This is a genomic window from Ruminococcus sp. AF20-12LB (genome assembly GCF_003478985.1).
Lineage (GTDB): Bacteria > Bacillota > Clostridia > Lachnospirales > Lachnospiraceae > Blautia_A.
Genome location: NZ_QUGH01000003.1, coordinates 76994 through 134664, shown reverse-complemented (window position 1 = coordinate 134664; position 57671 = coordinate 76994). Strand labels below are relative to the sequence as shown.

Below are 57671 nucleotides of genomic sequence, written 5' to 3'. Positions count from 1 at the left end.
CTGCCGTTTGTTCCCACTGGGAAGATACTATGAGGACGGTGGTTTTAAATACATCCTTCAGATCCACGAGTGCAAAAAGACCAGCCGCAGTAAGATCAAGGTCCGGAAATGGGTAGATACTCCGGATTTTCGAAATTACGAAAAATTTGTCTGTGACTGGCATTATTTTCTTCTGGATGTCCAGGCGGTTCTCTATGAGAGCGAGGACAGTGATCTGATTCGAAATCTGAACATGTATGTGGTGAACCAGTTTTACAGGAAGCCTTATGATGAGAAGCGGGATTTTTATGAGCAGTTTTATGAGAGACTTGCGGATGGAAAAGAGCTCCTGAGTCTTGGGGTGTGAAACAGACCAGGCAGCGAGTTAGCTGAGCTTACCTGCCTGAAAGTCTCTCATGCGGAGGGAAGAAAGGATTTTTTACATATGAACTTAAATCAGCTTACATATTTTGTGACTCTTGCCCAGATCGAAAATTATACCAGAGCAGCCAAGAGGCTGGATATTACGCAGCCAAGTCTGAGTCATGCGATCTCCAACCTTGAGAAGGAACTGCAGGTTCCCCTTTTTGAGCGCCATGGAAGAAATGTGACCATGACCAAATACGGGGAAATGTTTCTGAAGTATGTGCAGGACTCCTTACATATACTGAATCTTGGTGTGGAGAGGATACAGGAAGCGGCAAGGATTCCGGGAGGAAGTATTTCCATCGGGTATATCCATACCCAGGGACGAAGATTTATCCCGGAGCTTGTTCGAGGATTCCTTAATGAACAGGAAGGGAAGAAGATTGATTTCCGTTTTCAGAATGCAGCTACCGGAAGTCTGATCCGTGGTCTGAAGGAAGAGAAATTCGACGTGATCTTCTGTTCCAGGGCAGAGGGAGAGAAGGAGATCAGCTTTGTGCCGGTGTCAGAAGAAAAGCTGGTGGCTGTAGTGCCTGAGAACCATGCTCTTGCAGACAGAAATTCAGTGACCATAAAAGAACTGGGGCAGTATCCGCAGGTGACCTTTACCCCTGCAAGCGGATTGTATTTTGTGATCCGGGAGCTTTTCGAAAAAGAAGGACTTTCACCGGAGACGGCCTTTGAGGTAGAAGAGGATGGTGCACTGGCAGGTATGGTGGCGGAGGAATTTGGTGTTGGCATTGTGCCGGATGTACCGGTGATCCATACACTTCCTGTGAAAATCTTAAATATCGAGAATCTTCACTGCCGTCGATATATATATATGGGAATGATGAAAAACCGGTATCCAAGTGCGCTTGTGGAGCAGTTCCGGGATTATATATACAAGCATTACCGGATTTATGAAGTGATACAGTAGAATCCAGGTGATAAAATTTCTGTAAAAAATCTCTGCCTCTGTAATAGGGCGGAGATTTTTTTGATACAGATCCTGGCGTGAATACCTGCGTCAGATATCCTTGCCGTGTGTTAAATTATAAAAATAATCTATAGATCACATGCGTAAATTCAATGAAAGTTTGGGTTGAGATAAAAATGACCAGTTGGTATAATAAGAATAGATACTTGGTTTAAAGTGATAAAGTAATGACGGAAATCCGTGATAAAATGAACGAAGTAAAGGAGACATTATGAATCAGTTAGAAGTATTAAGAGAGAGCCTTGGACAGTGCGATGAGATCATACTGGACGCACTCCTTATGAGAAACAGGATCGTAGAGGACATCATGGTATACAAGGAAGCAAATGATCTTCCGGTACTTCAGCCGGAACAGGAGGCGAAGCAGAAGGGATGGCTGGAAGCCAGAATGGAAGGCAGACGTCATAAGAAAGAGGTCAATGATGTTTTTGCAAGTATCATCCAGAACAGTAAGAGAATACAGTCCAGAAATCTTTTCAATTATAATATCTTCCTGATCGGATTTATGGGAGCTGGTAAATCTACGATCTCTGATTATCTGAAGAATGTTCTTGCTATGGATGTTGTGGAGATGGATCAGTGTATCGTGGAGAGACAGGAAATGAGTATTTCCGATATCTTTGAGACCTACGGTGAAGAGTATTTCCGTGAGCTCGAGACAAATCTTCTGATCGAGATGCAGTCCAGATCTAATGTTGTGGTATCCTGTGGCGGTGGTGTTCCGATGCGGGACCGCAATGTTGCTGAGATGAAAAAAAATGGCCGTGTTGTACTTCTGACTGCAAAGCCGGAAACTATCCTGGAACGTGTAAAGGATAATCATGACCGTCCGTTACTTGAGAACAATAAAAATGTTTCATTTATCGCTGATCTGTTGGAAAAACGTCGCGCGAAATATGAGGCAGCAGCAGATATAGTTGTTGAGACAGACGGAAAGAGTGAGCTTGAGATCTGCGAGGAGATGATCCACAGACTTCGTGAGGCAGAGTCAAATAAATAACTGCTGATCATAAAACAGAATAGTTTTACATATAAAAAGGACAGCTGTCCGATAAACCGTACAGAAACAGAACGGAGATCGGGCAGCTGTCCTTTAGGTTATAAAAGATCCGGACCATATATTTGCAGATGAACAGATCGTTTAATTGGTCTTATAGAAAATCTCCCTCGAGGTTTCCTCGATCACAAATTTCTTAAAGGCCTCCACAACCGGCGGATGGTACACATCCTTCAGCATGGCCATGTAGAAATTCCGCTGCCAGCTTGGAGAGACAAGAGGCAGGATCTTAAGGTTCAGAGAGTGAAGGATAGGGATATCCGGTGCAATGCAGATGCCGAAATCATTGGCAACAAACCCTGCGGCAACCTGATCCTCATCGATCTCAAAAGCCACATCCGGGTATTGGCCGATGCTCTTAAACAACTGGTCAATGATCTGGCGGAGACCGCTTCTCTTCTTGAAGATGATCTGCTTGTATGGAAGCGTTTCCTCCAGATGGATCTCGGATTTCTCAGCAAGAGGATGTTCCGGCGGAACGATGACGACCAGATCCTGCTTGGCAACCGGAATAAATTCGATCAGTGGTTCGTCGTCAAATTTGGAACAGAAGCCGATATCGTATTTCTTCTCTTTCAGTCCGGTGAGGATATCGCCGGTAAGCACCTTATCACAGAACAGATTGAAATGAATCTGTTTTCCCTTATTGGCATTAAGAAAGCTGCGGATGATCTTTGGCATAAAGTCAACACCCAGAGTTCTGAGAAAAGCCACATCGATCTGTCCTTCTCCCTTTCCTGCAAGCTGGAGACCGTTTACAGAGGAATCCAGCCGGTTCAGGGTTTGTTCCACATCCTCCAGAAAAGACTTGCCATATTTGGTGAGAGAAACATTCCGTCCGTTTTTTTCAAATAATTTCACTCCAAGCTCTTCCTCCAGAGAAGAGATCGCGTGACTTAGGCTGGGCTGTGTGATGGCCAGAACATCCGCAGCTTTTGTATAATGTTCCAGATGAGCCAGTGTCACGAAATAGCGAAGATGATACAGATTCATTTTTCAATACTCCTTTCGTAAGTTTATCTGAATGTTTTGCTTCGGACAGATCCCCGGTAAGTCTGACAGACATAAGAGATTTGCCGGGCCGTATGCTGTGACGGCGGCAATACGGCTGAATATGTTTTATATAGTATAACATGATATATTGATAAAATCTATGAATTCTCCTGGTACAATCAATTTGTTTTGTATTTAACAAAGTTATATAATGCTTATAGAAAAAAGATACAAAATAATTTAAAAAAAACAAATAAAATTATTTATATTTTCAGGAGGAATTATCATGTCAAAAGAATTTCCAATCACAATCAGTTCCTGGACACTTGGAGATCAGTGTAAATTTGAGGACCGTGTAAAAGCTGCCAAAGAGGCTGGCTATGAGGGAATCGGTCTGAGAGCAGAAACCTACGTAGATGCCCTGAATGAGGGACTTTTCGACGAGGATATCCTGGCGATCCTGGATAAATATGACATGAAGGTAACAGAGGTTGAGTACATCGTGCAGTGGGCAGAGGAGCATCGCTCCTATGAGCAGAAATACAAAGAACAGCTTTGCTTCCATATGTGTGAATTATTTAACGTAAAACAGATCAACTGCGGACTGATGGAGAACTATTCCGTAGAGTACACAGCGCAGAAGCTTCGTGAGCTTTGCCACAGAGCAGGCAAATACATCATCGGTGTTGAGCCAATGCCATACAGCGGAATCCCGGATGTGAAAAAGGGCTGGGCTGTTGTAAAAGCTGCTGACTGCGAGAATGCAAAATTGATCCTTGATACATGGCACTGGGTAAGAGCAAACCAGCCGATCGAGCTTTCCGTACTTGAGGGAATCCCGGCAGACAAGATCGTATCCATCCAGATCAACGATGTATGGGAAAGACCATATGCAACAACGATCTTAAGAGATGAGTCCATGCATGACCGTCTTGCTCCTGGAACAGGAATCGGAACAACTGTGCCGTTCGTAAAAATGATCAAAGAAAAAGGCATTAAGCCAAATGCCATCGGCGTAGAGGTTATCAGCGATGCAAACCTTGAAAAAGGTATCGAGTATGCTGCAAAACATACATATGAGAACACAAAGAAGGTACTGGAAGAGGCTTGGCCGGAAGTACTGTAATTAATATAAGAAACTAATATTTCAGACGAACCCCTGTTTCCGACGTCATACCGGTGACAGGGCGTTCCCGTGAGAGAAAAAAAGATTGTTTCAAAGGAAAGGAGAACGCATATGAAATTCAATGCGATGTTTCAGCCGATCGAGATCGGTCCTATGACAGTAAAGAACCGTTTTGTTGTTCCGCCAATGGGAAACAACTTTGCAAACACAGACGGAACAATGAGTGAGCAGTCCGCTGCATATTACAGAGAAAGAGCAAAAGGCGGATTTGGTCTGATCACCATCGAGGCTACTGTAGTTCACAAAGGCGCAAAGGGCGGCCCGCGTAAACCATGTCTTTATGACGACACTACGATCGAAAGCTTCCGCAAGGTCATCGACGGATGTCATGCAGAAGGAGCAAAGGTGTCCATCCAGCTTCAGAACGCAGGTCCTGAGGGAAATGCAAAGAACGCAGGAGCACCGATCACAGCAGCAACCAGCATTCCGTCTGTATGCGGACGTGATATTCCGAAGCAGCTTACAACTGAGGAAGTTTACGAGCTGATCAAAGGCTACGGTGAGGCAGCAAGAAGAGCAATGGAAGCAGGAGCAGATGCTGTTGAAATCCATATGGCACACGGTTATCTGGTAAGTACCTTCCTTTCTCCGAGAACAAACAAAAGAGTGGATGAGTTTGGCGGATGTTTTGAAAACCGTATGCGTTTCTCCCGTCTGATCATTGAGGAAGTTAAAAAAGCAACACAGGGAAAAATTGCAGTTCTTGCAAGAATCAACTGTGCAGACGAGGTTCCGGGCGGACTTGATGTCCACGACAGTGCAGCGATCGCAGCATATCTGGAAAGCTGTGGACTGGACGGACTTCATGTATCCCGTGCTGTTCATATCAAGGATGAGTTTATGTGGGCACCGACCGTTATCCACGGTGGATTTTCCGCAGCAGAGGTTGAAGAGATCAAACGTGCGGTAAATATCCCGGTGATCACAGTTGGACGTTATACAGAGCCACAGTTCGCAGAGCTGATGGTAAAAGAAGGAAGAGCTGACCTTGTGGCATTCGGGCGTCAGAGCCTTGCAGATCCGGCTATGCCGAAGAAAGCACAGGAAGAGCGTCTTGAGGATATGACTCCTTGTATCGCCTGTCTTCAGGGCTGCGTTGCAAACATGTATGCAGGAAATCCGGTATGCTGTCTGACAAACCCGTTCCTGGGTCATGAGGCAGAGCCGCTTGAGAAAGCTGAGGAGCCGAAGAAGGTTATGGTTATCGGTGGTGGTGTTGCAGGACTTTCTGCCGCATTTATCGCAAAGGAGAGAGGCCATGAGGTAACACTTTATGAGGCAGGGGATATTCTCGGCGGGAACATGAGACTTGCCGCATATCCGCCAGGAAAAGGTGACATCACGAACATGATCCGCAGCTACATCCATCGCTGTCAGAAGGATGGCGTTAAGATCGTGATGAACTGTGAGGTAACTCCGGAGCTTATCAAAGAAGAGAAGCCGGACAGCGTGATCATCGCAACCGGTTCCAAGACTTTGATCCTTCCGATCGAGGGAATCGACAATCCGGCTATCATCCACGGCTCTGACCTTCTGGATGGCAAGAGAGCAGCAGGCAAAAAGGTTCTCGTTGTCGGCGGTGGAATGGTTGGATGCGAGACAGCTGCATTCTTAGGCGAGCAGGAGCATGATGTAACTGTTATCGAGTTCCGTGATACTGTAGGTGCAGACGTGATCCATGAGCACAGAGTATATCTGATGAAAGATTTCGAAGACTACGGAATCAAAGAGATCACCGGCGCAAAGGTATGCAAATTCTATGAAGACGGTGTAGAATATGAGACCGCTGACGGAGTACGTCACGAGTCAAGAGGATATGATTCTGTGATCCTTTCCATGGGATTCCGCAACTACAATCCTCTGGAAGAGAAGATCAAAGATCTTGTGCCTGAGACACATGTGATCGGAGATGCTATCCGTGCAAGACGTGCTCTGGATGCAACAAAAGAGGCTTATGAGGTAGCTTCCAGGATCTGATCTGCCAATTTATCCAATAAATCGGACGGTATAAAAATTAAAAAGATGACCCGGCAGACACCAGAGAAGATATATCCGGTGTCTGCCAGGGGAAAATGCAGGAGGTAAAAAGAAATGGAACAGAGAATTAAAGGAACAACAGGTTTACTTGCACTGATCGGAAGCCCTGTGGGACATTCCGGATCCCCGGCTATGTACAATTTCAGCTTCCAGTACCATAACCTGGACTATGCTTACATGGCATTCGATATCAAAGAGGACCAGGTTCCGGCAGCTCTTGACGCAATGCGTCTGTTCAAAATGAGAGGCTGCAATGTAACCATGCCTTGTAAGAACAAAGTAGCTCAGTGTGTAGACGAGCTTTCACCGGCAGCAAAGATCATCGGTGCTGTAAATACCATCGTTAACGAGGATGGAAAGCTTGTAGGACATATCACAGACGGTATCGGTTTTGTCCGCAATTTAAAAGAGCATGGCGTTGATGTAAAAGGCAAAAAGATGGTAGTTCTGGGAGCAGGCGGAGCTGCAACAGCTCTTACTGTACAGTGTGCCCTTGACGGAGCTGCTTCCATCGCAATCTTCAACCCTAATGATCCATTCCTTGAAAGAGCAAAAGGAACAGCTGAGAAACTTGCAAAAGAAGTACCGGACTGCAAAGTAAATGTATACTGCCTTGACGATCAGGACAAACTGAGAGAAGAGATCGCAAACGCTGATATCCTTGCAAACGGAACACTTGCAGGTATGAAACCACATGACGACCTTACTCTTGTTGACAAATCCATGTTCCATAAAGATCTTGTTGTTGCTGACTGCGTATACAATCCGGCAGAAACAAGAATGGTAAAAGAGGCAAAAGAGGCAGGCGTAAAACTTGCAGTAGGCGGAAAAGGAATGCTTCTGTGGCAGGGTGCAGCATCTTACAAGCTTTATACAGGTCTTGAGATGCCGACAGCTGAGTACCAGAAATTCCAGGCTGAGAACGAAGGGAAATAAGAAAAATGAGCCAGACAGGTAAGAAAAATTTAGTAATTACTTCTATTGCGCTGTACTTTACATATTTCATTCACGGAATCGGTGCTTCCATCATGGGTCAGTACAAACCGGAGTTTGCAGCTCACTGGGGAGCCAAGGCCTTAAGTGACGGAACTATGGATGTCAGCATGGTAGTATCTGTAATCGCTGCATTGGGACTTGGAAGACTGATCTCCCTTCCGTTTTCCGGTCCTCTGTCTGATAAATTCGGACGCAGATTAAGCGGAATTATCGGCGTGATCTGTTATACAGCATACTTTATAGGAATCGCATTTGCGCCATCTATGGGAATCGCATATGCATTTGCTATCGTAGGCGGTATCGCAAACTCCTTCCTGGATACCTGCGTAAGCCCTACATGTATGGAAATCTATGTAAACAATCCTTCTGTAGCGAACCTGTTTACAAAATTCTCCATGTGTATCAGCCAGTTCCTGCTTCCTTTCCTGATCGGATTTGTAGCAGCAGCGAATATGTCTTACAGAACCATCTTTATCGTTGCAGGCGTTGCAATCTTTATTGATGGTATCCTGATCCTGTTCCTGCCATTTCCGGAGAGAAATGCAGCAGGTGCCGGAGCAAAAAAAGAAAAGGCAAAGATCAAGATCACACCGGCCGCTTTTGCAGCTATTCTCATTGGATTTACAAGTTCCTCCACATTTATGCTGTGGCTGAACTGTAACCAGGAGCTTGGAAAGCTTTATAACTTAAGTGATCCGGCCAAGATTCAGTCCTTCTATGCAGTAGGAACTTTTGCAGCGATCCTGTGTTCCTCTGTATTTATCAAAAAAGGACTGAAGGAGATCAATATCCTGATCATTTATCCGCTGATCTCTTTCATCATGCTGGGACTGTGCTACTTTATCCAGAATCCGACCATCTGCCTCATCGGTGGATTTGTGATCGGTTTTGCAGGCGCAGGCGGTGTGCTTCAGCTGGCTGTTTCCACAACTGCGGAATTCTTCCCGGAAAACAAGGGAACTGCAACATCCATGGTCATGATCGCATCCAGCGTTGCGAACTACACCATTCTGACACTGGCCGGCTACATTACAAAGACTGCCGGAACCAGTGCTCCGAGAATGATCCTGCTTCTCAACATGGCAGTGACATTCATAGGAATCCTTCTTGCACTGTTCGTTAAGATGAACCGTGGAAAAGAAGCCTGAGAAGAAAAGACGTGAATAACTGTTGCGATTTGGATGAAAATGGCTGAATCGGAGCAAGGCAAAGTTCCAATTCGGGAACAATTCCCGGGTTGGATTTTGCTGTTTCTGAAAATGTTTGTTAATTAACAAACTTCCAGAATAGAAGATATTATATATGTATTAGCAAAAAAAACGACAAAGGAGAATCGTTATGGCACGTGCAGCAAGACAGCGAAGAGAAAACGAACTGCCCTACATTCCGTTTGGGCCATTTCAGATTCGTTTTCCGTTTATTCACTATAAAATTGAGTCCGTAGAGTTTATCCAGGGCCTGATCCTCGGGGTTACGGCACTGGCGGCGGTTCCTTATCTGGAACAGTATCTGGGACTGCCTTATGAGCTGGCATGGAGCTGTGTGATCATAGAGACCATGCTGTATATGCTACACAGCTTACTTGGTGATCCGGTTGTACCGGGATGGATCACACCGACCCTTCCGCTGACTATCGTATTCCTGGAAGGTTTCCCTATGGGAAAAGAACGTATCCAGGCAATGATCGCCCTGCAGATGCTGGTTGGTCTTGTGTTCATATTTATGGGCATCACCAAGCTTGCGGATAAATTTGTCCATGCAGTACCAAATTCTGTTAAGGGTGGTATCCTTCTTGCAGCGCCGGTGACGGTTATGGCAGGACAGCTGGGAGAGGGCGGCAACATGCATAAGTATCCGCTGGCGATCGTTGCCGGTGTAGGCCTTCTGATCCTGATCAGCTTTTCAGATAAATATCAGGAGAAGAGAAGGAACAACAAATTCCTGGATCTTGTTGCCAGGTATGGAAATCTTTTCCCATATCTGATCGCCATGGTGGTAGGTCTTCTTGTAGGCGAGCTGGATGCGCCCGGTTTGGAACTGGGAACCTTTATCAAGATCCCGCAGTTCAAAGAGATCATCTCACAGGTAAGTATCTTTGGTGTGGGAATCCCGCCGGTCTCCATGTTTGTCAAAGCGCTTCCGCTGGCGCTTGTATGCTATGTTATCGCATTTGGTGATTTTGTTACCACAGAGACACTGGTTACAGAGGCGCGCCAATCCAGAGATGATGAGTATATTGATTTCAATTCCAGCCGTTCCAACCTGGTCAGCGGCATCAGGAACCTGATCCTTTCCGTCATTGCGCCGTTTCCGCCGCTTTCCGGTCCGTTATGGGTTGGAATGACAGTATCTGTTTCCATCCGTTACAAAGAGGGAAAGAAAGCTATGAAGTCTCTGATCGGCGGTATGGCATCCTTCCGTATTGCAACGTTTTTAAGTGTGCTGATCATTCCGGTTGTAAGTTTCTTCCGTCCAATCTTCGGAGTCGGTTCATCCATTACTTTGATGTTCCAGGCCTTTGTCTGTGCAAGGATCGGTATGGATTACTGCAGAACAGACCGTGACAAGATGATCGCAGGTGTTATGGCAGCTGTGCTTGCAACCCAGGGAACTGCATGGGCATCCGCATGGGCCCTGGCTGTAGGCTTCGGTCTGAATATCTTCCTTTCAAACTGGGACCCCAGAAAGAAAGAGGAGAATGCCATCGAGGATAAAAATTGATCCGAGGAATAACAAAGATATAAAAAACAGAAAAAGAAGAAGTGTGCCGGATGGGTCAGCACACTTCTTCTTTTTGTCATGAGATTTGTTGTTTTTAATTATTATTTAATAGATTTGCTATTATGGGATTAAAATTGCAAAAATTTGTTACATCATTGGGTTTAAAAATTGGTTTATAATTCACGTTCTGTTACAAAAATCTACTGTAGATCCTTTTTATGGGAGGTCACAGGATCACAGGCTTTTGTGGATAATGTCAAGAACCTGTTCAAGTTCGTTAACATTGATCTGTCCCGGTGCGGAAGCTTTGGTAGCTGCACCGAAGGTAAGGGCGGAACCGAAGGTTTCGCCGGCGAGACGACTGACAACACCTGTACCTGCCATGGACATGGTAATGATCGGGCGGTCGGCGAACTGCTCGGACATTTCCAGCGTGGCACTTAAGAGTGTAAGCACGTCCTGCTTGTTTCTTGGCATAACAGCCATTTTCGGGATATCTGCGCCATAGTCCTGCATCATGCGGAGACGGCGCACGATCTCATCCTTCTCAGGAGTTGCGTCAAAATCATGGTTGGAAGCGATGACCTTTACGCCATAGCTGTGTGCTTCCCGGATCATGCTTTTTACGATCTCCTCACCTGTGAAGGCTTCTACATCAATGAGATCTACATAGCCGCTTTTTGCGACAGCCATGTTGAGTGCTTTGTAAGCTTCGTTGGAGATCGCTTTTTCTCCGCCTTCCTTTGAAGTACGGAAGGTGAAGAGAATCGGAGTGTCCTTTAAAATGGTCTTGAGATCTTTTGCCACATCCAGAACCTTGTCTGTGTCAAAAACGTCCTCAAACCAGTCAACACGCCATTCCACAACGTCTACGGGGATCCTTGCGAAGGTCCCTGCCTCAAGGAGAATATCATCCTTTGTCTGTCCCACGATCGGGACACAGATCTTCGGTCTTCCCTCTCCGAGTGTGATATTTCTTACCTGAACTGTTTTCATAATGGTCCTTTCTGATACGACAGGAACAGATAGCAGTTTAGTCGTCGTATCTGATGTTAAGAATCTCTTTCATATGCTCGATCGGCATCGGTTCGCCGGTCCACAGTTCAAATGCAGCGGAGCCCTGGAAAAGCATCATGCCAAGGCCGTTCATTGTCTTGCAGCCAACTTCCTTTGCCATAGAACGCATAGCAGTTTCAAGAGGGGAGTAAGGCACGTCAACAACGATAAGCTCCGGGCGGAAGTAAGACTTGTCCGGAACAACGGACTGACCTTCCAGCGGTTTCATTCCAACACCTGTCGCATTTACGAAAATATAACTGTCAGCCATTTCTTTTTTCAGCTGGTCAAGATCTGCCAGATCATAGAGAACAGCATGGCTTGAAGTTCTGGTGTTGATCTTTTCTACCGTAGATACCGCACGGTCCCAGAATTCATCTTTGCGGTTGAAGATCACGATCTCGCCTACACCGTCAAGTGCTGCCTGGATCTCGATAGCAGTTGCGGCACCACCTGCACCTACGATGGTCATTTTCTTTCCGATGGCGTCGATGTTATTGTCTTTCAGTGCTGCCATAAATCCGATACCGTCTGTGATATGGCCTGTAAGATGACCATGATCATTAACGATGGTGTTTACAGCACCGCACATTTCTGCTGCCGGTGAAAGCTCGTCAAGGTACTGGCCTACCAGAGTTTTGTTCGGCATGGAAACGTTGGAACCTCTCATTTTCAGAGTACGGATGGCTTTTACAGCATCCTCGATCTCGTCTGCACCAACCTCAAATGCAAGATATGCATAATCATAGCCAAGCTTTGCAAAAGCTTCATTCTGCATGGCAGGAGAGCTGGAATGGCGGATCGGATATGCCATAAGACCAATCAGTTCGGTATGTCCTGTGATTCTTTCTGACATGGTAATAACTCCTCTCATTGGTAAAATCTGGATGAAGATTTGTCTTTTTTAAACCTCCCGCCACATAGGTCTGAAGAAGCTGCGGACATTCTCCGGACGACTGCGGGGGAGGAAGACGTGGAAAAACTATGTTACGGATCACCGAGTGAACTGTAACAGATTTATATACACTTTCCGGCAGAAGGATTGAAATACTCCCGGAAAGGGTATAGCGGAAAAATATTAAAGGTATCCCTTCTGCTCAAGAATGGTAAGGATATTGCGTCCTTCCTGGGTACCGTCAATGATTCGTCTTGCTCTCTGGCTGTCGCCGATGTTCATGATCTCAACATCCTCAGAAGAAAATTCCTCTGTGAGGTTCTGGTAAAGCTGTCCCTGAGCTCTCATTCCGAGACATACGAAGCCGTATTCAAATGGAAGCTCATAAGGCTCACCTTCGCCCCTGACAAGGAAGGAAGAATCCTTAACCTCAAGGAGAGCAGTTTTTGTAAGCTGATGTACATTGTGTTTTTTCATCATGGTCTTTGTGTCATTTTTGCTTACCGGGTCAAGATCACGTCCGATCTGATCCATCATCTCAACGATAGAGATGTCTGCGTTTCTGTCAGCAAAAAATTCCACAACATCAAGACCTACAGCACCGCCGCCTACAACAACAACCTTTTTGCCTTCCAGATCCTTCGGAAAATCATTAATGTGGCTGATCATACCAAGAATAGAATAAATATTATGGTTCTCGTTGTCAATACGATCCTTCAGTCCTGCGATCGGAGGCAGAAGCGGAGCGGAGCCTGTGGAGCTTACAATGATATTCGGATGGAACTTGCGGATGTTTTCAGGTGTTCCTTCTGTGTTTTTGAAGATGTAAAGATTATCAAGCTGTTCTGCACGATGCATGAGATAGTGCGGGAAATCAGCAAGACGGTTCTTTGCAGGGATCTTTGAGATCAGAGATGCAAGTCCGCCAAGCTCATTGCCTTTTTCCAGAAGGAAGGTATTGCATCCAACCTCTGCGGCTGTACAGGCAGCTTCCAGTCCGGCAGTGCCGCCGCCGATAACGACCACGTTGCAGTTTTTATTTATATGTTTTTTCTTATATATATCGCCCTCAAGAACAGATGGGTTTACAGTACAGCGGATCGGACGGTTTACACCGATACGGTTTCCGGCACAGCCAACGTTACATGAGATACATTTACGGAGGTCGCACTCATGACCTGTGGCAACCTTGTTTACCCATGCAGGGTCTGCGATCAGACCACGGCCCATACCGATCAGGTCTGCGTCACCGTCAGCCAGGATACGCTCAGCAACCTTCGGGTCACGGACATTACCCATGGAGATACATGGCTTGTTGAATTTTTCTTTTACGGCCTTTGCCATGTAGGAACGCCATCCGTCCGGGAGATAATTTGCATCGATCTGGTACTGGATGGAACCGTTAAGTCCGCAGGAAACATCGAAGATATCAACCTCTTCCTGAAGATAATCCAGGTATTCCAGAGTATCCTCCAGTGTATTTCCGCCCTCCATCAGCTCATCCGCACTGAGACGGAGCATGATCGGGAAAAAAGGTCCTACCTGTTTTCTTACCTCATCGATGACCATACGGCAGAAGCGGGTACGGTTCTCAACAGATCCGCCGAACTCATCGGTACGCTTGTTTGTGATCGGGGAGAGGAACTGACTGATCAGGTAGGAGTGTCCTGCATGGATCTCTACTGCGTCAAAGCCGGCTGTCTGTGCACGTTTTGCAGCCTCACCGTATTTTTTTACGATGTGAAGGATCTCATCTTTGGAAAGAGGACGCGGGATCTCGCCGCCTTCTTTGGATGGAACGTCAGATGCGGAAACCGGCTGCATGTTGATCCTGGAAGAAACAGCGGAAGCTCCGGCATGATTGATCTGAATCGCGATCTTTGTTCCGTATCTATGAATATTTTCACAGAATTTGAAAAGACGTGGCAGGTAGTTGTCATGATCGATACGCAGCTGTGTGGTTCCGTTGGAGCCCTGCGGGGAATCGACGCTTGCGTTCTCTACGATGATGAGACCTGTGCCACCCTTTGCACGCTGCTCATAATAATTGATATGAAGAAAACTCATTTCGCCGTTCTGTTCACCGTAGTTGGTGCCCATCGGCATCATAACAATACGGTTCTTGATAGTCATATTTTTAACGGTTAATGGGGAAAAAATATGCGGATAATCATTCTTCATTTGGAAAAACCTCCCTGGTTATTTTAAATAGAATCGTTTGTTTGCGTTAATTATATAACAGAATAATCTATAAAACTAATTCATAATACGGGTTATATAATAAAAATAATCTATAGATTTTTGCATATCATCTTTCAGGCTGCAGGTACTTGCATGCTTATAATATAAAAAAACAGATGTAGAAAGCTAACTGGTTACTGAGAACAGAGTGAACAGAACAACAGTAACGCTAACTGGAAAATGGTGTCGGATCCAGGGGTTTACATATATGATTTTAACGTGTTATCATAACAAATAAAAAAGATACAGAAAACGGAGAAACGGGCAGGCTGAAACGGATCAGATGTAAGACTGTATTTCCGCGTTCTGTAAAAAGACAGGGGATAGATAAAATGGAATTCTGGGATATTTACGATGCAGATAAGAAACCGACAGGACGAACTATGAAGCGCAATGACTGGTGTTTAAAGGATGGAGAGTATCATCTGACAGTCTTAGGTGTGGTAGCAAGACCGGACAAAACTTTCCTTATTACCAAGCGGGTGATGACAAAGGCCTGGGCCCCAGGCTGGTGGGAGGTTTCCGGCGGTGCAGCCCAGGCAGGAGAGGCTTCCCGTGATGCAGTACTCCGTGAGGTGAAAGAGGAGACCGGACTGGACGCCAGTGAGGCAGAGGGCGGATACCTTTTTACATATAAAAGAGAGAATCCCGGGGAAGGAGATAATTACTTTGTGGATGTGTACCGTTTTGTCATGGATGTGGAGGATAAGGATCTGAAGCTTCAGACAGAAGAGACAGACGGATATATGTTTGCAACCCTGGAACAGATCAGGGCGTTTGCCGCAGAGGGAAAATTCCTGCATTATGACAGCATTAAGAAGGCGTTTGAGTTCTGAGCAGATTTCTGACTGGTTTTCCGCGAGGATGTGAAAATAAATGTTGTTTTTTGTGGATTTCTATTTTTAAAAACGTTGTTTTTTGACTTATTTTCGAAGAATTGTCTTGACATTAAAATTGGTAAATAGTAAAATTAAATCAGATGAACTACCAGACTGTTTTTTGAACGCAGATCGCGAAGCGACTGCGTTCATGAGCAAGTAGCGAAGCGGATTGCGAATGTCCGCTTGACCATGAGCAGGTAGCAGAGCGGATTTCAAAGATCTGCTTGACTTTAGGAAGCTGTAAGCCGGATGAATGAAATCCGGCTTATAAAATTATCCAATATTATCAGATCGAGAATAATATAAAATTTTGAAAGTGAGGAATCATCAATGGCAGATGAACATAGAGATCAGATCAGAATCGTACAGGAAACCGTAGCCGGTAAGGAGATCACATTTGCCCATATCATGGGTGGTCCGGCACCTATCATATATCAGAAACTTGGACTGAATCCGCAGGTGGATTATGGATCATCTGCAATTGGTATCATGAACATGACACCTTCCGAGTCTGCTGTGATCGCATCGGATATTGCTGTGAAGAGCGGTAATGTATATCTTGGATTTGCAGACCGTTTTACAGGAACACTGATCATAACAGGAGAGATTTCCGATGTACAGACTGCAATGGAAGAGATCGTGGATTATTTCCGTGATACTCTGGGATATGTAGTATGCAATATCACCAAGAGATAAGGAAGTGTACCATGGAAGAACGGATAACGAAGGAAGAACTGCTGGAGCGGCTGTTTCATGATGATTATGAGAACCTTAAGGGAAAAAGACTTCGGCTGACCCGTGTGCGGGTACCTGGAAAAGAGCTTTCTTTTGCACATGTTTTTACACCAAGTGATAAATCAGTCTATGAGAATCTTGCATTACATATCGGTGTTCATGAAGGCGAGGATCACAGAGGAGATGCCATCGGTATGGTCAGAGTCACACCCTGGGAGGCAATCGTTGTTGCGGCAGATGTTGCAGTGAAGGCTGCTCATGTGGAAGTTGGATTTATGGATCGTTTCTGTGGGACACTGATCCTGACAGGCGGTTTTACGGAAGTGATGACAGCTGTGGAGGAAGTGGTGCGATTTTTCCATGAGACATTGAAATTCGATGTCTGTAAGATCCACAGAAGCTAGAGCAGGACGGGATAAAAAATGAAAAAAATTTTTCTGATGGGTCGAAGTGAAGCCGGCAAAACATCCCTGACGCAGGCGCTTAAAGGGGAAGAGCTTCATTATCATAAGACCCAGTATACCAATACAAATGAAGATACCATTGATTCACCGGGAGAATATGCGGAATCCAAGCATTTCAGCGTAGGACTGGCCTGCTTTTCCTTTGAGGCGGATGTGATCGCTATTGTACAGGCAGCCAATGAGCCGTTTAACCTGTTCAGTGACGGCAGCAGGAATTTTCTCCTGCGGCCGCTGATCGGGATCATCACCAAGGTAGATTCTCCCCATGCCAATATTCCAATGGTCAGACAGTGGATGGAAAACATGGGCTGTGAGAGGATATTTATGGTAAATAACAAGACCCGGGAAGGTATCAGCGAGCTGATGGATTATCTGCAGGATGATCTCCCGAAGCTTACGCTTGAACAGGCGAAATTCAAGCAGAGTATTGGCCTTAACGAATGGGATCCCATGCCGGAAGGGGTGGAGTATCCGGAGTCCATACGGTAAAATAGTAATATTCATGAAAAATGAATAAAAATACAAAATTCAAACAGAAAACGTAGAAATTCCTCCGGAAGTGTGATATACTATGATCGTTTGGAAGATTCGTGAACTGATATGTAAGATCCCCAGAGCATGAAGGATAAAGAGGATAGAAACGGGGCTCGCAGATATATGGCAGAAGAGCTGTATGTCGGGAACTCCGGGTATCCGTATCTGCCTTCATGTTCCGGGGATTTTTTTTATTCTATACACAGATTTTCCGAATGGATGCAAAAGACAAACAATAAGAAAGACAGGAGAGGAAAAGATGTTTGAATTATTTGAAAATCTGACCAACTGGCTCTGGGGACTGCCGCTGCTGATCACGATCCTCGCTACAGGCATATATCTGACAGTACGTTCCGGTTTCTTCCAGTTCCGCCATTTTGGTTACATTGTGAAAAACATGTTCAGTAAAGAACGTCGCCAGGAAGGCGGAGATGACGGAAAGAGCCTGACACCGTTCCAGGCTATTTCCATTGCAATCGGAGGTACCGTTGGTGTATCCAATATGTCCGGTGTTGCAACGGCTATTGCAACAGGAGGACCTGGTGCATTATTCTGGCTCTGGATCGCAGCGCTTCTTGCCATGGTCATCAAGATGGCAGAGGTAACACTTGCTGTATACTACAGAGAAAAACAGCCAAATGGTGAGTATCAGGGAGGCCCAACCTACTATATGCAGAAGGGACTTGGCGGAGAGAAAAAGCTTCCCTTCTGGAAACTTTTTGCAGTATTGTTCGGCGGCTGTATTTTTATGACATGGTTCATTACCTTACAGAATTATACAGTATCAGAGGCTGTCGGAAGTACCTTCCACCTGCCGTACATCGTACCATCACTTCTGTATGTGGCAGCGATCTACCTGATCATCATCGGCGGTGTAAAGAAAGTCGGTGTGATCTCTTCCTATATGACACCGATCATGTGCATGCTTTACATTGTAGGATCTCTTGCAATACTGGTAGTGAATTTTGACAAGCTGCCGGAAACTTTTGGACTGATCTTCAAGGGGGCATTTACAACACAGGCGGCAGTCGGCGGATTTATGGGAGCCGGTGTTGCAACAGCAATGCGTCTTGGATTTGCCCGTTCCGTATACAGCAACGAGGCAGGCTGGGGAACATCTCCCATGATCCATGCTTCCGCAAAGACAGACCATCCTGTAAAACAGGGACTGATGGGAGCATTTGAGGTATTTGCAGATACCATCGTTGTCTGCTCCATGACAGGTCTTGTTGTTATCACCACCGGCTACTGGAATTCAGGACTTCAGGGATCAGAGCTGACACTGACAGCGTTTGAGTCCGGAATGGGCTCTGTTGCGAGAGCACTGATCGCGATCAGTATTTTCCTTTTCGGACTGACAACATCAACCGGATGGTTCACCTACTACAGCGTGATCCTGAAGCACTGGCTGAAAAATAATCAGAAGGTTCTGAAGATCGCAGAGAAGGTTTTTGTCCTTGGAACACCATTATGGGGTCTCCTGGTCACAGTGCTTACTCTTTACGGAAACGGAACACCGGCACAGCTGTGGGTAATTGCAGATTTTACAACCGTATTCCCTACATTTGTAAATGTTGCCACATTGTTTATCTTAAGTGGTACCTTCTTTAAGCTGCTGAAGGATTACAAGGCGCGTTACATGGGAATCGGAAAGGTAGACAAGGATATGGCACTTTTCTACGAGGATAAAAAAGAAAAAGAGGAAAAATAAACAGTGGATACGATTTTTTTTAACGGATGTATAAGAACACTGGATAACAGTGAAAAAGTAGCAGAGGCTGTGGGAATCGAAAATGGCCGGATCGTTTTTGTGGGAACTGATAAAGAAGCGGAAGTTTTTTCCTGCAAAAATCGGATCGATCTTAAGGGAAGGCTGATGCTGCCCGGTTTTGTGGATACACATATGCATATGCTGCATTATGCATTTGTGGAAAGATCTGTGAAACTGTTTGACTGTACAAGTGTTGAGGAGATGCTTGCCGCAGCAAAAAAAAGACTGGAGGAGAGCAAAGGTCAGAAGCTGACCTGGCTCTACTGCAGAGGCTGGAATGAGGAGCATTTTGATAAGCCGCGCTATCCGCATAAGGATGAGCTGGACGCACTTTCAATGGAAATCCCCATCATTATGGTGCGTGTCTGCGGGCATGTGGCTGTGTGCAACAGCTGCGGTCTGGAGCTTCTGAAAAAAATCCCGGAGTTCCCGGAGATTGAGAAGGAGGTTGATCTGGATACCGGACTTCTGAAGGAGAACGCAGTACAGTTTTATTCTTCCGTATTGGATGCACCGTCCCAGGAAGAAGTGGAAGGCTACATCAAATACAGTGCGAAGAAGCTGAATGAATGTGGATTTACAGGTGTGCAGTCCGATGATCTTGCTTCCCTTCCGGGAAAAAACTGGCGTCGGATCATGGCCTCCTACAAGGCACTGGATGCCAGAGGAGAGCTGAGTATCCGCCATTATGAGCAGTGCCTTTTTGAGCGGGTGGAGGATGCGAAGGCTTTTATTGAGGAAGGATATCGTACCGGACAGAGAGGAGAACACTTTACGATCGGGCCGATGAAACTGATCCAGGATGGTTCTCTTGGTGCAAGAACAGCGGCCATGAATGAGCCTTACGAGGATGCACCGGGAAATACGGGGATCATCACATTCAGTCAGGATGAGCTTGACGATCTGTTTGCTTTTTTTGACCGGCATCAGATGCAGGCAGCGGTACACTGTATCGGTGATCGTGCCATGGATATGGTCATTGAGGCAGCTGCGAAATCTCCTTACCGGAAGGATAACAAAAAGGGAAGACATGGTATCGTGCATTGCCAGATCACCAATCCGCGTATTTTGCAGGGGATGAAAGACCAGGATCTTCTGGCATATATTCAACCGGTATTTATCGATCTGGATATGAACACAGTGGAACCTGCCATCGGTGCACACCGTATGGATAAGGTGTATGCATGGAAGAGCATGCTGGATATGGGAATCCATGCATCCGGCGGTTCGGATGCTCCTGTGGTAAGCTTTGATGCCATGGAGAATATTTATTTTGCAGTCACCCGCAAAAATATAAAGGGCCAGCCTGAGGAAGGATGGATCCCGTCCGAAAAAATGTCCGTAGATGAAGCGGTGAAGCTTTTTACAAAAAACGCAGCTTACGCTTCCTATACAGAAGAAGAGAACGGAACCATCGAAGTGGGTAAAAATGCGGACTTCGTAGTTATCGAGAAGGATATCTATGAGATCGACCCGGATGAGATCAAGACCACGAAAGTGGATATGACAGTTCTTGGCGGTGAGATCGTTTATGAGAGAGAAGTAGAAGAATAACGGCAGTATAAAAAGAAAAAAGTGAGAGGCAGAGTCTGAGTGGAGCAGGCTCTGCTTTTTTTGATTTCAGTAAAAATATAGAACAAGATGTATACCATAACAGTGAACAAAATTCGTCGAAGAAAGCAGGAACATTGTTACATGGAAAATATTGATTGAGAAACGAAGGTAAACTGGTTATAATAAAATCAAGAAGAAAGATTTGTGAATTGAGAAACTTATAGTATTATCAGCAGAAAATGAGGTGATGATGTATGCCAAAGATTATGCAGGATTTAATTAAACAGTATGTGGAAGCGGTCAAGAAGATTTATGGTTCCCATGTACGCCAGATAATCCTTTATGGTTCTTATGCAAGGGGGGACTTCCGCCCGGATTCTGATGTAGACATTATGATCCTGGTGGATATATCAGATATGGAATTAAAGGCATATGCACAACAGCTCTCGTACATGACCTACGACTTTAATATGGATCATGACACGGATATAAAGCCCATTGCAAAAAGTGAAGCGCATTTTAACAAGTGGATTGTGAACTATCCATTTTATTCCAATATTCATAAAGAAGGGGTAGTTTTGTATGGAGCAGCATAATCAGGAAATCGGTACTAGACGGGATCTGTCGTTGCATCGCCTGAAAACAGCTGAAATGATCTGAAAACAGCAAGAACATTATTTTTATATTGAAGATTATAAAGAGAACCAATAGTTGTATTTTGGGTATGTGGGTGGTTGAACATCCAATATCGTGGAAGTGGTAGTGGCGAGAGTATGGGTGAAAAGCGGGTGACTGAAGAGATTTTGTGACTTTTCATTGCCTGCTTTTTTTGAATAATGAAAAATATAGTGTATGAACATAAAATACTTGTTATAATCTAAATATAAATATGACGGAAAGGTTGGTGGTGATTATGTGTGAGAAAAAAGAATTGAGCTTTTCAATATTCATGCTGTATAGTCTTGCGGATAAGTGGAAGATGTCTCCAGCCAAAGTGTATAAAATATTAAATTCAACCGGAATTTTGGATAACTATATTATTAAATGTTACGATGTTCTTCATACACAGGGAAAGGAATATTTGGTAGAAGATATTACCGATTATGTGAGAGAAAAAGGAGTTAATGTATGATCGTATATCATGGATCAACAGAAATTATAAAAAGTCCGGACGTAGTACATTCGAAAAAGTATCTGGATTTTGGCCGGGGATTTTATATTACAACTTTCGAAAATCAGGCAAAGAAATGGGCAGTCCGAAAGGGCATGAGACAGGAAAAGGCTGCAATAGTTAATGTTTATGAATTATCTGAAGAATGGGATGATTTTAAGGTATTATCTTTTGAAAAAGAAAATGAGAAATGGCTTGATTTTGTATGTGCATGTAGAAAAGGACAGCCGTTAAATAAAGAATATGACATTATTATAGGAAATGTTGCGGATGATGACGTGTTTAAGACTGTAGATATGTATTTTAGAGGATTATGGGATAAGGAAAAAGTTTTAGATGAATTGAGATACTATAAGATGAATAATCAAATCTGTATTGTAAATCAGGAAACACTGAATCGAGTGATCGCTTTTAAAAGAGCATATGAGGTGGAAAACAATGGTAGATAAGAAGCAATTGGAAGAAGTTTATAAGCAAAATTTGGAAAATGATATTATCAATGCAATTTCAGAAATGAAAGGGATTGATTTGCGAAAGGCATTTGATATTTATTATTCCAGTAAACTTGCTGAACAAATTTCAAATGACAGTTATGGAATAGAAAATATGGATGCAAAATATCTGGCAGAAGATTTGATTGAGAATGAGCCGGAGCTTTTTGGATAAATTAATAATGAAAAGTACAGAACAAACATTCGCTTGTTCTGTACTTTTTTTACTCTGAATGATATACTGTAAAAGCAAGAATAATAAAGATAAAAACACTTTTTTTACATGTAGTAACAGGCAGTATTTACATATCCACAAATTTCAGAATAACAAGGAGAAACGTATGGATCATTTCAAATTACACTCCGAATACAAACCAACAGGCGACCAGCCTCAGGCAATTGAGAAACTGGTCAAGGGCTTTAAAGAAGGCAACCAGTTCGAGACTTTGCTTGGTGTCACAGGCTCCGGTAAGACATTCACCATGGCGAATGTTATCGCCAAGTTAAACAAGCCAACTTTGGTACTTGCGCACAATAAAACACTGGCTGCACAGCTCTACGGAGAGTTCAAGGAATTCTTCCCTGAGAACGCAGTGGAATACTTTGTCTCCTACTACGATTACTATCAGCCAGAGGCTTACGTCCCGTCAACAGACACCTACATTGCCAAGGATGCGTCCACTAACGATGAGATCGATAAGCTCCGCCTGTCTGCCACAGCAGCCTTATGTGAACGGAAGGATGTGATCGTGGTCTCTTCTGTCTCCTGTATCTACGGATTGGGTGCGCCGCAGGAATTTTTTGACATGATGATCTCTCTTCGCCCAGGAATGGAGAAGGATCGTGATGAGGTTATCAAACAGCTGATCGACATTCAGTATACAAGAAATGAGATGGATTTCCACAGAGGAACCTTTCGTGTCCGGGGAGATGTACTGGAGATCTTTCCGGCAAACTCCACGGACAGGGCAGTGCGTGTGGAATTTTTCGGAGATGAGATTGAGCGGATCACAGATATCGATGTGCTTACCGGTGAGATCAAAAGCGTGGAAAGCCATGCGGCTATTTTTCCGGCGTCTCATTATGTAGTACCACAGGAGCAGATCCGCCGTGCGGCAGATGCAATCCTGGAAGAAATGAAGCAGCAGGTGGGATATTTCAAAAGTGAGGACAAGCTGATCGAGGCTCAGCGAATTGCAGAGCGTACCAACTTTGACGTGGAAATGATGAAGGAAACCGGTTTCTGTTCCGGAATCGAGAACTATTCCAGACATCTTACAGGACTGGCTCCGGGCCAGCCGCCGTATACGCTGATGGACTATTTCGGAGATGATTTTTTACTTATTATAGATGAGTCTCACAAAACAGTTCCTCAGGTGGGCGGTATGTATGCCGGTGATCAGAGCCGTAAACAGACCCTGGTAGATTACGGCTTCCGACTTCCATCTGCCAAGGACAACCGTCCATTGAGCTTTGATGAATTCGAGAACAAGCTTGACCAGGTAATGTTTGTATCTGCGACACCGGGAGAATATGAATATGACCATGAGCTTCTCCGTGCAGAGCAGATCATCCGTCCTACAGGGCTTCTTGATCCGAAGGTGGAGGTGCGTCCGATCGAAGGACAGATCGATGATCTTGTAGCGGAAGTAAATAAGGAAATTGAAAAGAAAAACAAAGTCCTGATCACGACCCTGACCAAACGTATGGCAGAAGACCTTACCGATTATATGAAAGATCTGGGAATCCGTGTCCGATACCTCCATTCAGACATTGACACTCTGGAACGTGCGGAGATCATCCGAGATATGCGCCTGGATGTGTTTGATGTGCTGGTCGGTATCAACCTTCTGCGAGAAGGGCTGGATATTCCGGAGATCACGCTGGTAGCGATCCTGGATGCAGATAAGGAAGGCTTCCTTCGTTCTGAAACATCTCTGGTACAGACTATCGGTCGTGCTGCCCGGAACAGCGAAGGACATGTGATCATGTATGCGGATAACATGACAGAATCCATGGAAAAAGCAATCTCGGAGACTGAAAGAAGGAGAGCGATACAGGAGGCTTACAACAGAGAGCATGGCATCACTCCGACTACGATCAAGAAGGCAGTCCGTGATCTGATCGCTGTCTCGAAGAAGGTGGCAGAGACAGAAGTGAAGCTTAAGAAGGATCCGGAATCCATGAACCGCAAAGAACTGACGAAGGTAATCGCCCAGGTAGAGAAGCAGATGCGTGCTGCTGCAGCAGACCTGAATTTTGAGCAGGCTGCAGAGCTGAGAGACAAGATGCTCGAATTAAAAAAGAATCTGGAAGAATTAACGGAATAGGCTGCAAAGCAGCTGACGATACAATGCCCCTGGCTGTCAGCGTCAGGGGCATTTCTATGGAATAATTAAATAGAGAAGTGAGTTAAGGGTATTTGCCTGAGCTTTTGGGAAGAATTTTTATCAGGATTTTTTTCCATTTTTTCATAGCGATCCCTCCTTCGAAAAAATATGATGATCCTCTTTATTAATTGATTATAAGTAAAATTCCGGAGAAGGGCACTGGCATTTGTGACAGTAACTTTGTTATAAAGAAGAGAAGAAGTTATGTATGTTGTTCACGATAGGCGGAAGGTGTGATCCCCATTTTCTTTTTGAAGCTGGTGCTGAAATAATATTGATTGGCATAACCACATTTCAGGCTGATCTCCTTCAGACTCATACTGGTTGCAGAAAGGTAACGGGCGGCTGCGGAAATCCGCTGAGATGTGATAAAGTCGCTGATACTGATCCCCTGATTTTTTTTGAAAAGAGCACTTAAATAAGCAGGGCTTACATTGGCAGAGGCGGCAATGTCATTGAGGCAGAGCGTATTGTCAGTGTAGTGTTCGTTGATATAGGAGATCACCAGTTCACAGAGCTTCTGGTGATAATCATTCATGGAGGAATCAAGCTTCCGGCATAAAAGATGGCATAGATCCTTCAGCCATTGACATAGTTCTTCCGTATTATGAAACTCATTTATGTGGTTGTAAACATACAAAATTTTAGCTTCCAGGTCATGAGTATCCAGATTTAATTCATAGAAAAATTTCAGGATCCGGCCGAGAAGAGAATAGATCTGTATGAAAGCGAAATTCTTTGTGCGAAATTTCTGAGTGAGCCAGTCGGAAAAATTCTGAAACCAGAGATCTATGGCAGCGGTATCCTTTTTGCAGAGAAGCCGGATCAGTTCATCCTCCTTTGTATCTGAAAAATCTGCAACAGACAGATCGGAACCCAGAGCCTCTCTTCCGTCAAAGATATTCTGATGCGGGAAAAAGAATCTGTATTCCAGTGCATGTACGGCGCTTTTATAAGAATGGTTCAGGTTCCAAAAATCCTGGACAATTGTTCCAATACCTGCGTTGAGAGAAAGTCCCAGTGGCTGGCAGGCATCTGCGATTGAGGAAATAAGTCCGCTGGTAAGCTGGCGGAAGCTGTTGGACTGACAGCCGCTGTGTCCCAGAATGCACAGATAGCCATCCATATCCGGGAGAAGATACACAAAATCAAGAGAAGCGGTTTCCTCAGTTATCAGATCCTGAAGGTTGAAAAGCTCCATCTGAAACTTTTCAATCCCGTAAACAGCTTTTAGATCCGGAGCATTTTCAAGCTCCAGAATAACAACTGTATAAAAATCATAATTCAGCTCCAGGTTCAGATACTTAAGATAAGGCTTCAGTCGGTAGGCTGCTTCAGAAGACGGAAGGTGTGTGATCTCGCGGAAAAATTTTTCCGTAAGAAGAGGCCTGCTTTGTTTCAGAAGCTGGAGATTTTTCTGTTCCTTTTCCATCAGTGCAAAAGCGTTTTTTACCTTCTGGATAAGATAGGCATAATCCAGAGGCTTTTCGATATAATCCAGAGCACCGAGGAGCAGAGCGCGTCTTGCATATTCAAATTTATCATAGGCACTGATCAGGATGATCTTCACCATAGGATTGATCTCAAGAGCTTGACGGCTCATGGAAATGCCGTCAAGATCAGGCATTTCAATGTCAGAAATGATCAGATCTGCCGGTTCTTTTTTCATGGCTTCGATAGCAGAGGTTCCATTGTAGCAGACATGGATGATCTCTGCATTCAGTGTTTCCCAGTCTATGTTTTTTTCGATACCTTCTGCAGATAAGTAATTATCATCTACGATCATTATTTTTTTCATCGATATCTTCCTCCATCTGTTCGAATTCAATGGTGACGTATGTGCCGTTTCCGGGGTTGCTGCGGATCCTTACGGAACCGTTTCCGTATAATGGGTTGGAAATACGGGAACTTACGTTGGAAATTCCAAAATGCTTCTCATAATCAATAACATTATGCTCAATAGCATGGCGCAGCTGTGCAAGGGTTTCGGAGTCCATGCCGGCACCGTTGTCCTCAATGGAGATCACAACCGTATCATCGCCATAAAGAACATGGATCGAAATGAAAACAGCTGGTGTGCCCGAAGAAATCCCGTGCAGAATGGAATTTTCGAGAAATGGCTGAAGTGTAAACTTGCAGATCAGGAAATTTTCGATTCCATCTTCTGCTTCGATCTCCCAGTCCAGATTATCTTTATGACAGAGCTTTTCCATTTCCAGATAAAGCCGGGCAATTTCCAATTCATCTTTAATAGGAATAAGTTCCTTTGATTTACGCAGGGTAAGACGGTAAAAGGCAGTCAGATTTGCAATCATCTGATCAGCAATGTCAAGCTTTCCAAGGGACTGGCAGGTACGGATCGATCCCAGGATATTGTAAAGAAAATGCGGATTGATCTGTGACTGGAGCAGCTGGTATTTCAGACGTTCTTCGTTTACGGAAAGATTTACAATGGACTTCAGGTTTCCGGCTATTGTGTGCTGCATATCTTCAAAGGTGATGCCCAGTCTGTCAATCTCATCATACCTGGAAGGGTCATCCGGGTGGGGAACAGTAACGATAGACAGATGTTCCGGATCATGTCCCAGCTGAAAAGTTTCCATTGCATAGGAAAGTGCAGTGATCTTCCGGGTAAGATTTTCGGAAAACAGGATCACGATGATAACAGTAAGGGGCAGAAAAATAAGGACAGTGATCAGTAAGGCACGGATCAGGATGTGTGTGTTGCCCTGAATGTAGCTTTCAGGGATTTCGGTAACATGGAGCCAGCCATTGCTTAAGGTACAGCAGTTATAATATTTGTCGCCGCTGTGAAAAGAAGAATCTGCATTTTCTTTAAATTTCTGAAACTGTGCTTTGGAAATTCCGGATAAATTCAGTGAGGATGTATTTTTTGCTGCAATCTCTCCGTGATCTGTGAGAATGTAGCTGTATATGCGGGAATCCAAAGCAGCAGGCTGCAGATAAGTGGTAAGCTCTGAGGTGTCCAGAGCAATGCCGTAGGCGTATTCCAGAATACCGGTGGCCTGATTTTTCAGTGCCCGGACGCAGAGGATCACATCGGCAGATGATTTTTTTGTGGACAGTATTTTAGGCAGAGGCATATTGGAAACCGGTATCCAGACAGAGGAAAAGCCTGAACCGGAAACAATATTTTTATCCAGACCATATGCAGAAAGCTCATCTGTGGAAAAGAAGTACAGGCTTTCTTTTGAACCGAGCTGATCGGGCTGCAGAAAAACATATATATGGAAGAAATCGAATGTGGATTTATACAGCGAAATATTGTTTTTTACAGTGGTGAATTTTTTCAGTGCATCTACCTTATTAGAGGAAGGCTGATTTAGGGAGTACATTTGAAACTGTATGGTATCTGCTACATTTTCAACCTGACCGAGGCGGTCGTTCAGCTGAGAGACCAGCTGCTTGTCAGTCATTACGGCAGAATCGATGATACGATCTCTGGCAATGTTATAGGAAATGTGATAGCTGATGAAGGTCAGGGAAATCAGAGGTACCATAGTTGCGATCAGAAATGCGAGCAGGAGCTTATAGCGAAATGAGGAAAAACTGGGTGGGATACATTTGTGGAATTTCATAGTACATATTCTCCTTTATGTCAAAAACAAATTAATGAAACCGAATTCAGCTGTGAAAAAAAGCCGTTACAAATATAGATTATATAAAAGGATTATAAAAAATTAACAACAAAAATACAAGAGAACGAAAAATAATATAAATAAATCATAAAATATTGTATTTAGAATGAGGGGACTCTCTGGTATCCTTAAACCATCAAAAACAGGTGTGGACAAACACGAAAATGTCCAGAAAGGAAGAAAGATATGAAGAAAAAAGTAATGAGTGCAGTTTTGGCAGCAGCGATGGTTGTGGGTATGGCAGGTAACGTGGTTACTGTTTCCGCAAAGGAGAAATATGATCTTACCTTATACAGCATCAACACCACAGACCCGGATTTTGAGGACTGGCTTGCAAATGTGGAAGATGCCACGGGCCTGAACATTAATGTAGTTGCGGCACCTACAGATTCAGATACACGTCAGCAGAAGATCACCACAATGCTTTCCACAGGAGATGCTTCCGTGGATGTCATTGAGATCAACGATGAGATGAGTGCGGCATTTAAAAATTCTGGATGGCTGGAAGGACTGAATGATACAGTAATGACAGATGATATCGCTGATCAGTTTGCCCAGGGATATGTAAAGGATATGATCACAGATAAGGACGGAAACATCATCGGTGTTCCAGGATATACAGGATATCTTGCATTCTGGGTAAATCAGGAGATCATGGATGAGGTCGGAATCAAATCCATTGATACAAAAGAGGATTTCATGAAGTATATGAAGGCTGTTTCCAAGGACGGAAGATTCGGCTACGGCGGTTCCTGGGAGAAAACTTATGCATTTAACGAGCTTGCACAGTTTGTAAACATGTTCGGCGGCGATTATTTTGACTGGACCAAAGAGGAAAACAAGGAAGCAGTTCAGTTCCTCCACGATCTGGTTGCTGATAAAGAAACATCCATTGAGCAGATCGCTGATAAATATGAGCAGATGAATCCGAAGATCAATGACGGAAAATACGGATGCTGGTTCATGTGGGGCCTTGGAACAGATTATGCAAAGGCAGATATGCTTGGCGCAGATAAGATCCACATGGAAATGGTACCGGATTTCAGCGGTAAGGGAGAGCGTGCGATCTTTACAGATTCCTGGAGCTATGTTCTCAACAAAGCATCCAAGAATAAAGATGCAGCTGTGAAATTCCTCCAGTATATGGCTGATGAAGGCGGAATGGAAGCTTCCTATAAAGCATTTGACAGATATCCTGCAAGAAAGGATGTTGCAGAGAAGGTAGTTCCGGATTCTGACCCGGCAAAAGAAATGTACAGCAGATATGCAAATGAATGCAATGTACAGGGACGTCCGATGGTGGCACAGACAATGGAATTTATCAGCGATATGGGAACAATCTTCCAGTCCTGTATGAAAGACGAGATTACAGTTGATGAGTTCTGCAAGAAGGCTCAGGATGTGGTAGATATGTATAAGTAAAAGATATAAAAAAACAGCAATGTAAAGCAGAGGTAAAAGTCTGCTTTACATTGCTTGATGAACAGGGAGGAAAGTTCCATGACAATAAGTAAAAAAACTATGAAGTGGATACCGTGGCTTTTGATCCTGCCAGTTGTACTGATTCGAGGCTTTACAACATTATATCCCATTCTGATGACTGTGAAAAACAGCTTCTTTAATATCAGTATCCTTGCAGGTATCAATGAATTTATAGGCTTCAAGAATTACCTGAAGGTATTTTCTGATCCTAAAGTGCTCACATCGATCAGCTTTACGGCAATATTTGTGGTTGCTTCCATGATCCTGCATGTGATCCTCGGAGTTATCCTGGCACTGATCCTGAATATGAAATTCAAAGGCCGCCGTTTTCTGAGGACCATCGTGCTGATTCCGTGGGCTATGCCTGCAGTAGTAGCCGGTATGGCTGCAAAATGGGCATTTAACAATGATTATGGTCTGATCAATGATTTTATCCGCTGGTTTGTACCGGGCTACCAGAACAGCTGGCTGATCAATACAGGTACTGCAAGAGCAGCGGTAATTGCAATGGACCTGTGGAAGGACCTTCCGTTCTTTGCAATCCTTGTACTTTCCGGACTTCAGTTTATTTCCGGCGATATCTATGAGGCAGCAAAGGTAGACGGTGCAAACGGGATCCAGAGCTTTTTCCGGATCACACTTCCGCTGATCGCAAAAAATGTCCTGACTTTATGTATTCCGTTCACACTCTGGAGACTGACAACCTTCGATCTGGTTTATTCCATGACATCTGGAGGCCCTGGAGAGGATACTGCGCTGATCGCATACAGAATCACAACAGAAGCATTTACAAATCTAAACGTAGGATATGCTTCGGCGCTGGCTATGCTGCTGTTTGTTGTAATGGCGATCTTCAGCTGGCTGAATATACGTGTTATGAATAAGTTTGACAGTTAGGGGGAATTATCGTGAAGAATACAGGAAAATATAATGTTTATCATGGAGTGGTAGCCGTTGGAAGATGGGTTCTGTTTGCAGTCGTGGCTTTTCTGATCCTGTTCCCGGTTTACTGGATCTTTATTTCTTCGATCACACCGGCAGGAGAACTGTTTAAAACACCGATCGATTATCTTCCGGATCATCCCACACTGGAAAGCTATAAATTTCTGATACAGAATGTAGGACTGCTTTCAAAGATCGGAAATACAGTTCTGATCGTAGGCCTTACACTTGTGATCAGTACCGTGCTGTGTGCAATGGCTGCCTATGGATTCTCAAGATTTAACTCAAAGGGAGTTTCTGTTGCATTTGCATTTGTGCTGGCTACCATGCTGATTCCTGAGGTTGTTACAGCCCGCCCGCTGTATGAGTTTATGCAGAAGGTAAAGCTGTATGATACATATCCGGGACTTATCCTTCTTTATATCAGTACCGTTATACCGTTTACGGTCCTGATCCTCAGAAACTTTGTCGGTGAGATCCCGATCTCACTGGAGGAGGCAGCTGCTATTGACGGCGCATCTTTTTCACAGAGACTGTTTACGATCGTTCTGCCGCTGATGAAGCCGGCGATCGCTACGGTTTGCATTATCAACTTTATTACCTGTCTGAATAACTTTTTCACACCGTTGTTTTATTCAAATGGTATTCAGGTACTTTCCGTTTCCATTGTACAGCTTCCGTTACGTGACAACATGTATGGAGTTCCGTGGGATTTGGTCAGCGCCATGGGATGGATCATCCTTCTTCCGATCATTATCTTTGTAGCTGTTTTTGAGAAACAGATCATGGATGGTATCATGGCAGGTGGAGTAAAAGCGTAAATATTTTTAATTTCCAAAAGAGAGGAGAAAACAGATATGTATCAGGCATTTACAGGCGGACTGGGAGGAATCGCACTTGCAAAGCATGGAAAAAGCCGTGCAATCAACGCGGAAAATCCTCATGGAGAAAAAGGCAGAGGCGGTATGGCTGCAAGTCATTTGGGACCATCCAGAAAAGGAAGCCCGTGTCTTAAGGATATTGAGCCGGGAACTGTGGTAACTCTGGCAGAAATGGAAGGACCGGGACAGATCAATCATATCTGGATCACCGTTGATAATAAGACTACAGAGGCAGATTGCTTTGTACTGAGAGATCTTGTGATCCGTATGTACTGGGATGACGAGGAAACTCCTTCCGTGGAAAGTCCTCTGGGTGATTTCTTCTGCTGCGGATTCGGAAGGGAATGTTTTGTAAATTCTGTTCCTGTGGCTGTTGTTCCAAGCAGGGGATTTAACTGCTATTTCCCGATGCCGTTTAAGAAGAAAGCAAAGATCACACTGGAAAACCAGCATGCAAATAAAATCCCGGCGTTTTTCTATCAGGTAGATTATTGCCTTTATGATGAGCTTCCGGAAGATATTGCTTATTTCCATGCACAGTGGAGACGGGAACGGTTGACAGAAAAAACAAAAGATTATACAATTTTGGATGGAGTAAAAGGAAAAGGCCATTATATAGGAACCTACATGGCACTTACTACACTGGAACGTTACTGGTGGGGCGAGGGAGAAATGAAGTTTTATATTGACGGAGATGAGGAGTATCCGACCATCTGCGGAACAGGAACGGAAGATTACTTTGGAGGTTCCTGGAGCTTTGCCAAACAGGTGGATGGAAAAACCGTGGAACAGAATTATAACACACCATATCTGGGATATCCGTATTATTCTGCCCATGACGAACTGATCCACAATTTTTATCATAATGATGACTGCCCGCCAATGCGAGGCTTTTACAGATGGCATTTACAGGATCCGATCTGCTTTGAAGAGGATCTTCACGTTACGATTCAGCAGATAGGCGTCGGATACCGTGGCCTGTTTGAACGACAGGATGATGTGGCAAGTGTAGCGTACTGGTATCAGACACTTCCTCATGCACCGTTCCAGCCGTTGATGTCAAAAGAGGATAGATGGCCCAGATAAAAAGGGTGGTAGAGATTGAAAAAACAGGTATTTTGCGGGGTATTTGCCCTGGCTCTGGCAGTGACAGGATGTGGAGTCCAGAAGAAGGAGGCTGCATCTGATATTGTGCCGGAGAACAGACAGGAACTGACGATCCTTCATGTGGATGCAGGCACAGAAGGCTTTGATTCTTTTATCAGCCAGGCGGAAAAAGATCTTGGAATAAAGATCCATATTGAAAAATGTCCGGCCAATGCGGACAATCGCCAGGCCAAAATAGCAACTCTTCTGACATCAGGAGATGATTCTGTTGATCTGATCACAGTAAATGATGAGATGATATCCGAATTTAAACATAAGGGATTTCTTCTTCCGTTGGAAGATACGGTTATGACAGAGGAGACAGCGGCGAATTTTCTGCAGGAATACCTGAAAGAAATATGCATGTCAGACGGACATATTTTTTCGGTACCGTTCAGGATGGATATCATGGCATTCTGGGTGAACCAGGAATTGCTGGATCAGGCTGGTCTGGACAGACTCTCCTGTCTCAGTGATCTTGAGATCCTTCAAAAAAAGCTTCAGAATACGGGAAAATATGCATATGGGGATGCATGGGAGATTTCTTACATATATAATAGTATCAGCGAGTATGTCGATTTTTTCGGAGGAGATTATACAGACTGGACGGATCCGAAAACAAGAGAAGCGGCAGAATATATGAAGCGAATGCTGGATACAGGGATGATATCAGAGGAGAATCTGATTGACCAGCATGACCAGCTGAATGAAAAATTTATAAACGGCCAGTATGGATGTATGTTTATGTATACCGGTGTGTTGAGTACTTTTCAGAATGCAGGCGTGTATGGAAAAGATAAGATCCATATGGCACCATTTCCGGAATTTGACGAGAAGGTGACCAATATCGCAACCTGGCAGTATGTACTGAATAAAAATTCTGATCATAAAGAAGCAGCTCTGAAGTTCCTTCAGTATGTGTCCGGATATGAGGCCAGCAAAAATTACGGACAGCTGACAAAAATGTGTCCGGCAAGACTGGATGTGATCGAGGATAAGAATTTTGATTTGGATGGCATTGAAATGATCCGGCAATATCTGAAAGATTATAAGCTGAAGGCAAGACCACTGTGTGCCGATTCCATAGAAGCTGTTTCGGCTATGGGTACGGAATTTCAGAAATATGTGCTGGGACAGAAAACAGAAGCGGAATTTTTTGCCGGGGCACAGAACTGCATAGACCAGTATTACAAAAAAGCATCGTACTGATGCTTTTTTTGTTTTGAAAAAATAAGAACTTTTTTTCAAAACATATTGACAAATATTTTACATGGTGATATCTTAAAGACTGTAGATGTTAGCACTCCACTAAAATGAGTGCTAACAGATATAAAAAAAGAATCAACATCCGTCAGGAAGAATAAAAAGGAAAGGAGATGGCTTCATGGAAGAGGTGTTGAATGAGCGCAAGCAAAAAATCTTAAAAGCAATCATCAAGACCTATATGGAGACCGGAGAACCGGTTGGCTCCAGGACCATTTCCAAGTATGCGGATCTCAATGTAAGTTCCGCAACGATCCGAAATGAAATGTCAGACCTGACAGATATGGGCTATATCGTCCAGCCTCATACCTCAGCAGGAAGGATTCCTTCAGATAAGGGCTACAGACTTTACGTCAATGAGCTGATGAAGGAGAAGGAAGCAGAGGTTGCAGAGTTGCGAGATCTGATCATTGAGAAGACAGATAAGATGGATAAGGTGCTTAAGAAGGTTGCGAAGGTTCTTGCTTCCAATACCAACTATGCTACCATGGTTTCCGTTCCGCAGTACAGCGGCAACAAGATCAAGTTCATCCAGCTGTCGAGAATGAGCGAGCTTCAGCTTGTGGCAGTGGTTGTCAGTGACAACAACACAGTCCGGAACCAGATCATCAATCTGGACGAGGAAATGGACGACCAGACGATCCTGAAACTGAATCTTCTTCTTAACACCAATCTCAATGGGATCCCGATCCAGGATATCAACCTTGGGATGATCGCCAGACTGAAGGAACAGGCAGGCAGCCACAGTGGTGTGGTGGCAACAGTTCTGGATGCAGTGGCAGCCACCATTCATGTGGAAGAGGAAGATATGGAGATCTATACTTCAGGTGCAACCAACATCTTCAAGTATCCGGAGCTTGCCGATAAAGAAAAGGCAACGGAGCTGATCTCCGCATTTGAGGAGAAGCATGAACTTGCCGATCTTGTAAAAGAACAGATGTCAGATGGAGAGAATACAGGAATCCAGGTTTATATCGGTGATGAGATGCCGATCCAGACCATGAAGGACTGCAGCATTGTAACTGCCAGATATGAACTGGGAGACGGAATGTACGGAACCATCGGGATCATCGGTCCCAAACGAATGGATTATGAGAATGTAGTGGACAGTCTGAAAGAGCTTAAGAATCATCTGGATGACGTTTTGAAAAAGAAGAAAACTTAGAAAGGCGGTAGAAAAAAAGTGTCGGAGGAAACAAAGAAAACATCCGAAGAGCAGGAAGCGGAGAAGGAAATCCCCGTAACTGACGGAGATCAGGAAGAAAAAAGCCTGACACCGGAGGGAGAAGATCTGCCGGAGGAAGAAAACAATACTCCAGGCGAAGAAGCTGCCTCAGAGGATAAAAAAGAAGAAAAATCAAAAACTTCCTTCTTCGGAAAGAAGAAAAAAGATAAATCTGAGCAGAAGGTGGAGGAACTTACCGATCGCCTGAAGCGTACCATGGCTGAATTTGATAATTTCCGTAAAAGAACGGAAAAAGAAAAATCCAGCATGTACATCATCGGAGCGAAAGAGATCGTTGAAAAGATCCTGCCGGTTGTAGATAACTTCGAAAGAGGTCTTGCACAGGCACAGGAAGGCGATGCTTTTGCAGATGGAATGAAAATGATCTACAAGCAGCTTACCACAACACTGGATGAGCTTGGTGTGAAGCCAATCGAAGCAGTGGGAAAGGAATTCAACCCGGATTTCCATAATGCAGTGATGCATGTGGAAGATGAAGAGGTTGGAGAGAACATCGTGGTGGAAGAATTCCAGAAGGGTTACACCTACAAGGATTTCGTAGTACGCCACAGTATGGTAAAGGTTGCGAACTAACTGACAACAAACTTTATTTTAACAGATACAGACTAAAACAGGAGGAAAAAATCATGGGAAAGATTATTGGTATTGACTTAGGTACAACAAACAGCTGTGTAGCCGTAATGGAAGGTGGACAGCCGACAGTTATCGCAAATACAGAAGGCGCAAGAACAACACCATCCGTTGTAGCATTTACAAAAACAGGAGAGCGTCTGGTAGGTGAGCCTGCAAAACGTCAGGCAGTTACAAATGCAGACAGAACAATCTCCTCTATCAAAAGAGAGATGGGTACCGATTACCGTGTAACCATTGATGACAAGAAATATTCTCCACAGGAGATCTCCGCAATGATCCTTCAGAAACTGAAAAAGGATGCAGAGGCATATCTTGGTGAGAAAGTAACAGAGGCAGTTATCACAGTTCCGGCTTACTTCAACGATGCTCAGCGTCAGGCTACCAAAGATGCAGGTAAGATCGCAGGTCTTGATGTAAAACGTATCATCAACGAGCCTACAGCAGCAGCTCTTGCATATGGACTTGACAATGAGAAAGAGCAGAAGATCATGGTATACGACCTTGGTGGCGGTACATTCGATGTATCTGTGATCGAGATCGGTGATGGCGTTATCGAGGTTCTTTCCACAGCTGGTAATAACCGTCTTGGTGGAGATGACTTTGATAAGAAGGTCACAGATTACATGCTTTCCGAGTTCAAGAGAACAGAGGGCGTAGACTTAAGCAACGATAAGATGGCTCTTCAGAGACTGAAAGAGGCAGCTGAGAAGGCTAAGAAAGAGCTTTCTTCCGCAACAACAACAAACATTAACCTTCCGTTCATCACAGCAACAGCTGAAGGACCGAAGCATTTCGATATGAACCTTACAAGAGCTAAATTCGATGAGCTGACACATGATCTTGTAGAGCTGACAGCTGAGCCGGTTCGTCGTGCACTGTCTGATGCAGGTATCACAGCTTCTGAGCTTGGCCAGGTACTTCTGGTTGGTGGCTCTTCTCGTATCCCGGCAGTACAGGATAAGGTAAGACAGTTAACAGGCAAAGAGCCGAGCAAGAACCTGAACCCGGATGAGTGTGTTGCACTTGGTGCTTCCGTACAGGGTGGTAAACTTGCAGGTGATGCAGGTGCCGGTGATATCCTTCTTCTGGATGTTACTCCGCTGTCTCTGTCCATCGAGACAATGGGTGGTATCGCAACTCGTCTGATCGAGAGAAATACTACAATTCCTACAAAGAAGAGCCAGATCTTCTCCACAGCAGCAGATAACCAGACAGCTGTAGATATCAACGTTGTACAGGGTGAGCGTCAGTTCGCAAAAGACAACAAATCCCTCGGCCAGTTCCGTCTGGATGGAATCCCGCCAGCACGTCGTGGTGTTCCGCAGATCGAGGTAACATTTGACATTGATGCCAACGGTATCGTTAACGTATCCGCTAAGGATCTTGGAACAGGTAAGGAGCAGCACATCACAATCACAGCTGGTTCTAACATGTCCGATTCCGATATCGACAAAGCTGTCAAAGAAGCAGCTGAATTCGAGGCTCAGGATAAGAAACGTAAAGAGGCGATCGACACAAGGAACAATGCAGACTCCATGGTATTCCAGGTTGAGAATGCACTGAAGGAAGCAGGCGACAAGCTTGATGCAAACGATAAAGCAAGTGTTGAGGCAGACCTCAATGCACTGAAGGATCTTCTTGCACAGACAGCAAATGCTCAGGAGCTTACCGATTCTCAGGTTGCAGACATCAAGGCTGCACAGGAGAAGATGATGGAGAGCGCTCAGAAGCTGTTTTCCAAGATGTATGAGCAGACTCAGGGAGCTCAGGGTCAGGCTGGTCCTGGACCGGATATGGGCAACATGGGCGGAAACGCTGGTGCCCAGGGCGGAAATGAAGCAGGATACGGCGATGATGTTGTAGATGCTGATTACAAGGAAGTCTAAGACAAGTAGGAAACAATTACAATGGCTGATAAAAGAGATTATTATGAAGTCTTAGGTGTGGATAAAAACGCCGATGACGCAACATTAAAAAAAGCATATCGTAAGCTGGCCAAGAAATATCACCCGGATGTAAATCCGGGTGATAAAGAGGCTGAGGCGAAATTCAAAGAAGCGACAGAGGCTTACTCCGTTTTAAGTGATGCCGATAAGAGAAGACAGTATGATCAGTTTGGTCATGCGGCATTCGAAAACGGCGGTGGAGGCGGAGCCGGCGGCTTTGGCGGATTTGACTTCAACGGTGCAGATATGGGAGACATCTTCGGAGATATCTTCGGAGACCTTTTCGGCGGCGGAGGCAGAACCAGACGGGCCAACAACGGACCGATGAAGGGCGCCAACCTTCGTGCACGTGTGAACATTACTTTTGAGGAAGCGGTTTTCGGATGCGAGAAAGAGCTGGAGATCGTTCTGAAGGATGAATGTACCACATGTCACGGAACCGGAGCGAAACCTGGAACATCACCGGTCACATGTCCGAAATGTAAGGGCCAGGGTCAGATCGTTTACACCCAGCAGTCCATGTTTGGTATGGTACGTAATGTTCAGACCTGTCCGGACTGTAATGGAACCGGTAAGGTGATCAAGGACAAATGCAGTGCCTGCCGTGGAACAGGATATACCTCTTCCAGAAAGAAGATCCAGGTGTCTGTACCGGCCGGTATTGATAATGGTCAGTGTATCCGTATCCGCGAAAAAGGCGAACCGGGAACCAACGGCGGACCGAGAGGAGATCTGCTGGTGGAGGTAAATGTAGCTCGTCATCCGATCTTCCAGAGACAGGATATGAATATCTTTTCAACAGCTCCGATCACATTTGCACAGGCTGCACTTGGCGGGGAGATGCGTATCAATACGGTAGACGGTGAGGTTGCCTATGAGGTGAAGCCGGGAACACAGACTGATACAAGAATTCGTCTGAAGGGCAAAGGTGTTCCGTCATTACGTAACAAGAATGTTCGTGGTGATCACTATGTAACCCTGGTAGTCCAGACTCCGACAAATCTCAATGAGGAAGCAAAGAAAGCTCTGGAAGCTTTTGATGCGGCATGTGGAAACCGTCCGTCAGAGGACAGCACATCCGAGACTTCCGAAAAAACTGAAAAGAAGAAAAAAGGTTTCCGTGAGAAAGTTAAGGAAATGTTCGAGGAATAAATAAAGTGAAAACAGGAAAGAGGCACAAAATGCCTCTTTCTTTTTTTTCTGTATTCGTGTATATTAAAAGAAGTGCCCGTTTTCGGGACAATAGAAAACAGGCGACAGACAGGAACGAAAATCCGTAAATGTGTATACAGCATAAGGAGATATAGAAATATGAAATGGAACCGTTTTACACTTAAGACAAAAACAGAGGCAGAGGATATTGTGATCTGTACACTTGCCGAGGTGGGGATTGAAGGTGTGGAGATCCAGGACAAGCAGCCGCTGACCGATGAGGACAAGGCACAGATGTTTGTGGATATCATGCCGGAAGGACCGGCAGATGACGGGATCGCATATCTGAACTTCTATCTGGAAGAGGATGCGGATACCGAGGCAATCCTGAAAGATGTGAAAGCTGCACTTGAGGATCTGAGAAGCTTTGTGGATATCGGAGAGGCAACCATCACAGAATCCCAGACAGAGGACAAGGACTGGATCAATAACTGGAAACAGTACTTCCATCAGTTCTATGTAGACGACATTCTGATCGTACCGTCTTGGGAAGAAGTGAAGGCAGAAGATAAAGACAAGATGATCCTCCACATTGATCCGGGAACTGCCTTTGGTACAGGAATGCATGAGACTACCCAGCTGGTGATCCGTCAGCTGAAGAAATTTGTGAAGCCGGGAATGGAGATCCTTGATGTGGGAACCGGAAGTGGAATCCTGGGAATCGTTGCACTGAAGCTTGGTGCAGGCCATGTGGTTGGTACAGACCTTGATCCCTGTGCAGTTCCGGCAGTGTCTGAGAACAAGGAAGCCAACCAGATCGAGGAGAAGTCCTTTGACATGATGATCGGAAACATCATTGATGACAAAGAAGTTCAGAATCAGGTCGGATATGAGAAATATGATATCGTAACTGCAAATATCCTGGCAGATGTTCTGGTACCTCTGACTCCGGTGATCGTTGCACAGATGAAAAAAGGCGCTTACTACATTACATCAGGTATCCTGGATGTAAAGGAGGATGTCGTAGTGAAGGCTGTAAAAGACGCCGGACTGACTCTTGTTGAGGTGACTCATCAGGGCGAGTGGGTATCTGTGACAGCAAGAAAGGACTGATCTCATGCAGCGATTTTTTGTGGAACCTCATCAGATCGACAGGGACAAACATGAGATCCGTATCACAGGAAATGATGTCAATCATATCGTGAATGTACTCCGCATGAAAAAAGACGAGGAGCTCTGGATCAGCGATAAGGAAAAAGAATATCACTGTGTGATCGAAAACACGGGTGAGGATGAAGTCCTGCTTCATATCCTCTATGCACAGGAGCCGGATTATGAGCTGAAGAACCGTATTTATCTCTTTCAGGGACTACCGAAAGCGGATAAGATGGAGCTGATCATCCAGAAGGCAGTAGAGCTTGGAGCATATTCCATAGTTCCTGTTTCAACCAGGCGCTGCGTGGTAAAACTGGATAACAAAAAAGCAGAAAAAAAAGTATTCCGCTGGCAGCAGATCGCAGAAAGTGCGGCAAAACAATCCAAACGTATGTTGGTGCCGGAGGTACATTCCGTGATGAGCTTTAAAGAAGCCCTTGCCTATGCAGAGGAACTGGACATTCTGCTGATCCCTTATGAGCTTGCAAAGGGAATGAAAGAGACAAAGGAGCTGATCCGGTCAATCGAACCGGGAAAAAGCATAGGTGTCTTTATTGGCCCTGAGGGTGGCTTTGAAGAGCAGGAAGTGACAGATGCCATGGAAGCCGGTGCGAAACCCATCACCCTGGGACACCGGATCTTACGGACAGAAACCGCGGGACTCGCAGTACTTTCTGTTCTGATGTTTCAACTGGAGGATGAATAGATTATGGAAGCATATTTTGACAATTCCGCGACAACGAGATGCTTCGACGAAGTAAAGGATATTGTCTGCAAAACCATGACAGAAGATTTCGGAAATCCTTCTGCCATGCATAAAAAAGGAGTGGAAGCGGAGAATTATGTTCGCAGAAGTGCCCAGACCCTTGCAAAATTACTGAAAGTGAATGAAAAAGAGATTCTTTTTACATCCGGTGGAACAGAGTCGGATAACCTTGCCATCATCGGTGGTGTGGAAGCCAATAAGCGTATGGGAAATCATATCATCACAACTGCAGTAGAGCATGCAGCAGTGGCCCAGCCTTTTGCTTATCTGAAGGAACAGGGTTATGAGGTGACCATTCTTCCTGTTGATCATCACGGCGTTGTAAAGCTTGATGCACTGGAAGCGGCTCTTCGTCCGGATACCATTCTGGTGTCTGTAATGTACGTGAACAATGAGGTAGGAGCTGTGATGCCGGTAGAAGAGATCGGAAAGCTTGTCCATGAAAAAAGTCCGAAAGCACTTTTTCATGTAGATGCCATCCAGGCATTCGGAAAGTATCGTATCTATCCGAAAAAGCTGGGAATCGATCTTTTATCTGTAAGCAGTCACAAGATCCACGGACCAAAAGGCGTGGGCTTCCTCTACATCAACGAAAAAGTAAGAGTACAGCCGCAGATCCTTGGCGGCGGACAGCAGAACGGCATGCGCTCCGGAACGGACAATGTGCCGGGAATCGCAGGACTTGGCGTTGCCGCAGATATGGTATACACAGATTTTGATAAAAAGATACAGCAGCTCTATGCTCTGAAAGAACGGATGGCAGAGGGACTTTCAAAGCTTGGCGATATTACTGTTAACGGAATGCCGTTAATGGAGGGAGCACCACACATCATGAGTGTAACCTTCCATGGAGTACGAAGTGAGGTTCTTCTCCATACACTGGAAGAATTCGGAGTATATATTTCCGCAGGAAGTGCATGCTCCAGTCATAAGAGAAAACCAAGTGCAACACTGACAGCTATGGGCTTGAGCAGAGCCGATGTGGAAAGTACCGTCCGCATCAGCTTCTGTGAGGAAAATACCTTTGAAGAGGTAGATTACTGCCTGGAAGCACTGGGAAAAACAATTCCGATGCTGCGCAGGTATGCACGTCGATAGAGAATACAGAAGAAAGGGATTTTTATGTTAGTACATGCATTTCTGATCAAATATGCGGAAATTGCCCTTAAGGGAAAGAACCGCTATCGTTTTGAAGATGCTCTCGTACATCAGATGGAGATCGCACTCTCCAAGATCGAGGGAGATTTTGAAGTAAAAAAAGAGCAGGGAAGAGTTTATGTATTCTGCCCGGAGAACTATGATTACGATGAGGCTGTAGATGCGCTGCAGCATGTATTTGGTATTGTTGGCATCTGCCCGGTTATGATCTATGAAGAACAGGGCTTCGAGAAGCTTGCCGAAGATGTTGTGAGTTATATGAAGCAGTGGCATCCGGACTTTAACGGAAGCTTCAAGGTTTGGACACGCCGCGCAAAGAAATCCTACCCGATCAGCTCTATGGAAGTCAGCGCTGAGCTTGGCGGACGTATCCTGGATGCGTTCCCGGAGGCAAGTGTGGATGTTCATCATCCGGAGTTGGATCTTTCTGTTGAGATCCGTGACAAGATTTACGTATATTCCCAGACCATTCCGGGCGCAGGCGGAATGCCCATCGGAACAAACGGAAAAGCCATGCTTCTTCTTTCCGGTGGGATCGACAGTCCGGTTGCCGGCTATATGATCGCAAAACGTGGTGTCAAGATCGATGCGGTATATTTCCATGCACCGCCCTACACCAGTGAGCGCGCAAAACAGAAGGTAGTGGATCTTGCCCGCCTGGTAGCCAAATACAGTGGACCGATCCGTCTCCATGTAGTTAACTTTACAGATATACAGCTTTATATTTATGATCAGTGTCCTCATGATGAGCTTACTATTATCATGAGAAGATATATGATGCGTATTGCCGAGCATTTCGCTAAAAAAGACCGTTGTCTCGGACTTATCACAGGTGAGAGCATCGGACAGGTTGCAAGCCAGACCTTACAGAGCCTTGCTTCCACAAATGAGGTCTGCACACTTCCGGTATACCGTCCGGTGATCGGTTTTGATAAAGAGGAAATCGTCCGTATTTCCAGAAAGATCGACACCTTTGAGACTTCTATTCAGCCGTTTGAGGATTGCTGTACCATCTTTGTGGCGAAACATCCTGTAACAAAGCCGAATCTTAAGGTGATCCGCCGTTCTGAGCAGAAGCTTTCCGAGAAGATCGATGAGCTTATGGAAACTGCTCTGAATACCACAGAGATCATTGAAATTCAGTAATCCGTTTTTAGATAAGAAAAAACAAACAGGGAACCTCACTGTAGAGGTTCCCTGGAGCTACCGATATATCAGGAAAAGGGAGTTCATTGAGAACAGAAGAATTCTGAAAGCATGAAAAAAGAGGAACTGTATCCGATACAGTTCCTCTCAAATATACAGTATAGATTAGTCGATTGTATATTTGGAAATAATCTGCATTACGTTATCCAGAGCAGCGCCGTCTGCATGGATGTTGAGGTCGATCGGCTTGGAAAGATCCAGGCTGAAGATACCCATGATGGATTTTGCATCGATCACATATCTTCCGGATACTAAATCAAAATCGCAGTCGAATTTGCTGATCTCGTTTACGAATGCTTTCACCTTATCGATGGAATTCAGTGAGATTTTAGCTGTTTTCATTATAATAACCTCCCTTGATAGATTTTTGTTGTTTTACAGCTTTCATCTTACCTGTCAGTACCCAAAAAGTCAAGGTGAAAAGAGATAAAAATTGTTTCAATAATTAGTTAAAGTGTAAAAAAAGTGAGGAAAAATGGGAAATAAAGTTGCATTACACAACCTTGGCTGCAAAGTAAATGCCTATGAGATCGAGGCCATGCAGCAGCTTCTGGAGGAGGCGGGATATGAGATCGTGCCTTTTGAGCCGGGAGCGGATATTTATGTGATCAATACCTGCACAGTAACCAATATTGCAGACAGAAAATCAAGACAGATGCTCCACAAAGCCAAAAAAATGAATCCGGAAGCGATCGTGGTGGCAACGGGCTGTTATGTACAGACCGGTGGCGAGAAACTGGAAAAAGACGAAGCCATTGATCTTGTTCTGGGAAATAACCAGAAGATCAATATTGTGGAGGCACTGGCCGAATATGCGGAAAACAAACCGGGCCATGGTTCTCATGTGATCAAGATCAATCAGACAAAAGAGTATGAGGATCTTTCCATTGATCATACAGCAGAACATGTAAGGGCATATATCAAGGTTCAGGACGGATGCAATCAGTTCTGTACGTACTGTATCATTCCCTACGCAAGAGGCCGTGTCAGAAGCCGGAATATTGAAAGTGTGCTGAAGGAGGTCCGTGCACTTGCGGAAAAAGGGTATAAGGAAGTGGTCCTTACAGGAATCCATTTAAGTTCCTACGGAGTGGATTTCCCGGATGAGAAAAAAGAGACACTGCTTTCTCTGATCCGTGCTGTGCATGAGATCGAAGGAATCCAGCGTATCCGGCTGGGATCGCTGGAACCTGGAATCGTTACAAGAGAATTTGCGGAAGGGATCGCTGCGCTGCCAAAGGTATGCCCGCATTTCCATCTTTCCCTGCAGAGTGGCTGTGATGAGACTCTGGAGAGGATGAACCGCAGATACAGAAGCGGGGAATACAGAGAACGCTGTGAGCTTTTAAGAGAAGTGTATGGAAATCCGGCACTGACAACGGATGTGATCGTAGGCTTTCCGCAGGAATCGGAGGAAGAATTCCGGAAGTCCTATGATTTTGTGGACAGCATCCGTTTTTATGAGACTCATATCTTCAAATATTCCAGAAGACAGGGAACAAAGGCGGCTGCCATGGACGGACAGCTGACAGAGGCGGAGAAATCCTTCCGCAGTGAGAAGATGATCGAGCTGCATCATCGTCATGCAGGGGATTATGAGAAATCCATGCTTGGCAAAAATCTGGAGGTACTGATCGAGGAAGAGTATACAAAGGATGGACGGACCTGGTATCTGGGACACAGCCGGGAGTATATAAAAACTGCTGTACCGAAATCGGAAGCTTATGGCGTAAATGATATCGTAAACGTAAAGGCAGAAGGCTTTCTTGAAGAGCATATCATGACCGGTGAAGCCGTGGAGTGAAGAACGGGATTGTATGTTGAAAGGTTGTTTGTTCACTGGTAATATTTTGCGAAGCGTGTTACTGAGAACGGAGTGAACAGCAATGTTGACAGTTTGTATCCGCAATCCTCGTTAAATTTAAGATTGTAATTTATGTAAATTTATATTAAAATAAAAAAGAATATATTTTAAGGACGTGAGAGACAATGGCAGAGAATAATCTGGGAAATACACAGTATTTCAGAACAAAACCGGATCAGGAGCTTCAGGTAAAAGAAGTCCTGGATCTGGTGTACAATGCAATGGATGAGAAGGGCTATAATCCGGTGAATCAGATCGTAGGATATATTATGTCCGGAGACCCGACCTACATCACAAGCCACAAGGGTGCGAGAAGCATGATCATGAAGGTGGAGCGTGATGAACTGGTAGAAGAACTTCTCACCGAGTATATCAAGAACAAGTCTTGGGAACGGTAATATGAGAGTACTGGGACTGGACTATGGCTCGAAGACTGTGGGGGTTGCAGTGAGCGATCCCCTTGGTCTGACAGCCCAAGGTGTGGAAACCGTATGGCGCAAGCAGGAAAACAAGCTTCGTCGTACTCTGGCACGTATTGAAGAAATCATTTCGGAGTATCAGGTTACGGAGATCGTTCTGGGATACCCGAAAAACATGAACAATACAGTAGGAGAGCGGGCCGAGAAATCTCTGGAGTTTAAGGAAATGCTGGAGAGACGTACGGGCCTGCCTGTTGTTATGTGGGATGAGAGACTGACTACCATGGCGGCAGACCGCACTCTGGAGGAGACCGGTGTGCATAAGGAAGACCGTAAACAGTATCTGGATCAGGTAGCTGCAGTCTTTATCCTGCAGGGATATCTGGATGCTGCCGCATACAGAAGAGAGCAGCAGGAAGGCGTGGAAGAATGATCGGAAACGCAAATAGATGTTTTGAGCGGATCAGGTAGCAAATGCGGATTGTGAATATCCGCTTGACAAGAACGGATAAGGAAGAATTAAATATGGAAAAAATAATATTTCAGTCAGACGACGGCACAGCTGCTGAGTTTTACGTAGAGGAGCAGACCAATATTGCGGGTGTGACTTATCTTTTGGTGTCCGATTCACAGGATGAGGAAGCAGACGCATATATTCTGAAGGATATTTCAGCTCCGGGAAGTACAGAAGCCTGTTATGAGATGGTCGAGGATGATGACGAACTTCAGGCTGTATATGCAGTTTTTCAGCAGATGCTGGATGACGTGAATTTTGAATGGAGGAGCGATTTTTGAAAAGCGAGAACAACGATGACAACAAAAATGCGGAGAGCAGAGTACAGGTTTCCGCAGGCGGTGCCAGAAGAACCGCATCAAGACAAAAGAATGCCGGATCAAGAACAAGACAGTATCGTGGTGGCGGCAAAAACCGTCAGGATAAGCCTTTCCGGCCAACAGCAAAGAAAACAGCAGCCGGTGGCGCTGTAAAAAACAGCAGAAACACACAGAAACCGGCAAAGACCAGCGGCAGGCCATCCGGTCGGAAAAACGGCCGCAGAGCAACATCCAAACTTAAGATCATACCACTTGGCGGTCTGGAGCAGATCGGAATGAACATTACCGCTTTTGAGTATGGCGACAGTATTGTAGTTGTAGACTGTGGTCTTTCTTTCCCTGAGGACGATATGTTGGGAATCGATCTGGTCATTCCGGATGTAACATACCTTAAGGAAAATATTTCCAAGGTGAAGGGATTTGTGATCACTCATGGACATGAAGATCATATCGGAGCTCTTCCGTATGTGTTGAAAGAGATCAATGTTCCGATCTATGCTACCAAGCTGACACTGGGACTGATCCGCAACAAACTGAAAGAGCATAACCTTGTGCGTTCTACCAAACTGAAAGAAGTAAAACATGGGCAGGTAATCAATCTTGGGGATTTCGCTGTGGAATTTATCAAAACGAATCACAGTATCCAGGATGCATCCGCACTTGCTATTTATTCACCGGTAGGAATCGTGATACACACAGGAGACTTTAAAGTTGATTATACACCGGTATTTGGAGATGCCATCGATCTGCAGCGTTTTGCAGAGATCGGCAAGAAGGGTGTGCTTGCACTGATGTGTGAGAGTACCAATGCAGAGAGACCGGGATTTACAATGTCCGAGCGTACAGTGGGACATGTATTTGATAATCTTTTTAATGAGTACCGTACATCCAGGATCATCATTGCAACCTTTGCATCCAACGTGGATCGTGTGCAGCAGATCATTAACACTGCATACCGGTTCGGAAGAAAGGTTGCTGTGGAAGGCCGCAGTATGGTCAATGTTATTTCCGTAGCGTCAGAACTTGGCTATCTGCAGATCCCGGAGAACACACTGATCGAGATCGATCAGGTGAAGAATTATCCGGACGACAAGGTGGTTCTGATCACAACCGGAAGTCAGGGTGAGTCCATGGCGGCACTTTCCCGTATGGCAGCCAATATCCATAAGAAGATCACGATCAAGCCTAACGATACCATCATTTTCAGCTCTAATCCGATCCCAGGAAATGAAAAGGCAGTTTCCAAGGTCATCAACGAACTGTCTATGAAGGGAGCCAAGGTTATTTTCCAGGATGTTCATGTTTCCGGACATGCCTGCCAGGAGGAAATCAAGCTGATCTACTCCCTCGTAAAACCGAAATATGCCATTCCAATCCATGGTGAGTACCGTCATCTGACTGCACAGAAACACATAGTGGAAGATCTGGGAATCCCGAAGGAGAATATTTTTATCCTTTCTTCCGGAAATGTTCTGGAGTTGGACGGACAGGATGCCAAGGTGACAGGAAGTGTTCATACAGGTGCGATCTTCGTAGACGGACTTGGAGTTGGCGATGTGGGAAATATCGTACTTCGTGACCGTCAGCACCTTTCAGAAGATGGAATCATGATCGTAGTTATGACACTGGAGCGCCACAGTAATGTAGTTCTCGCAGGTCCGGATATCGTTTCCAGAGGTTTTGTGTATGTAAGAGAATCTGAGGATCTTATGGAGCATGCCAGACAGGTTGTGGAAACTGCACTGGATTCCTGCCTGGAGAACAATATCACTGACTGGGGCAAGATCAAAACCGAGGTCAAGGATGCCCTTGGAGAGTATCTGTGGAAACGGACCAAGAGAAATCCTATGATCCTGCCTATCATTATGGAGGCGTAGGTTCATGGATGAGATCAGCATGGAGATCGAGAAGCTTCTCGATGCTGTGCACAGAAGCGATGAATATCAGGAATATCAGAAACAGGCAGCCCAGCTTGAAGCAGATCCTGAGCTGAAAGCCAGAGTGATGAGATTCCGTGGAGATAATTTCAGACTGCAGAATCATTCAGACAGGGATGAGCTGTTCCATATTGAGGAACAGCTCAATCAGGAGTCTGCAAGTCTGAGACAGAACCTGAAAGTAAATGCCTATCTCGACGCTGAGCTTGCGCTGTGCAGACTGATGCAGCGGATATGCAGGACGCTGGTGGACGGGATCGACATACAGATTCCTGACTTATAGGAGGAAAGACTATGGCAGACACAAGAGACAAGGTTGGCAGGGCCGGCGTTTTTCTGGCTGGAGGGGTATTTAAAACCGCTGTATATATCTTTATTATCGTATTTCTGATCTGGGTTGGAAAATCAGCATATCAGTTTGGCTACGATGTGTTTAACCAGCAGGCTATGAGCCCGGGAGAGGGACAGCAGGTCACGGTAGTCATAAAAGAAGGCGCCTCTGCATATAAAGTAGGCAAGACACTGGAGCAGAAGGGCCTTGTCAAGGATGCGCTTGCATTTACCATACAGGAAAGAATGTCCGCATATCACGGACAGATCAAAGCCGGTACATACCTTCTCAGTACAGCCTATACACCGACCAGGATCATGGCAGTGCTGTCAGGAGAAGAGAGCAAGGAAGGATCGAACAGCCAGTGATCGTAGAAGAACGCATGCAGACCTATATCAATTCACTGGATATGGGGAATACTCCATTTCTGCAGGAGTTGGAGACAAAGGCACTTGCAGACCGGGTGCCGATCATCCGGAGAGATATGCAGAGCTTTATGAGGATGCTTCTGGCACTGAAACAACCGAAGCGCATTTTGGAGGTGGGGACTGCCGTAGGCTTCTCCACACTTCTTATGTGTGAGTATGGGCCGGAAGATATGGAAATTGTTACCATAGAGAATTATGAAAAAAGAATTCCTGTCGCAAAGGATAATTTCAGGCGCGCAGGAAGAGAGTCACAGATCACGCTTCTGGAGGGAGATGCCGGAGAGATCCTGAAGAATCTTACCGGAACCTTTGATATGATCTTCATGGACGCAGCCAAGGGCCAGTATATCCACTGGCTTCCTGACGTGCTGAGACTGATGAAAGAGGGAAGCGTGCTGGTATCTGACAACGTGCTGCAGGAAGGGGATATTATTGAATCTCATTATCTTGTGGAACGGCGTAACCGTACAATCTATAAAAGAATGAGAGAATATCTCTGGCAGCTGACTCACAGTCCGGTGCTTCGTACATCGGTGCTTCCTCTTGGAGACGGAGCGGCTGTAAGTGTAAAAACAGGAGAACAGGCTTATGAAACGACCAGAACTATTGGTTCCGGCGAGCAGCCTTGAGGTTTTAAAGGTTGCCGTCATATATGGTGCAGATGCTGTTTACATCGGCGGAGAAGCTTTTGGACTTCGCGCAAAGGCTAAGAATTTTTCAAAAGAAGATATGTGTGAGGGAATCGCATTTGCCCATTCCCATGGCGTAAAGGTTTATGTGACAGTAAACATTCTGGCGCATAACCGTGATCTTGAGGGTGTAAGGGAATATCTTCAGGAACTGAAGGAGATCGGACCGGACGCACTGATCATCGCAGATCCGGGAATCTTTATGTATGCAAAGGAAATCTGTCCGGAGATCGAGCGTCACATCAGTACACAGGCAAATAATACCAATTATGAGACTTACCGTTTCTGGTATAACCTTGGTGCCAAACGTGTGGTAAGTGCAAGAGAGCTCTCTCTGGAAGAAATCCGGGAGATCCGGGCACATATTCCGGAGGATATGGAGATTGAAACGTTTATTCACGGCGCCATGTGCATTTCCTATTCCGGAAGATGTCTTCTCAGTAACTTTATGGCGGGAAGAGATGCTAATCAGGGAGCCTGTACCCATCCATGCAGATGGAAATATTCTGTTGTGGAGGAGAAGCGTCCGGGAGAATACATGCCGGTATTTGAAAATGAGAGAGGAACTTTTATTTTTAATTCCAAGGATCTCTGTATGGTAGAGCATATGGAAGATATCCTTACAAGCGGTATTGACAGCCTGAAGATCGAAGGACGTATGAAAACAGCTCTTTATGTGGCAACAGTGGCAAGAACCTACCGCAAAGCCATTGACGACTGTATGGAAAGTTCGGAAAAATATCATGCAAATATGCCGTGGTATCAGGAGCAGATCTCAAACTGTACCTACCGTCAGTTTACCACCGGATTTTTCTACGGAAAGCCGGATGAGAATACCCAGATCTATGACAGCAACACGTATGTAAGAGAATACACATATCTTGGATTTGCAGAAGAAATCGATGAGAGAGGTCTGGCAAGACTGACACAGAGAAACAAGTTTTCTGTAGGAGAGACCATCGAGATCATGAAACCGGACGGAAGAAATATTCCGGTCACGGTGGAAGCCATTTATAATGAAGAGGGCGAAGCCATGGAGAGTGCACCACATGCCCAGCAGAGAATCTATGTGAAACTGACTGAGATGCCGGAGGTATTTGATATTCTCCGAAGAGGTGAATGATCCGGAAGGGTGGATAAGAGAGTGTAAAGGGGAGAACGAAAAGAACGTTCTCCCCTTTACTGATTTTCGGGAAAAAGAGTACGGAGTTTTCGAAGAGCGTTCTTTTCGATACGGGATACATAGGAGCGGCTGATGGAGAGATTTTTGGCAATCTCTCGCTGGGTCAGTGGCTCCTGGCCATTCAAACCGTAGCGGCAGCAGATCACCTGGTATTCCTTTGGGGAGAGTACTGTCCGGATATAACGGAGAAGATAGGAAATGCTGTCCCGTTTGAAACAATCATCCACAACATCAACGGGGGGACTTTCAATGATATCGAGAAGGCTGATCTCATTGCCTTCCCGGTCTGTGCCGATGGGTTCATAGAGAGAAACTTCTCTGGAACGTTTCCTGCGGGCACGAAACATCATGAGAAGCTCATTGTCGATGCACCGTGCAGCATAAGTGGAAAGTTTGGAAGTCCGGCTGGGATCAAAGGTGGAAATGGCTTTGATCAGACCTATGGTGCCTATGGAGATCAGATCATCCTGATCCTCGTCACATCCCTGATATTTTTTTGCAACATGTGCTACGAGGCGGAGATTGTGTTCGATAAGGATATTTTTTGCTTCCGGATCGCCCCTTTGGAGCTGCAGAAGATAGAACTGCTCTTCCGCAAAAGAAAGCGGTTTCAGAAAGGTTTTCAAGAGTTCACCTCAAAGGGGATTTCCTTATAGCTTATGAGCCGGACGTGCTTTTCGTGCTTTTCCAACAGAAACTTTATAAAAAGGACAGAGGCGAACACCTGTTGCGCCACATTCTGATCTGGTGTATAATCATAAAATACGAGTGACAACAATCAGTGTATATTGATGAGGAGTATATATTTTGAAAAAGAGGATAGAACAGCTTCTTAACGGAAAATTTATTTATGAACAGCCGGAGCTTCTGTTTTCACAGGACCGTATTTTCGCTACGCTGAAGGCAGGAGAGACCACAAAGGATGAGATTTATTTCGGTACCGATGACAACCGCAGGATCAGTGGATTTGTGACTTCATCTGACCGGAGACTGGTACCCGGATTTGACCGCTTTTCCGGAACTACGGTGCGCATGCCTTATGGGGTAGATGCAGAGGGAATGAAGCCGGGAGAGAGCTTTGAAGGCTGGCTGTGTTTTACTACCAGTATCGGAGAATATAAGCTGCCGTTCACTGTACAGGTACAGACGGAAGAGGTGAAGAGTGCAGGCAGAAAGGTGTCTTCTTTGGAAGAATTTCTGCACATTGCAAAAGAAGATTTCCATGAGGCTTACCGGATTTTTACAGAACGCCATTTTTCCCTGATCCTGAGTGATCAGAGTGAGAAGATCCGTTCTCTTTATGCAGGAATGTCACAGCAGCCGGTGACCTATCAGCATCTGGAGGAATTTCTGATCGCAGCCGGTGCCAAGGAAAAGGTGACATTGAGTCTGAACAGAGAAGAGGCCGGTTTTTATGATGTCAGTGAATCTGTTCAGGAATCCCTTTATATCCACAGGAGCGGATGGGGACACCTGCGGGCAGATATTGAGGTAAACGGGGATTTTCTGGAAGCAGGCAAGCATGTGGTCACAGAAGAGGATTTTATCGGAAGTACCTGTGAAATAAACTATGTGATACGCCAGGAAAAACTGGGAAAAGGGAATCAGTACGGCGAGATCATTGTAAAAACCCCATACCAGAAACTGGTATATCACGTTCTTGCATCCAGAGGAACTGAGAGTGCCGTGAACCTGGATCTTCTGGAAAAACAGTACCGGATATCTCTGATGAAGGAATACCTGGGATATCTCTGTAAAAGAACAGATTTTCAGGCCTGGACAGCCTTTACTCATGAGAAACTTGACCGTATGGGCGAAAGCGGACTGAAATATCCGGAATATCAGCTTCTGGAAGCCTATCTTCTTCATCTGGAAGGAGAAGATGACCAGGCTTCAGAAATCCTTGAGCGTTATCAGAATAAATCCTTTCATCACAATGAACTGGAACTGGCAGGGATTTATCTGTATCTGTGTACACAGACCGGGCTGTACCGGGATAAGGAACAGGCCCTCCGCAAGGTACAGAATTTCCGGATGCAGAAGGAAGACAGCTTTATCCTTCTGAAACTGGCATTTGAAATGGATCATACGCTTTCTCCGTCAAAAAAGATCTTTCTGATGGAAGAACTTTTTGAGCGGGGATGTACAAGTCCTTTTCTGTATCTGGAAGCATGGAACAGTATTTGTGCAGATATGTCGCTGCTGCATCGAATCAATGGGTTCTGGGCCCAGGTATTCCTTTTTGCAGGAAAAGAACAGATGCTGACGGAAGAGCTGGTCATGCGCCTGGCATATCTTTCCGGCTATGAAAAAGCTTTTAACGAAAGCCTGTACCGTGCTATGGCCATGGGATGTGAAGCCTTTCCGTCAGATGATACCGTGGAAGCTATCTGTAAATATATTATGAAGGGAAATCCAAGAAAACCGGAATATTTTCAGTGGTTTTCTGCTGCCGTGGACCGCGGAATCCGGATCACACGGCTGTATGAATATTATGTGGAAACACTGGATACCTCTTATCGGAGAGTCCTGCCGAAACCGCTTTTGATGTATTTTACCTATAACAACAATACTCTCGGTGATTCCAAGCGTGCCTATCTGTATGCATGCATCATTGCAGGGAAGGAACGTGATCCACAGACATACGAAAGTTATCGTGAAAGCATGGAGGAATTTGCTTTCCGTAAGTTACGGGAAGGCCGGATGAATGAAAATTATGCCACTGTTTATCAGGAATTCATGCGGGAACCATCGGACAGCGAAAAAGCGCAGGTGATCGCCTCCAGAATGTTTACCCACCGGCTGTATACGGATGATCCGAAGGTCCGTAGTGTGATCGTCCGTCACAGACAGATGAAACAGGAAGAAATCTATCCGTGTATCCATGGGATCGCTTACCCGAGGATCTGCAGCGAAGATGCGGCCGTTGTATTTCAGGATGAAAAACAGAGACGTTATGCTGCTACGGTAGATTATAATCTGACACCACTTTTCGATGATCGTGAGATGGTTCCGGCAGTGCTGGAAAAAGGGGCAGATGAACCGGCTGTGCTTTTACATTACTGTCAGGGGCAGGAGATCAGTCGTAAGAATCTGGGGATTTTTCAGAAACTGGTCCTTTCACCGGCGTTTACCGATGAATATAAGAGGCTGATCCGCAAAAAGATCCTGGATTATTATCGGGATCACGTGCAGGGAGAAGATCTGGATGCCTGTCTGGAGATGATGGATTATCGGGAATATGCCATGGTCGACCGGAAAACCCTTCTGGAGATCCTGATCCAGCGGGGACTGTTTCCGCAGGCTATGAGCGTGGTGGAAGCATTTGGATTTGAAGGAGTAGAGGAGCGTGCTCTTCTGAAGCTGGTAAGCCGTATGATCATCCGCTGTGACTGTGCGGAAGACGAAGAGCTGATCGCACTTTCCTCTCATGTATACCGACAGGGAATCTATGATGAAGTGATCCTCATGTATCTGATGAAATTCCGGTTTGGACCTGTGGATGAGCTTCTGGATATCTGGAAAAGTGCCTGTGGGTTTGAGATGGATACCTATAATCTGGAGGAGAGGATCCTTTCTCTTCTGATGTTTAACTGGGATTACCGGTCAGAGGGTGCGGATATCCTGAAAGCATATATCCGCCATTCCGGAAAAGAGAGTGTGATCGGTGCGTATCTGACTCTGATGTCTTACGGAATGTTTGTAAAAGAAATGCCGGAGATGCCGGGACTTAAGGAGTATCTGAAAAATCGCAGAGAAAAGGAGTGGCCCGGAGACCGGATCTGTGACCTGACCCTTCTGAAACTGCTTTCCGAAGAGAAAACTTCTGATGAAGAAAATCTGGAAATGGAGGAAAAAATCCTTTCTTCCTGTGTAAAGGAAGGAATGATATTTGAGTTTTTCCGGAACCTGGATCAGAGTATCCTGCGACCGTATCAGCTGGATGATAAGACTTTTGTAGAGTATCATACTTCACCGGAGGCTTCGGTCACACTGTATTATTCCTTGGATACCGGACTTGGAACTGTACCGGACTATAAAAGTGAACCGCTCAAAAATGTCTATGAGGGAATTTTTGCCAGAGCATTTACATTGTTTTATGGAGAAACCCTGCGATATTATTTCCAGACAGAAGATGAAACCGGTGTACACAAAACGGAAGAAAAAATACTGACCATGAACCAGAGTAGTGATCAGGCATCCAGCAAATATCAGCTGATCAATCAGATACTCTGTGCAAGAAAACTTGAGAAAGAAACGGAAGTGAAGGAGAAGCTGGCACAGTATCTCCGGCAGGAACAGTACGTTAATGAAATGTTTGTCATAGAGAAGGAACCGGAAAGATGAATGAAATTCGTGACTTGATCATAGGAATTGATATTGGAAAAGAATACACACAGATCTGTTATTATGACAGAAAAGCAGAAGAAGCCCGTTCTCTTTCCATGAAGGTAGGAGCCAGTCAGTACGAAGCTCCGGGCTGTATCTGCTATCGTACCGATCACGGTGATTACTGCGTAGGTCTGGAAGCAGAGTATTTTGCCAGGGAAAAGGGCGGGATCATGATCGGAAATATTTATGATATCTGTCAGAAGGAAGAAAAGATCCAGGTGGCAGGAGAGGAAAAAGAGCCGGCAGAGCTTCTGGCACATTTTCTGAGGGGAATCCTGAAATTTCTGGGAATCCAGGATATTGTAAAGAATACCCGGTGCCTTTGTATCACATCGCCGGAACTTAGTACACTTCAGGTACGGAATTATCAGAAGGCCTGCAGCCTTGCAGGTTTTTCACGTGAGAAATATATGCTTATGGACTATGGCGAGAGTTTTTATTATTATGCGCTGGGGCAGAAACGGGAAACCTGGAATCGAAGTGTAGGATGGTATGCCTTTGCAGGCGATACGGTAACCTTCCGGAAGCTGACTATCAACGGCTCTTCCAGACCGGTGCTTGTAAAACTGGAGGATCCGGTCAGTACAAAGCTTGAACCGGAAGATGAGATCCGTGATGTGGAATTTTACCGTTTTATCAGTAAGACTCTCGGCAAAGAACTCTTCTCCAGTGTGCAGATCACGGGAGAAGGATTTGACCAGAAGTGGGCACAGCAGTCTGTAAAGCTCCTGTGTCATCAGGGACGGAAGGTTTTTTATGGAAACAATCTTTTTGCAAAGGGAGCCTGCATAGCCGGTAAGGACAGGCTGGAGGATAAAAAACTCAAAGGTTACCGCTATTTAAGTGATTCGCTGGTGGCTGTGGATGTAGGGATGGACATGCGGGTGATGGGCTCTCCGGCTTACTATCCGCTGATCGAAAGCGGCAGCAACTGGTATGAATGCAGTGCATCCTGCGAGCTAATCCTGGATGATACCAGTGAACTGGTATTTGTGGTAAGTATTCCGGAAGAGACCGAGAAGAAACGTGTGGCCATGGCACTTGACGGTCTGCCAAAGCGGCCTAATCGGACTTCAAGGCTTTCCCTCATGCTGAAATACGTATCGCCGAGAGACTGCGAGATCACAGTGAAGGATCTGGGATTTGGCGAAATGTATCCTTCCAGTGGAAAAATCTGGAGGGAACTGGTACGATGGGATGAGCAGGAAGAAAGGAATCAGGCATGAGCGGATATATTTTATGTCAGGTAAAAAAAGCAGAGAAGCCGTTTTATATCGAAAATATCAGTACCAATATCTATTCTATAGAAGAACTCTGCTATTATCTTTATAACAATCTTTATCTTGTGGACAGCTCATTGATCAGCAGTAAGCTTTGTACCTGGCTGGAGGAAGAACTGGAGCTTCCGAAGCTTGCGGCCAAGCTGAAACCTTATATTGGGAGAGAGGCCGGACTTGAAGAAGTACTGTATCCGATATTTAAAGAGATCAATTATCTGGCTTATGAAGAACTTAAGACCTTAAACGGGCGCATCGAAGCCAGAAAACGTGAACCTGAAGAAATACGGGAGAAGCGAAAAGGCGACGCACTGATGGAAAACCGGATGTATGTGAATGCGCTCCGTGTTTATCAGAAGCTTCTTGAGCACGGCGGGAAAGAGATTACCGGAGAGATGCGAGAAAGAATCCTGCATAACCAGGGATGCGCATACGGTTATCTGTTCCAGATGGATAAGGCGCTGGATTGCTTTTGGAAAGCATGGAAGGAGAATCATTCAGAGAAAGCAATGAAGGTTTATCTTCTGGCCTACCGCAGTGTTCACAGTGAAGAAGAATACAGGAAACGACAGGAAGAGCTGAAGACAGATGAAAGGGTAATGCAGGAAACAGACCAGGCTCTGAAAAACTTTGCCGGTCTCCCGGAGCAGCATATCGTATCCGGAGAAACCGACAGGATCCTGGAGGATCTTACAAGAGAATATCACAGAAGTACCGGCTCTTAAAGCTGTTCAAGAAGTCCCAGCAGGATCTGCCGGGCTTCTTTTTTTGTATATACGGATTCTTCCTCAGACAGAGAACAGAGGTAATCATTCAGGGCCTGTCCGATACTGGTCTCTTTCAGATAGATACAGAGAAAAGTATCTTTTTCGGAAAGAAAGCAGAGAAAAACGGAATAGTCAGATAGAACTTCCAGATGAATCCCGGTTTCAGGAAGTACGGAAGGCTTCAGGATCCTGCATTTTTCATGTCCCATATCTGTGTCAAGAAGATGCCTGAGGGCTTTTTTTCGTTCTTCTTTCGGAAGAGGGGTCTGATGGTAGGAATAAGGACCGTCAAGGAGTCCGGTACGGGCAAATTTCCGGATCCCGCTCAGTGTAAAATAATTGCAGGAAAAGGCAGCTT

53 protein-coding genes (2 of these 53 running past the window's edge) are annotated in these 57671 nt (G+C 45.1%); 44 read left to right on the top strand and 9 right to left on the bottom strand.

All coding sequences use genetic code 11. The features are described 5' to 3' along the window. The 3 genes from DWX61_RS04985 to DWX61_RS04975 all read left to right on the top strand — a co-directional run. A protein-coding gene (locus DWX61_RS04985) for a YkgJ family cysteine cluster protein (protein WP_118513064.1) crosses the window boundary here: on the top strand, positions 1-346 show its 3' portion. It extends 326 nt beyond the left edge of the window; the window shows 346 of its 672 coding nt (coding positions 327-672); its start codon lies off the left edge, out of view; its stop codon occupies positions 344-346. Between the two features lie 78 nt (positions 347-424). Next, complete coding sequence (locus tag DWX61_RS04980) at positions 425-1324, top strand: LysR family transcriptional regulator (RefSeq protein ID WP_015527022.1); 900 nt, start codon at positions 425-427, stop codon at positions 1322-1324. Between the two features lie 271 nt (positions 1325-1595). Next, entirely contained in the window at positions 1596-2384 is a 789-nt protein-coding gene (locus DWX61_RS04975) for a shikimate kinase (protein ID WP_118624135.1), read from the top strand. A gap of 141 nt (positions 2385-2525) precedes the next feature. Here the strand turns inward: DWX61_RS04975 and DWX61_RS04970 are convergent, their stop codons facing one another. After that, complete coding sequence (locus DWX61_RS04970) at positions 2526-3434, bottom strand: LysR family transcriptional regulator (RefSeq protein WP_021652297.1); 909 nt, start codon at positions 3432-3434, stop codon at positions 2526-2528. A gap of 286 nt (positions 3435-3720) precedes the next feature. Here DWX61_RS04970 and DWX61_RS04965 point away from each other — a divergent pair, with 286 nt between their 5' ends. From DWX61_RS04965 to DWX61_RS04945, 5 genes are all read left to right on the top strand, one after another. After that, a complete protein-coding gene (locus DWX61_RS04965) occupies positions 3721-4560 on the top strand; it encodes a sugar phosphate isomerase/epimerase family protein (protein WP_118513066.1) in 840 nt (279 codons plus the stop codon). Positions 4561-4671: 111 nt separating this feature from the next. Further along, positions 4672-6597: an FAD-dependent oxidoreductase gene (locus tag DWX61_RS04960; protein WP_118624133.1), complete on the top strand. Its 1926-nt coding sequence runs from the start codon at positions 4672-4674 to the stop codon at positions 6595-6597. 114 nt (positions 6598-6711) lie between these two features. Next, positions 6712-7593, top strand: a complete 882-nt coding sequence (gene aroE, locus DWX61_RS04955) for a shikimate dehydrogenase (RefSeq protein WP_118513068.1) — start codon at positions 6712-6714, stop codon at positions 7591-7593. Between the two features lie 5 nt (positions 7594-7598). Then, a complete protein-coding gene (locus DWX61_RS04950) occupies positions 7599-8801 on the top strand; it encodes an MFS transporter (protein WP_118624131.1) in 1203 nt (400 codons plus the stop codon). 190 nt (positions 8802-8991) lie between these two features. Continuing rightward, positions 8992-10374, top strand: coding sequence for a SulP family inorganic anion transporter (locus tag DWX61_RS04945; protein ID WP_118513070.1), 1383 nt, complete (start codon positions 8992-8994; stop codon positions 10372-10374). Positions 10375-10608: 234 nt separating this feature from the next. Here the strand turns inward: DWX61_RS04945 and aroD are convergent, their stop codons facing one another. The 3 genes from aroD to DWX61_RS04930 all read right to left on the bottom strand — a co-directional run bounded on the left by aroD (position 10609) and on the right by DWX61_RS04930 (position 14506). Beyond that, positions 10609-11370, bottom strand: coding sequence for a type I 3-dehydroquinate dehydratase (gene aroD / locus DWX61_RS04940; RefSeq protein WP_118513071.1), 762 nt, complete (start codon positions 11368-11370; stop codon positions 10609-10611). 37 nt (positions 11371-11407) lie between these two features. Further along, the gene (locus DWX61_RS04935; protein WP_118608570.1) at positions 11408-12286 is read right to left on the bottom strand and encodes a shikimate dehydrogenase; all 879 of its coding nucleotides are present in this window, start codon (positions 12284-12286) and stop codon (positions 11408-11410) included. Positions 12287-12508: 222 nt separating this feature from the next. Then, complete coding sequence (locus DWX61_RS04930; protein ID WP_118624129.1) at positions 12509-14506, bottom strand: oxidoreductase; 1998 nt, start codon at positions 14504-14506, stop codon at positions 12509-12511. Between the two features lie 392 nt (positions 14507-14898). Between DWX61_RS04930 and DWX61_RS04925 the strand changes: the two genes are divergently transcribed. The 11 genes from DWX61_RS04925 (at position 14899) to uvrB (ending at position 24497) form a co-directional block, all read left to right on the top strand. Beyond that, a complete protein-coding gene (locus tag DWX61_RS04925) occupies positions 14899-15402 on the top strand; it encodes an NUDIX hydrolase (protein WP_118624127.1) in 504 nt (167 codons plus the stop codon). 375 nt (positions 15403-15777) lie between these two features. Next, positions 15778-16143, top strand: a complete 366-nt coding sequence (locus DWX61_RS04920; RefSeq protein ID WP_015527035.1) for a BMC domain-containing protein — start codon at positions 15778-15780, stop codon at positions 16141-16143. Between the two features lie 11 nt (positions 16144-16154). Next, positions 16155-16586 (top strand): BMC domain-containing protein, encoded by a 432-nt coding sequence (locus DWX61_RS04915; RefSeq protein WP_118608568.1) that lies wholly within the window; start codon positions 16155-16157, stop codon positions 16584-16586. Positions 16587-16604: 18 nt separating this feature from the next. Next, positions 16605-17135 carry a EutP/PduV family microcompartment system protein gene (locus tag DWX61_RS04910; protein WP_118513075.1) on the top strand — a complete coding sequence of 177 codons (531 nt, stop codon included), beginning with the start codon at positions 16605-16607 and terminating at the stop codon, positions 17133-17135. Positions 17136-17439: 304 nt separating this feature from the next. Next, positions 17440-18891, top strand: a complete 1452-nt coding sequence (locus tag DWX61_RS04900) for an alanine/glycine:cation symporter family protein (protein ID WP_118513077.1) — start codon at positions 17440-17442, stop codon at positions 18889-18891. 3 nt (positions 18892-18894) lie between these two features. Beyond that, a complete protein-coding gene (locus DWX61_RS04895; RefSeq protein ID WP_118624123.1) occupies positions 18895-20505 on the top strand; it encodes an amidohydrolase in 1611 nt (536 codons plus the stop codon). A gap of 254 nt (positions 20506-20759) precedes the next feature. Continuing rightward, a complete protein-coding gene (locus DWX61_RS04890; RefSeq protein WP_118624121.1) occupies positions 20760-21101 on the top strand; it encodes a nucleotidyltransferase domain-containing protein in 342 nt (113 codons plus the stop codon). Positions 21102-21418: 317 nt separating this feature from the next. After that, positions 21419-21637 carry a DUF3791 domain-containing protein gene (locus DWX61_RS04885; protein WP_081019526.1) on the top strand — a complete coding sequence of 73 codons (219 nt, stop codon included), beginning with the start codon at positions 21419-21421 and terminating at the stop codon, positions 21635-21637. Next, positions 21634-22125: a DUF3990 domain-containing protein gene (locus tag DWX61_RS04880; protein WP_118624119.1), complete on the top strand. Its 492-nt coding sequence runs from the start codon at positions 21634-21636 to the stop codon at positions 22123-22125. The genes DWX61_RS04885 and DWX61_RS04880 overlap by 4 nt, the downstream gene beginning before the upstream one ends. Next, a complete protein-coding gene (locus DWX61_RS04875; RefSeq protein WP_118624117.1) occupies positions 22115-22342 on the top strand; it encodes a hypothetical protein in 228 nt (75 codons plus the stop codon). Before DWX61_RS04880 ends, DWX61_RS04875 begins: the two co-directional genes overlap by 11 nt. Before the next feature lie 166 nt (positions 22343-22508). After that, complete coding sequence (gene uvrB / locus DWX61_RS04870) at positions 22509-24497, top strand: excinuclease ABC subunit UvrB (RefSeq protein WP_118624115.1); 1989 nt, start codon at positions 22509-22511, stop codon at positions 24495-24497. A gap of 262 nt (positions 24498-24759) precedes the next feature. Here the strand turns inward: uvrB and DWX61_RS04865 are convergent, their stop codons facing one another. Beyond that, positions 24760-26355 (bottom strand): response regulator, encoded by a 1596-nt coding sequence (locus DWX61_RS04865; protein ID WP_270426997.1) that lies wholly within the window; start codon positions 26353-26355, stop codon positions 24760-24762. Continuing rightward, entirely contained in the window at positions 26330-28156 is a 1827-nt protein-coding gene (locus DWX61_RS04860; RefSeq protein ID WP_270426998.1) for a sensor histidine kinase, read from the bottom strand. Before DWX61_RS04860 ends, DWX61_RS04865 begins: the two co-directional genes overlap by 26 nt. Before the next feature lie 246 nt (positions 28157-28402). On the opposite strand from DWX61_RS04860, the gene DWX61_RS04855 reads away from it, so the two are divergent. The 13 genes from DWX61_RS04855 to thiI all read left to right on the top strand — a co-directional run bounded on the left by DWX61_RS04855 (position 28403) and on the right by thiI (position 43132). Then, positions 28403-29638: an ABC transporter substrate-binding protein gene (locus DWX61_RS04855; RefSeq protein ID WP_118624111.1), complete on the top strand. Its 1236-nt coding sequence runs from the start codon at positions 28403-28405 to the stop codon at positions 29636-29638. A gap of 78 nt (positions 29639-29716) precedes the next feature. Then, complete coding sequence (locus tag DWX61_RS04850; protein ID WP_118624109.1) at positions 29717-30595, top strand: carbohydrate ABC transporter permease; 879 nt, start codon at positions 29717-29719, stop codon at positions 30593-30595. Between the two features lie 11 nt (positions 30596-30606). Next, positions 30607-31461: a carbohydrate ABC transporter permease gene (locus DWX61_RS04845; protein ID WP_118624107.1), complete on the top strand. Its 855-nt coding sequence runs from the start codon at positions 30607-30609 to the stop codon at positions 31459-31461. 36 nt (positions 31462-31497) lie between these two features. After that, a complete protein-coding gene (locus tag DWX61_RS04840) occupies positions 31498-32607 on the top strand; it encodes a glycoside hydrolase family 172 protein (protein ID WP_118624105.1) in 1110 nt (369 codons plus the stop codon). A 15-nt stretch (positions 32608-32622) separates the two neighbouring features. Further along, the gene (locus DWX61_RS04835; RefSeq protein ID WP_270427012.1) at positions 32623-33876 is read left to right on the top strand and encodes an ABC transporter substrate-binding protein; all 1254 of its coding nucleotides are present in this window, start codon (positions 32623-32625) and stop codon (positions 33874-33876) included. Positions 33877-34051: 175 nt separating this feature from the next. Beyond that, the gene (gene hrcA, locus DWX61_RS04830) at positions 34052-35095 is read left to right on the top strand and encodes a heat-inducible transcriptional repressor HrcA (RefSeq protein ID WP_015527075.1); all 1044 of its coding nucleotides are present in this window, start codon (positions 34052-34054) and stop codon (positions 35093-35095) included. 105 nt (positions 35096-35200) lie between these two features. Next, a complete protein-coding gene (gene grpE, locus DWX61_RS04825) occupies positions 35201-35749 on the top strand; it encodes a nucleotide exchange factor GrpE (RefSeq protein WP_180211319.1) in 549 nt (182 codons plus the stop codon). Positions 35750-35802: 53 nt separating this feature from the next. Continuing rightward, on the top strand, positions 35803-37695 hold the full coding sequence (gene dnaK, locus DWX61_RS04820; RefSeq protein WP_118513082.1) for a molecular chaperone DnaK: 1893 nt from the start codon (positions 35803-35805) through the stop codon (positions 37693-37695). A 21-nt stretch (positions 37696-37716) separates the two neighbouring features. Next, positions 37717-38907 carry a molecular chaperone DnaJ gene (gene dnaJ, locus DWX61_RS04815; protein ID WP_118513083.1) on the top strand — a complete coding sequence of 397 codons (1191 nt, stop codon included), beginning with the start codon at positions 37717-37719 and terminating at the stop codon, positions 38905-38907. Positions 38908-39066: 159 nt separating this feature from the next. After that, positions 39067-40020 carry a 50S ribosomal protein L11 methyltransferase gene (gene prmA, locus DWX61_RS04810; RefSeq protein ID WP_021652332.1) on the top strand — a complete coding sequence of 318 codons (954 nt, stop codon included), beginning with the start codon at positions 39067-39069 and terminating at the stop codon, positions 40018-40020. 4 nt (positions 40021-40024) lie between these two features. Further along, complete coding sequence (locus DWX61_RS04805) at positions 40025-40768, top strand: 16S rRNA (uracil(1498)-N(3))-methyltransferase (RefSeq protein WP_118624103.1); 744 nt, start codon at positions 40025-40027, stop codon at positions 40766-40768. A 3-nt stretch (positions 40769-40771) separates the two neighbouring features. Further along, positions 40772-41926 (top strand): cysteine desulfurase family protein, encoded by a 1155-nt coding sequence (locus DWX61_RS04800; RefSeq protein WP_118624101.1) that lies wholly within the window; start codon positions 40772-40774, stop codon positions 41924-41926. 24 nt (positions 41927-41950) lie between these two features. After that, the gene (thiI, locus tag DWX61_RS04795) at positions 41951-43132 is read left to right on the top strand and encodes a tRNA uracil 4-sulfurtransferase ThiI (RefSeq protein WP_118513087.1); all 1182 of its coding nucleotides are present in this window, start codon (positions 41951-41953) and stop codon (positions 43130-43132) included. A gap of 165 nt (positions 43133-43297) precedes the next feature. On the opposite strand, the gene DWX61_RS04790 is transcribed toward thiI, so the two are convergent. Beyond that, a complete protein-coding gene (locus tag DWX61_RS04790; protein WP_015527084.1) occupies positions 43298-43534 on the bottom strand; it encodes an HPr family phosphocarrier protein in 237 nt (78 codons plus the stop codon). A gap of 133 nt (positions 43535-43667) precedes the next feature. Here DWX61_RS04790 and mtaB point away from each other — a divergent pair, with 133 nt between their 5' ends. The 9 genes from mtaB (at position 43668) to DWX61_RS04745 (ending at position 50817) form a co-directional block, all read left to right on the top strand. Then, positions 43668-44996 (top strand): tRNA (N(6)-L-threonylcarbamoyladenosine(37)-C(2))-methylthiotransferase MtaB, encoded by a 1329-nt coding sequence (gene mtaB / locus DWX61_RS04785; protein WP_118624099.1) that lies wholly within the window; start codon positions 43668-43670, stop codon positions 44994-44996. Positions 44997-45181: 185 nt separating this feature from the next. Next, positions 45182-45454 carry an IreB family regulatory phosphoprotein gene (locus DWX61_RS04780; protein WP_015527087.1) on the top strand — a complete coding sequence of 91 codons (273 nt, stop codon included), beginning with the start codon at positions 45182-45184 and terminating at the stop codon, positions 45452-45454. Position 45455: 1 nt separating this feature from the next. Then, positions 45456-45908 (top strand): Holliday junction resolvase RuvX, encoded by a 453-nt coding sequence (gene ruvX, locus DWX61_RS04775; protein WP_118624097.1) that lies wholly within the window; start codon positions 45456-45458, stop codon positions 45906-45908. A 92-nt stretch (positions 45909-46000) separates the two neighbouring features. Beyond that, positions 46001-46270: a DUF1292 domain-containing protein gene (locus DWX61_RS04770; protein ID WP_059086846.1), complete on the top strand. Its 270-nt coding sequence runs from the start codon at positions 46001-46003 to the stop codon at positions 46268-46270. A gap of 281 nt (positions 46271-46551) precedes the next feature. Then, entirely contained in the window at positions 46552-48186 is a 1635-nt protein-coding gene (locus DWX61_RS04765; RefSeq protein WP_118513134.1) for a ribonuclease J, read from the top strand. Positions 48187-48190: 4 nt separating this feature from the next. Further along, a complete protein-coding gene (locus tag DWX61_RS04760; RefSeq protein WP_118624095.1) occupies positions 48191-48529 on the top strand; it encodes a YlbF/YmcA family competence regulator in 339 nt (112 codons plus the stop codon). Between the two features lie 11 nt (positions 48530-48540). Continuing rightward, entirely contained in the window at positions 48541-48945 is a 405-nt protein-coding gene (locus DWX61_RS04755; RefSeq protein ID WP_118513091.1) for an endolytic transglycosylase MltG, read from the top strand. Beyond that, positions 48942-49634 (top strand): O-methyltransferase, encoded by a 693-nt coding sequence (locus DWX61_RS04750; protein WP_118513092.1) that lies wholly within the window; start codon positions 48942-48944, stop codon positions 49632-49634. Before DWX61_RS04755 ends, DWX61_RS04750 begins: the two co-directional genes overlap by 4 nt. Continuing rightward, a complete protein-coding gene (locus tag DWX61_RS04745; RefSeq protein WP_118624093.1) occupies positions 49594-50817 on the top strand; it encodes a peptidase U32 family protein in 1224 nt (407 codons plus the stop codon). Before DWX61_RS04750 ends, DWX61_RS04745 begins: the two co-directional genes overlap by 41 nt. 56 nt (positions 50818-50873) lie before the next feature. On the opposite strand, the gene sigK is transcribed toward DWX61_RS04745, so the two are convergent. Continuing rightward, entirely contained in the window at positions 50874-51503 is a 630-nt protein-coding gene (gene sigK, locus DWX61_RS04740; RefSeq protein WP_118624091.1) for an RNA polymerase sporulation sigma factor SigK, read from the bottom strand. A gap of 181 nt (positions 51504-51684) precedes the next feature. Between sigK and DWX61_RS19175 the strand changes: the two genes are divergently transcribed. From DWX61_RS19175 to DWX61_RS04725, 3 genes are read left to right on the top strand one after another with little or no spacing between them, the layout of a single operon-like run. Next, positions 51685-55224, top strand: coding sequence for a DUF5717 family protein (locus tag DWX61_RS19175; RefSeq protein WP_270427015.1), 3540 nt, complete (start codon positions 51685-51687; stop codon positions 55222-55224). After that, positions 55221-56495, top strand: coding sequence for a DUF5716 family protein (locus DWX61_RS04730; RefSeq protein ID WP_118513095.1), 1275 nt, complete (start codon positions 55221-55223; stop codon positions 56493-56495). Before DWX61_RS19175 ends, DWX61_RS04730 begins: the two co-directional genes overlap by 4 nt. Further along, entirely contained in the window at positions 56492-57271 is a 780-nt protein-coding gene (locus tag DWX61_RS04725) for a hypothetical protein (protein ID WP_118513096.1), read from the top strand. The genes DWX61_RS04730 and DWX61_RS04725 overlap by 4 nt, the downstream gene beginning before the upstream one ends. Here DWX61_RS04725 and DWX61_RS04720 read toward each other — a convergent pair. Beyond that, positions 57268-57671, bottom strand: partial view of a helix-turn-helix transcriptional regulator gene (locus DWX61_RS04720; protein WP_118624089.1) — the 3' end only. It continues 1036 nt past the right edge of the window; 404 of the gene's 1440 nt are visible here — the last part of the coding sequence; the start codon falls outside the window, past its right edge; its stop codon occupies positions 57268-57270. The two genes, DWX61_RS04725 and DWX61_RS04720, sit on opposite strands and share 4 nt — an antisense overlap.

Coding starts and splice junctions, on each gene's coding strand:
- aroE (WP_118513068.1), top strand. CDS start 6,712: ATGGAACAGAGAATTAAAGGAACAACAGGTTTACTTGCACTGATCGGA.
- DWX61_RS04980 (WP_015527022.1), top strand. CDS start 425: ATGAACTTAAATCAGCTTACATATTTTGTGACTCTTGCCCAGATCGAA.
- DWX61_RS04770 (WP_059086846.1), top strand. CDS start 46,001: ATGGAAAAAATAATATTTCAGTCAGACGACGGCACAGCTGCTGAGTTT.
- DWX61_RS04800 (WP_118624101.1), top strand. CDS start 40,772: ATGGAAGCATATTTTGACAATTCCGCGACAACGAGATGCTTCGACGAA.
- DWX61_RS04930 (WP_118624129.1), bottom strand. CDS start 14,506: ATGAAGAATGATTATCCGCATATTTTTTCCCCATTAACCGTTAAAAAT.
- DWX61_RS04885 (WP_081019526.1), top strand. CDS start 21,419: ATGTGTGAGAAAAAAGAATTGAGCTTTTCAATATTCATGCTGTATAGT.
- DWX61_RS04855 (WP_118624111.1), top strand. CDS start 28,403: ATGAAGAAAAAAGTAATGAGTGCAGTTTTGGCAGCAGCGATGGTTGTG.
- DWX61_RS04850 (WP_118624109.1), top strand. CDS start 29,717: ATGACAATAAGTAAAAAAACTATGAAGTGGATACCGTGGCTTTTGATC.
- DWX61_RS04970 (WP_021652297.1), bottom strand. CDS start 3,434: ATGAATCTGTATCATCTTCGCTATTTCGTGACACTGGCTCATCTGGAA.
- DWX61_RS04950 (WP_118624131.1), top strand. CDS start 7,599: ATGAGCCAGACAGGTAAGAAAAATTTAGTAATTACTTCTATTGCGCTG.
- DWX61_RS04935 (WP_118608570.1), bottom strand. CDS start 12,286: ATGTCAGAAAGAATCACAGGACATACCGAACTGATTGGTCTTATGGCA.
- DWX61_RS04900 (WP_118513077.1), top strand. CDS start 17,440: ATGTTTGAATTATTTGAAAATCTGACCAACTGGCTCTGGGGACTGCCG.
- DWX61_RS04875 (WP_118624117.1), top strand. CDS start 22,115: ATGGTAGATAAGAAGCAATTGGAAGAAGTTTATAAGCAAAATTTGGAA.
- prmA (WP_021652332.1), top strand. CDS start 39,067: ATGAAATGGAACCGTTTTACACTTAAGACAAAAACAGAGGCAGAGGAT.
- DWX61_RS04760 (WP_118624095.1), top strand. CDS start 48,191: ATGGATGAGATCAGCATGGAGATCGAGAAGCTTCTCGATGCTGTGCAC.
- DWX61_RS04805 (WP_118624103.1), top strand. CDS start 40,025: ATGCAGCGATTTTTTGTGGAACCTCATCAGATCGACAGGGACAAACAT.
- ruvX (WP_118624097.1), top strand. CDS start 45,456: ATGAGAGTACTGGGACTGGACTATGGCTCGAAGACTGTGGGGGTTGCA.
- DWX61_RS04945 (WP_118513070.1), top strand. CDS start 8,992: ATGGCACGTGCAGCAAGACAGCGAAGAGAAAACGAACTGCCCTACATT.
- hrcA (WP_015527075.1), top strand. CDS start 34,052: ATGGAAGAGGTGTTGAATGAGCGCAAGCAAAAAATCTTAAAAGCAATC.
- DWX61_RS04880 (WP_118624119.1), top strand. CDS start 21,634: ATGATCGTATATCATGGATCAACAGAAATTATAAAAAGTCCGGACGTA.
- dnaK (WP_118513082.1), top strand. CDS start 35,803: ATGGGAAAGATTATTGGTATTGACTTAGGTACAACAAACAGCTGTGTA.
- DWX61_RS04920 (WP_015527035.1), top strand. CDS start 15,778: ATGGCAGATGAACATAGAGATCAGATCAGAATCGTACAGGAAACCGTA.
- DWX61_RS04960 (WP_118624133.1), top strand. CDS start 4,672: ATGAAATTCAATGCGATGTTTCAGCCGATCGAGATCGGTCCTATGACA.
- DWX61_RS04745 (WP_118624093.1), top strand. CDS start 49,594: ATGAAACGACCAGAACTATTGGTTCCGGCGAGCAGCCTTGAGGTTTTA.
- DWX61_RS04790 (WP_015527084.1), bottom strand. CDS start 43,534: ATGAAAACAGCTAAAATCTCACTGAATTCCATCGATAAGGTGAAAGCA.
- DWX61_RS04975 (WP_118624135.1), top strand. CDS start 1,596: ATGAATCAGTTAGAAGTATTAAGAGAGAGCCTTGGACAGTGCGATGAG.
- DWX61_RS04730 (WP_118513095.1), top strand. CDS start 55,221: ATGAATGAAATTCGTGACTTGATCATAGGAATTGATATTGGAAAAGAA.
- DWX61_RS04910 (WP_118513075.1), top strand. CDS start 16,605: ATGAAAAAAATTTTTCTGATGGGTCGAAGTGAAGCCGGCAAAACATCC.
- DWX61_RS04860 (WP_270426998.1), bottom strand. CDS start 28,156: ATGAAATTCCACAAATGTATCCCACCCAGTTTTTCCTCATTTCGCTAT.
- DWX61_RS04780 (WP_015527087.1), top strand. CDS start 45,182: ATGGCAGAGAATAATCTGGGAAATACACAGTATTTCAGAACAAAACCG.
- aroD (WP_118513071.1), bottom strand. CDS start 11,370: ATGAAAACAGTTCAGGTAAGAAATATCACACTCGGAGAGGGAAGACCG.
- DWX61_RS04925 (WP_118624127.1), top strand. CDS start 14,899: ATGGAATTCTGGGATATTTACGATGCAGATAAGAAACCGACAGGACGA.
- DWX61_RS04915 (WP_118608568.1), top strand. CDS start 16,155: ATGGAAGAACGGATAACGAAGGAAGAACTGCTGGAGCGGCTGTTTCAT.
- DWX61_RS04840 (WP_118624105.1), top strand. CDS start 31,498: ATGTATCAGGCATTTACAGGCGGACTGGGAGGAATCGCACTTGCAAAG.
- thiI (WP_118513087.1), top strand. CDS start 41,951: ATGTTAGTACATGCATTTCTGATCAAATATGCGGAAATTGCCCTTAAG.
- DWX61_RS04865 (WP_270426997.1), bottom strand. CDS start 26,355: ATGAAAAAAATAATGATCGTAGATGATAATTACTTATCTGCAGAAGGT.
- DWX61_RS04725 (WP_118513096.1), top strand. CDS start 56,492: ATGAGCGGATATATTTTATGTCAGGTAAAAAAAGCAGAGAAGCCGTTT.
- DWX61_RS04755 (WP_118513091.1), top strand. CDS start 48,541: ATGGCAGACACAAGAGACAAGGTTGGCAGGGCCGGCGTTTTTCTGGCT.
- DWX61_RS04890 (WP_118624121.1), top strand. CDS start 20,760: ATGCCAAAGATTATGCAGGATTTAATTAAACAGTATGTGGAAGCGGTC.
- dnaJ (WP_118513083.1), top strand. CDS start 37,717: ATGGCTGATAAAAGAGATTATTATGAAGTCTTAGGTGTGGATAAAAAC.
- DWX61_RS04965 (WP_118513066.1), top strand. CDS start 3,721: ATGTCAAAAGAATTTCCAATCACAATCAGTTCCTGGACACTTGGAGAT.
- mtaB (WP_118624099.1), top strand. CDS start 43,668: ATGGGAAATAAAGTTGCATTACACAACCTTGGCTGCAAAGTAAATGCC.
- uvrB (WP_118624115.1), top strand. CDS start 22,509: ATGGATCATTTCAAATTACACTCCGAATACAAACCAACAGGCGACCAG.